The following is a 57,671-nucleotide window of genomic DNA, read 5'->3' as shown; positions in this document are numbered from 1 at the left end:
CCTATCCCTTATCTAAAAAGTCGGTGCCAGGCCGCAATTTTATCCTGATGGCGCTCGTGTTTACGATGATTTTCAGTGGAGGGATTATCCCGCTTTATATTTTGGTGCGCAGCCTTGGCTTATACGATTCGGTCTGGGCACTCGTGATACCTGGTATGGTATCTACGTTTAATTTGTTGATTGTCAAAACCTACTTCGAGAATCTCCCTGCGGAGGTGGAGGAAGCTGCGCGAGTTGATGGATGTGGCGAATTAGCAACGTTGTTCCGCATTGTCCTCCCTTTGTCTGCACCGATTATGGCGACAATTGGTCTGTTCTACGGCGTTACCCATTGGAATGAATATTTTAAAGGGATTTTCTATCTCTCTGACAAATCGCTCATGCCGATGCAAGTCGTGCTCCGGAGTATGATTCAAACGCCGAATGTCTCGACAGAGCTGTCGATTAATTCACTCGTACTGGATGCCCTGCCGCCAGAAACGATCAAAATGGCCGTCGTCGTTGTGGCAACATTACCGCTATTAATAATTTATCCTTTTTTGCAAAAGTATTTTGTAAAAGGCGCATTGCTGGGTTCAATTAAGGGGTAATGGAGGATTGGTACAGCTATGAGAGCAGTCATTGCACGAGCAGGCACCGTGGAAATCATGGAACTGGAGGAGCCGGCGTTAGAAGCCAACTACGTGTTAGTGGAAACGGCATATTCTGCGATCAGTCCAGGAACCGAAATGATGCTGAAGGACATCCAATCGAACGAGCCGATTTTCTTAGGCTATAGTGCCATGGGTCAGGCTAAGGAAGTTGGAGCAGGTATTACGCATGTGAAAAAAGGGGACCGCGTCGCCTGCTACGGGTCGCCGTTTGTCCGTCATGCCGAGCTTCTCAAAGTCCCGAAGCATCTGGTGGTCCCCTTGCCCCAGCAAGTGGATGCCCAAGAAGCGGCTCATGTAGGGCTCGGCGCTATTGCTATTCATGCTTTACGGCAGGCTGATCTGCGATTTGGCGAGTCCGTTCTCGTTGTTGGCTTAGGCATACTGGGGCAGATGGTGTGCCAAATTGCCCAAGCGTCGGCGAACATCGTGATCGGCATCGATCGTGTAACCGAGCGTGCGGAGAAGCTTACAGCCTTCGGCACACCGCTGGTTTACAACAACGAAGATGACATGATACGTAATCTTCCGGACATTACCGGAGGAGCAGGTGTAGATGCTGTCATTCTATGTGTCGGTGGCGGCAACAGCGAGATGATCGATAAGGCGTTGGGCTGGATCCGCGATAAGGGAAAGATTGTTATCGTGGGTGATGTAAGCATGACGTTCAATCGGGAACTGATGTTTCAAAAGGAAGCGCAAATCCTCATCTCCCGTGCAGGAGGACCTGGCAGATATCTGGAAGATTACGAGAAGAAAGGCATCGACTATCCAATTGGACTTGTGCGTTGGACCGAGGGACGCAACATGGCGGAGTATATTCGTCTTTTGGCTGAGAAGAAGCTGAACATCGCGCCTTTGATCTCGCACATTTTGCCATTGGAGCGTATTAGAGAGGCTTATGACTTATACCGTAATGCGCCACAGCAAGTGCTGGGCGTTGTTGTCCGTTATGGCGATTCTAGCAATGAATGCTAGTTAAATGGCTATTATTTTTCTATACTACATATAGGAGTTTCAAATCAGGGATTGTAGGGTATAGGGGGATCTGGCATGTTTCGTCGGCTTAGAAGAACTAACTTCATCTCCAGCGTCTCCACCAAGCTTTTCATTCTTACCTTCATGTCGGTTATCGTGCTGTTTCTGGTGATCGGCGTGTTCAGCTACCAACGTCTATTCGAACCTATCAAGCAAAACAACGAAAAAGTACTGCAAGGCTCTGTCGTTCAAGTCGAAAATTATATTAAAACCCTAATGAATAATATACAAACACAATTGATTTTTCTCTCCACGCCAGTCCTCTCTAATATGGGGGAAAAAGATTTCGTCCAACTCATGGAAAATGTGTTGTCCTATCATCAGGAGGAGATCGCCAGTATTTATGTGATCGAAGATAACACGGTACGGATCTCCTCTCCGTATGGTTATCGTGTTTACGTCCCGGCAGAACGAATAGCGGAAATCACCAATCAAACGAGTAAAACGGGCTTCTGGTGGAGCCCTCCTCATACAATCAATGACCACTTCGTCCTCACAGTCGCTAAGCAAATCGACAGCCGGCGAGTGGTAGCCATGGATGTCAACTTAAATGCACTGACTGGACCGCAAATTATCCAAGACGATCCGGACAATCAGCGGCGTATTTATCTGTTTACAGGCCAAGGCGATTACCTCTCCACAAACACCTACCTAGCGTACCCGAAGACGTATCTCAATCATTTGGAAATGAAAGAGGCGTTACAGGTACTTACGCAGCAAAGCGGTACTTCCTTTAACACCGTTCACACCTCATTTGGCAACTATATGGTTCTTAGTTCTAATCAAAATCGCTGGGATTGGTTCGTTTTCTCCGTTATTGAGGAGTCGCAAGCATTTCCTTTACTAGAGTCACTCAAGGAGCAATTGGTCTTTGTGTTGTTTATGGCCATTATCCTTGCTTTCATCCTATCCGTCTGGATTACGAACTATATTCGCAAACCTGTAACCGCGATTACAAGGCAATTCAAGGCAGCGGCGCGCGGGGAGCTAGAGGCTCGCATTAAGCTCAAACGCAATGATGAGTTTACGCATATTGCCAATGGTTTTAACGGCATGATGGATGACATCCAGTCCTTGTTTGACGATTTGCGCGTAGCGGAAGAAAAGAAGCGGCATCACGAGCTCAAGGTGCTGCAATCGCAGATTCATCCCCATTTTTTAAATAATACGCTCAATGCGATCTATTGTTTGGGGGAAACGGGGCAAACGCAGGAGATGTGCGAGATGATTCGCTCGTTGATGGGCCTGCTGCAATACTCCACAGACAAGGTAGGAGACATTGTAACGGTCGAGGATGAATTAGCGCAATTGGACAATTACGTGCAGATTATGAATCTGAGATATGGGGACGTTTTTGTCATGGATATTGCCGTACCAGAGATTTATAATGCCACGCCGATTCCGAAGCTGACGTTGATTACGTTGGTGGAGAACAGTATTTTCTATGGGCTCAGTAAGGAAGAGGTCAATCATATTATTGTATGTGGCAAAGCGCATGAGGGAGCCGGAGTGGTCCTGGAGGTTTCCGATACAGGACCGGGGATTCCGCCGGATAAGCTGAAGCTGCTGCTAGAGGAGACAGGTGCAGCCAATCCGAACAAAGGGTTAAACAATTTGGGCATGCGGAATGTCCAAGAGCGACTGCGAATGACGTTCGGGTATCCATACGGGCTGCATTTTCATAATGAACCGGATGAGGGATTAACGGTGACGATTCATCTGCCGGCCGGAGAGCAAGGATAGCGTCGGGGAGAGGGGACGAGACGATCATGCTGAAAATACTGATGGTAGATGACGAAAAATGGGTAAGGGAGCGCTTTGCGCAGCGTATTCCTTGGTCAGACGGGGGATTTACGTTCATGGGTGCGGCTTCAAGTGCCAAAGAAGCAATCAGCATGATCGAGCGGGAAGTGCCCCATTTGTTGCTTACGGATATTACGATGCCGAATATGAACGGACTGGAGTTAGCTGCTTATGTGCGGAAAAGGTGGCCGCGCGTCCGAATCGTTATTTTGACCGCTTACGGTGAGTTTGAATATGCTCGGCAGGCCATTGAATTAGGCGTGGATAACTACTTAATCAAGCTCGCGCAAACCCCTGAGCAAATCCTTGAAGCTTGCCGTAAGGTGGCCGAGGACTTGGAGCAAGAGCTCGATATTGATCACAAGCTGGAGATGCAGCTTAAGCTCGAGCGGGAGAAAGAGTGGGCCAAGAAGCGCCAATGGACAGAGCGGCTGACGGATGGCGATGGAAGTATGCAAGGGCTTCCCGTGCCCGGTGAGTGGCTGGCAGGTGTGGAATCTGCGAGTTATGTGACGGGAATAACGATAGGCTGGCGCGTAACGTGGAGTTCAGGGCAAGGCGACACATCGCTTGAAGACCCCTTGCAGCTACAAAGCCAGCTAGCCGAAATACTTGAAGCCAAACTGGATGCGCAGATGTTAGGCGATGGTAACAGGTTGGCTATCCTGCCCCTGCAACATACCCATTTATTATTGTTAATCGGTGCGAAGCGAGAGATTCCTGCCTTTCATTTGAGCCAACTGGCGAGAATAGCGCAAGATACAGTCCATGCTTTTGCTCCTGTGAAAAGCCTCGCTCATATTGGATCTGTAGAAGAGTTAGGGAAGCTAAGATGGACAGAGAAACAGCTAGCTAATCTTATACGCAAAGGCAGGGATGGGCTGGCTGCGTATTTCTATTCGGAGGGTGAGAAACCCTCGACCGTGCTTCGGCGACTCGATGCGCAGCAGTCCAGGGAGTGGACGGCGGCTGTCGTCAAGGCTTTGCAGCGTGAGAATGTGGAGGCCTTCCGGGAAGCTGTAACCGTGATGATCACGCTGGGCGCGCCACCAATTCATCCAGGGGACTTGCTCCGTCTGACGAGACAAATGCTGCAACCTGAGCTTGTGCGGCTGCCTGATGCCGTCGCTGCTAGGTTAAGTGGCATCGATCGATTGACGACGTGGAACACCTACTGCGAGTGGTGGTTGGCAACCATTGATGCCATCTGCGAATGGTGGAATCAGCAAGATCAGCCTCCGGTGACTGTACGCAAAGAGATCCAATGGATGTGCCGCTACATTCGCGAGCACTATCAAGCGGATTTGCAGCTGGCAGAGCTCGCCAAGCTCGTTCATATGCACCCCTCGTACGCAGGGCAGATGTTCAAACAGGAGATCGGCGAAAACTTTCTAGAATACGTGAACCGGGTTCGTATGGAGAAAGCAAGCGAGATGCTGGAGCGGACCACGATGAAAATATATGAAGTGTCTGGCGCAGTCGGCATCTCCGACTATCGCTATTTCTGCAAGTTGTTTAAGAGTCATACAGGGGTTACGCCGACACAGTATAAGAGTAAAATGGGGTAATCGCTGAATGCGGTTGCCTTATCTAGTTTTAGGTAACGTCAAATTTAATCAATGAAGCAGGTGGATGTAAACCAAATGAAGCAGAAAATAGAATATGACAATCTCATTCCCATTAATGCTTTTCTTTGGTGTCCGAAGCCGTATCCACAGCCCCTTCATTTCCATTCTAGCTTGGAAATTGGTTATTGTAAGGAAGGCAAAGGGCAGTTTATTTTTGAAAATAAGCAGTATGAAGTACGCAAAGGTGATGTCTTCATTGTCAACAATACGGAGCTGCATATTGCTCAGTCTGCTCAACACGATCCGAGCCGATATATTTTTCTGAATTTTGACCCGAGTCTATTCCTTGAAGAAGATGAGAAATTATTGCTGCCATTTGCCTACCGGTCAGAGAGATTTGAGAATCATATTGCAGCAGGAACACCGCTTGCTCAGCAAATCGGCGTGCTCATTCAACAGATCTATGAGGAACTAAATGCGAAAGCGGAGGGTTATCTGACGTTTTCACGTTGCAAATTGCTGGAGCTTGGTGTTATTCTGCTTCGCCATTACAGGAGTTCGTTTAGTAAAGAGGAATGGGCTAAAATGTCCAGTTCACAACGTGAAATCAAAGAAATGATGCTCTTTGTCAAAGAACGCTTTCGTGAGCCTCTTCAGCTGACGGATGTTGCCGCTCATTTAGGTTGGAGCGCAGCACGGACAGGTCGGTTTTTTAAAGAGCATACGGGCATTAGCTTCTTGACGTATATGACACAGCTGCGGATCAGCGATGCGAAGAAGCAGCTCGTCACGAACCTTGATAGTATCGCAGATATTAGTTTTTCCAGCGGCTTCCAGAGTTTAGCTTCGTTTTATCGTGCTTTTAACCTGGATGCCGGACTATCCCCTCAGGAATATCGTAAACAATTTGGCGTTAAGCAATTATTTTGAGAAGTGTGAAAGAAATTGAGAAGATTCGGCAGGCGTAAATTCGTATAATCAGCTTACATTCTTACATAAAAGGTGGTTTTACGATGGCTGGCTGGGAGAAGTTAAAGGATATTGTGCGTTTAGAAATCGTACAAAGGCGAGAAGAGGGCTGCGATGTCAGCGGGTTTCAGGACAAGTGGGCTGAGGCCGGAGATGACGAAGCGAAGCTGATGATGGTTTATGGTCAGTTGATGTCGCTTGAAATTCGTGCTGATTTCCCTTTTGAGGAACCTTCCGACTTGGCTGGTATTCGTGCGCTGCGGCCTGAAGGACCTCGGCAATTACCGGCGGATAAATCGGAAGCGGAATGGCTCAATCAATTTCAAGGTGCGTGGCTCGGCCGTAGTATCGGGTGTGCACTGGGTAAACCGTTTGAGAATGGTCTATTTATGTTTGGCAGTGGCGGAAGAAACGGATGGAAGAATATTGAGCTATGGTTCAAGGGCGCTGATGCTTGGCCGATTCGTGGCTATGTCCCAGGGAGTTCACGAGCGTCAATTGAGTATGATTTGAAAATAAATGACTGGTGTAAGAAAAGCTGGAAAGAAAACATTCAGTTTATGGAAACCGACGATGATATCCGTTATACCGTGCTAGGCTTGATTCTTTTGGAGGAAAAAGGGTTGGATTTCGATAGCTGGAATATTGGCAAGCTGTGGCATAAGTACCTTAGCTACCAGCAAGTATGTACGGCAGAGACGCAATCTTATTTAAACTTTGCTCAGGTGACCTCCCATATGCAAGGTGACAAAACGGAGGAATGGGCAGAGAAGAGTGACTGGGTACGAACGTGGTTGAATCCGTATCGAGAGTGGATTGGTGCGCAGATTAGAGCCGATGGGCTGGCATATGGCGCTGCGGGAAATCCGGAACTGGCCGCTGATTTAGCTTGGCGAGACGCTTCTTTCTCCCATGTGAAGAACGGTATCTATGGGGAAATGTTTGTGGCTGCTATGATTGCAGCGGCGTTTAACGAAAGTGATAATGAACGCATTGTGGAAATTGGACTCAGCGAAATTCCGAGCAATAGCCGCTTAGCTCATGATATTCGACAAGCCGTGGAAATTGCGCGTACGTCGGTGGATCAATTAGATTTAGTCGAACGGATTTGGAATGCGTTCGAGCACTATCATTGTGTCCATACGAACAATAATGCAGCTTTAGTTGCTGCCTCGCTGATTTTCGCTAAGGACGATTTTGAACTAGCTGTTACGACATCTGTGCTAGGGGGCTGGGATACCGACTGCAACGGCGCTACCGTTGGATCGATTATGGGGGCAAAGCTAGGAGCGGATAAGCTTCCTGCGTCATGGGCGGAACCGCTTAACGATACGTTATACGCAGAGGTGACAGGATTCCATCCGATTGCGATTTCAGAATGTGCCAATCGCAGCTATGAGGTATTTAAGAAGATTTCGAAGGAGTATGCTGCTGGATTGGCGAAATAAGTGCAAAGAGGAAATAGTGTACAGGATCAAGGCTTCTCCACGAGCAAGTGGGGGAGCTTTTTTTGCATGCTTTTTATTAGTAATGGCTTCTTTGACTTTTACAAATTATTAAATAGGCGATAATATCGCGATGACAAACCTTTCGTAAACTTAAAAAGTAATAAGTCAAATTATTTTACTAATTATTGTTAGTTGAGAGGATGGTCATTTTTGACACTGGAAAAATGGAAAAACAACCTAGCAGGGTACTTGTTTCTCGCGCCTTCGCTTCTTGTTCTTATTGTGTTTGTAATGATCCCGATATTCTATAGCGCTGGATTAAGTTTCTTTTCCTGGGATATGCTGCGGCCTAATCCTACCTTTGTAGGTTTGGATAATTACGAAAGAATGTTCATGAATGATGAGTTTTATCACTCATTAAAACTGACGTTTCTGTTTGCTTTCATCACGGTCCCGGGGTCATTAGGTATAGCTCTATTCTTTGCGCTGCTGTTAGATCGAGGGTCTAAGAAATTAATCGTTTTGATTCGTTCTATGTTTTTTATGCCGATGGTCACCTCGACAGTAGCGATTTCCGTTGTATGGATGTTCATCTTCCATCCTGATTACGGATTGATGAATCAATTCCTGGGCTGGTTCGGTGTCGAGCCGCTGAGCTGGCTGAACGATACCAAAACTTCGCTGTTGTCGATATCTATCATGTCGATTTGGAAGAATATCGGCTACTGCGTCATTATTTTTCTGGCGGGTCTTCAATCGATTGATGGTCAAGTCATGGAAGCTGCCAAGGTAGACGGTGCAACGAAATGGCAGACGGTTTTCAAGATCAAGCTGCCTCTGCTGACGCCTTCAATTTTCTTGTTGTTGATTCTGCAAACCATTGAGCAATTTCAGACGTTTTCGCAGGTTGATGTCATGACACAAGGCGGACCGGCTAAAAGCAGTGAACTCATTGTTGTGCAGTTGTACCATTATGCCTTTGAATTGTTCCAGATGGGGTATGCGTCAGCCATTTCTATGGTCATATTCGGGATTGTACTGCTTCTTGTCTTGTTGCAAATGCTCCTGTTAGGCAAAAAAGTACACTACCAATAAAAGAAGGAAGGTAAGACGATGTTTTCTCAAACCAGATTAGCGGCACCAAAAATGAAAAGCGATTCGATGATGAAGGGACTGCAATCTGATCATGTCTCCGTATTAAGCACATATCTCATTCTAGGGCTCGGAGCTGTTGTTATGATGATCCCGTTCCTATGGATGGTTCTTTCCTCCTTTAAGGAAATCGATCAAATCTTCACAGGCTCATTCCTCTCATTGCCAAAGGAATGGCACTGGGATAACTATATTAAGGCATGGAAAAGTGCGCCTTTTGGCCGGTTCTTTCTAAACAGTTTCGTGATGTCTATAGGCACTGTTGTAGGACAAATCATCACAAGCAGTCTAGCGGCTTATGCCTTTTCCTGGATTGAGTTTCGGGGCAAAAAGGTGATGTTCATCGCCATCGTAGCTACAACCATTATTCCATTTGAAGCAACGATGATTCCTTCCTATTTGGTCATTAAAGAATTAGGTTGGATGAACAGTTATGCGGGTCTAGTCATACCGAGCATTTGCAGTGTTTTTGGCATATTTTTGCTTCGTCAGTTCTTTCTCACGATTCCAAAGGATTTTATGGAAGCTGCGCGAATGGACGGCTGTTCGCACCTGCGAATTCTGGTTCAAATCATTTTACCGCTATCGGGCACAGTGCTTGCAACATTAAGTCTGTTCGCATTCCTTGGGGCGTGGAACAGCTATCTGTGGCCACTATTAATTACGAATTCCGCAGACATGAGAACCGTACAGATCGGTCTTCGTTACATGGTGGATAAGGAGCTTGGCACCCAATGGCCACAGCTGATGGCAGCATCCACATTCATTATTTTACCTGTTATGGTCGTGTTCATGATGGCTCAAAAGTATTTCATTCGAGGGGTGATGCATTCCGGAGTGAAATAACCAGTTTGACGGATGATGAACACGAAACTATCGAATTCCATATTCTTAGGAGGTATAAACAAGATTATGAAAAAAACGCTACTTACAATCATGAGTGCAGTAACAGTTATCACAGCGGCAGGTTGTGCTTCGAAAGCGGATGTGAATCAAGGCAACTCATCCAGTCAGCAGGCAACGGCTGCATCTGCCACGACTGCAGCAGCTAAGGAAGTTACGCTAACATTTTGGTCAACAAATAAGGACCTTTACGCGGATGACATTAAGCAGTTTGAATCCAAATATCCGAACATTAAAATCAAAGCTGAATTTATGGGTGACTACGATGAAATGGCAAAGAAGGTCATGGCAGGGGTAGTAGCTAATTCATTACCTAATGTCGTGCAGCTTGGTCAAAGACACGGGATACCGCAAATTGCCGACAGTGGAAAGTTAATTCCAATTGAGCAGTTTATGGAGAAAAAGGATATCGATGATATTTATCCGGCCTTCTGGAACCGATTCCGATACAAGGAGAAATTATGGACGATTCCTTTTAACAGCTCGACACCTGTGATGTATTATAACAAGACGATGCTGGAAAAAGCGGGAGTTAAACCGCCAGATAATTGGAATGAACTAGTGGAAGCGGCAAAGAAGCTGACGCAGGACACGAACGGTGATGGCAAGACGGACATTTGGGGCTTTAATACAGCAGCAGACACGCCATGGTACTTACAGCCAATGACCTGGAACCGTGGTGGGAAAATAGTAGATCCTGTAGCAAATAAGATTACTGTCAACAGCAAAGAATCCGTAGAGACATTAAAATCGTTCCAAGATCTCGTTAATGTGCAAAAAGCAATGGCGCCAAATCAGCACAAGACAGCTGAAGAAGATTTCAATTCAGGTAAAGTAGCGATTTTATTCAAATCAGGTTCCGCCTTAGCTGCTACTCAAAAGCAAGTAGGTGACAAATTTGCAGTAGGCGTCGCTCCTCTTCCGATGATTCAATCTCGTACAACGCCGATTGGCGGTAACAGCTTAGGTATCTTCAAGTCCAATGATGAATTGCAGAAGGCTTCATGGACCTTTGTTTCTTACTTGACGAATACGGAGAATGCTGCAAAAACAAGCATGAAATCAGGGTATGTACCGATTCGCAAGACATCCACAGATTTGCCGGAGTTCCAAAAGTTGCTGAAGGAAAATGATGGCTTCAAGGCAAATATGGGACAAATTGAGTATTTGTATGGACAAGCTATTCATCCAGCTGACTCCTTGATTTGGTCTGGGTTAGTAACCGCTCTGGAAACTGTGGAAGGTGACAGCAAGGCAGATCCGCAAAAGCTGCTTGATAAGCTACAGCAGGATGTTGACGTATTTATGAAAAGTTACAAGTAAATACCGGTTACTGGTTTGGGGAGTGCCTGCCTATTGGCGAGCATTCCTTTTTTTCTACTACATGTGGACATCACTATCAAAAATTAATATGTTAAAGGAGTGCTATTGGATGTTTGTGAATCTTGCACATAGAGGGGCTTCCGAATATGCCCCGGAGAATACGTTAGCGTCATTTTATAAGGGAATCGAGATGGGAGCTAACGGTATCGAAACGGATCTCAAGATAACGAAAGATGGCGTTGTCATTCTGTTTCACGATAATGAGTTGAATAGAACGACGAATGGTACAGGACTTCCTTCTGATTATACGTGGGAGGAGCTGCAGCAGTTGGATGCGGGAGGGTGGTACTCACCGCGCTATGCAGGGGAACGCTTAGTTTCCTATGAGCAGTTTCTTCATTATTTTGGGAGAAAACCATTGCTGTTTGCGTTAGAATTAAAAGATAAGTTTATAGAGGAGCAAGCGCTCTACTATATTGAGAAATATGATGTCCGTGAGCAAGTGACGGTTACTTCCTTTTCATACGATAGTCTTCGGGCCGTACGAGCAAAAGATGCGACCATCAAAATGGGGCATTTGGTCCGACATATTGATCTTTCTTCTATCGAGCAAGTGAAAGAGATTAATTGTCAACAGATTTGCCCAGCCACTGAGTTCATTACTGCGGAAGGTGTTGCACTCGCGAAAGCACATGGACTAGAAGTTAGAGCATGGGGAGCATTTAGTGAACAGCTGATGCACAAAGCCTTGTCATGCGGGGTGGACGGAATGACGATTAATTTTCCGGATAAGTTGTCGATGGCTCTAGCCAGTAAAGAAAACAGCGCCATTTCCGTCGAGTAGATCAGGGCATAGCTGCCTAAGCCCTTTGTAGGAAAGAAATGGGTGAGGGGGATGAGGTTTGAAAACCGAGCAAGGTAACAGCTTTCTGTGGATGAAGATGAATAATCAGAGCAAGGTTCTAAAGCTGCTGCACCGTGAGAGGCTCATCTCGCGTATTGAAATTTCTCGGAAATCAGGGATTCAAAAGCAGACCGTAACAAATATTATTGGGGATTTACTGCATCAGGGCTTGGTTGTAGAAGAGGAGACGTTATCCTTAAGGGGAGCCGGGAGACGACCTACGCAGCTGCGGTTAAACAGGGAGCGTCTAGTTTCAATTGGCGTAGAGGTGACCAAAAGTCATGTTGCCGGCGTGCTTATGGATTACAACCGTATGCTGTTGCATCAGGAGAAGATGTCACTTTCTTTAACGCCAATACGGGATACGAACTCGGTCCAAGCCCAAGATGCGGCTGAACAATTGCTGAACATGCTGATTCAGATCATCGAAATGTTGTTAGCGAAGGTACCTGAAGCATCCATTTTTACCGGCATTGGGGTAGGTGTCCAAGGAATCGTTAATTCCCATGAAGGCATTGTCATACATTCACCTTATCTTGGCTGGTTTCAGGTTCCTGTTCGTTCACTTTTGGAAGACAGGTTCAGCATTCCTGTTTTCATTGATAATAATGTTAGAGCCTTTGCCATTGGTGAGGTGTGGTCCCGTCCGGAGGAGGATTTGGGGCATGTCCTTTGCGTCTATTTGGATGAAGGTGTCGGGAGCGCAATAGTCATCAATCATGAGATCTATTCGGGCTATCAATACCAAGCAGGGGAAATCGGTCATGTGAAGATCGAACTAAACGGCGAGTTGTGCTACTGCGGTCAACGAGGGTGTCTAGAACCGTATGTATCGGTTCAGAATCTGGGGAAAAAAATGGGTCTGGACGGCGGCTTCGGGGAAATAGTGACACTGCTGAAGAAGCAGGATACTCGAGCCGTAAAGGAGCTTCAGGACGTTGGAGATCGATTAGGGTTTGTATTGGGAAATACGATTAACCTAATGAATCCGCAAGCGGTGATCCTCGGAGGTGAGTTAATAAGAGCTGTGTCATGGTTTGCCCCGTCTATGACTATCGCCATGGAACAGACGACTAGAGCAAGCAATCGGAGTACAGCGATTATTTTTTCTGATTTTCACCAGAATAACGGATCCATTGGGGCTGCTTCACTTGTTTTTCATCAGGGTTTATTGAATACGATTTCAGGAAAAGAAGGCTCTGGATCATGATTTCAACAGCACGATGGCTTATGGCATTCTATTTTATTTATTACGGCACGACAGCGATGAATATTATCTATCTTCCTTTAGTCCTTAAAGAGAAAGGCCTCTCGCTCCTGGAGATCGGGGCTTTTCTGTCTGCGGGACTTGTAGCAGGCGCGGTGGCTCAACCGTCATGGGGGGCTGTAAGTGACAGACTCGGCGGAGTGAAAAGAATTATCCTATGTTGTTTAGTCGGGATGACGGTTGGTCTTGGTATCCTGTTTACTTCGGAAGATAGCATGCTATTGTTGATAGGATATTTGATATTTGTTATTTTCTCTTCTCCGGTCATTCCATTGGTTGATTCGTGGAACATGTCACTCAGCGAAATAGGGGGGCGGCCTTATGGGGCTTATCGCATTTGGGGGAGCTTGGGTTTTGCTTGTGCCGCGCCTTGTATGGGATGGATTTCACAGCAAACGGGTCCTGTAGTTTTATATGTACTTTATTCAGGAGGTCTAGTACTTTCGTTGATCTGTCTGCTGCCACTGCCTGATGAGCCTCGCCACACCTCGAGTACGAAGTCGAATTGGTCTATAATGATGATATGGACGGGAAAGCCGGGATTATGGTTCATCATGGGTGCACTATTATTGCTAGGTTGTGCTTCCCGAGCAGCAGATAATTTCACAGGCATCTATGCACAAGATATCGGCGGCACGGAATTGTTTGTAGGACTCTGCTGGTCTGTTGCTGCACTTTGTGAAATTCCCTTTTTTTACCGAGCGTCAGCGTGGCTCGACAAATACGGTCCAATCCGTGTTCTTTGCACAGCTGCAGCTTGCTATGGCGTCAAATGGCTGCTCATTTGGACAACTGGGAACTTAGCTGGACTTATGATCAGTCAAACGCTCCAAGGCGCGACATTTGCATTGATGTACGTCGCAGCCATGTATTACGTACGATCGATAGTCCCAATGGCTTTAAGATCAACAGGACAAATGCTGCTTTCGATGTGGATGTTTAGTCTCGCTGGTGTGTTAGGCAGTGGCATAGGGGGATGGCTGATGAACAAAGGTCACTCCATGGAATTATTTGCCGTCTGTATCTTACTTGCGGGAGCAGCTTTTGTTCTTCTATTAGCAGGTGTTCACCGGAATAAAAGCCCACGGCTCGTTCAAACACGTCCGGGAATATAGGAGGAACCTAACTCGGGAAGGGGTGGCTACGGTATGACTCAGGTAATTGAAATGAATGAAATAGGTTGGCATAGAGACAACAAGATCATCCTGGAAGAGATTAATTGGCAAGTTGCCAAAGACGAGCATTGGGCTATTCTTGGACTAAACGGCTCAGGCAAAACAACCCTGCTCAACATGATTAATGGCTACATTTGGCCAACGAAAGGGCAATTGTCCGTCTTGGGGCATCCTTTTGGAAGCGTTGATATAAGAGAATTGCGCAAATCAATTGGGTGGGTCAGTTCATCTTTGCAGGAGAAGTTGTATGCTTCAGATCGAACACAGCATGTCGTAATCAGTGGCAAACATGCCTCTATAGGGTTGTATGATAAACCGAGTGAAGAAGATTACGACCGTGCAAGGGCATATATGCAGCAGTTGTCTTGCTTGCATTTGTATGATCGTACATATCAATCCTGCTCGCAGGGAGAGAAACAAAAGCTGCTCATTGCCAGAGCATTAATGGCATCACCGAAGCTGTTAATTTTGGATGAAGCTACAAACGGTCTGGACTTTCTTTCTAGAGAAGCTTTACTGTCTAGTATTAGTGAACTAGTCAAGAGTCCGAATGCTCCGACGCTCCTATTTGTCACCCATCATATTGAAGAGATTCTTCCTGTGTTTGGCAAAACGTTACTCATTCGCCGCGGAGGTGTATTTGCCAAAGGAGACTCGCGCGAAGTACTGACTAGTGATAGTTTGTCTTCTTTCTTTGAAACCTCTGTAGAAGTGAATTGGCAGAATCAGCGGGCATGGATTTCCATTCCCTAAACAAACGGAGACCCTCAGTCTATTGCTGAGGGTCTCTTTGTACGATTTAAGGAAGTCCCTACAATACAAATCAGTAGGGACTGTTCGTGTTGAAAGCGTTATAATAAGGGACATGGAATTCGTGCCTATTATAGTTTGAACACAAGGGGGAACTGGCATGAAACTTTGGCGAATCGTTCGGGAGAAGAAGTATTTGCTGCGCATTTTTCTATGGATCAACTGTATGATCCTGCTCATTTTACTTCCATTTTCAAGTCTGATCTATGTGAATGTGGAGAAAAATATGTTCCAAAGCGAATACGAGGGGAGCCAAAAGCTCTTGTCTCAAATGAAGTACAATATCGATTATTTGGACACGATGATTAGTAAACTGACGTTTTCTACATACGGCAATAATGATGTGAAGGCACTTATGTATTTGAATGATGAAGAAACCTACGATCATATGAATACGATTAACAAATTAAATGCGACGGTGGTCGCTAACTATCCGTTCGTTCAATCCGTTTATGTCTATAACAACCATAAGAAAATGTATTACTCCACATTCGGTGAGTTGTACCATAAGGATGCTGAGTTAGATAAGGTTCTTGCACAGAACGCTCCCATAATCCCGTTAAAGGCAATTGTTCGGAAAATGCAAACCGGAGGCACTACCGCGGGCCCTACCTACGATACTGTATTGAGTTATGTCATGTTTGAAAATGTAGATGCAAAAGGGGTAATGGACGGAGCCATCATTCTCAATGTGAAATTAGATTGGCTCGTCGATAACATTCGAACGATTAACCAGTTTGATGCGCGCACGCAAAGCGATTTATACATTTTAGACAACAAGAATCAGTTCATAGAGACCGATACTAACCAGATGATCGCTGAAAATCCTTCGGCGGTAACAATCAAGCGAGCCTTCGAAACGTCGGTTTCCCAAGAGCGGATGCATGCGGGAGAGTCGGCTGGATTTTACGAAACTGAAGTGAATGGTGACAAGCTCATCGTCTCTTATATCTATTTAGAAAAAACGGGATGGACCCTGTTGGAAGCAAAGCCGTACAAAGAAGTGTACGCTAATCTGAAGCAGTTGATGGATACGATTGTGATCATCACGGGAGCTGTTTTTGTAGGTGCGCTTCTGTTAACGTTATCGGTTTCTCGAGGTATTTATAAGCCGGTGAGAAGGTTAATAGAACAGACATCGCCCGGAGGGGCTGGAAAAGAGGGCTTCCTGAAGCCTGGTGTGAAAGACGAGTTTTCCTATTTGACCGAGGTGTATCAGAAGTCGCGAGAACAGCTCTATGAGTACAACCTCGAGAAGAACAATAATACGAGTATCATGAAGATTTACTTTTTGAAAAAGCTAATGGCCGATAGCTACAGCATGAATGCAGCTGAATTTGAAGACGTATTGAGGCAGTTGAATGATGCCTTAACCAAAGATAAACCTTTCATCATTTGTGTTCTCCGCATCGATGAGTACAAAAAGTTCCTAAGCCACAAAAGCCTAGCAGAACGGGAGTTGCTGCGCTTCGCGATCGCTAATGTCACGACGGATGCTTTATCCCAGATAAGTGTCGCCCAAACCGTGGATATGAAAGATGACTCGCTCACGATCCTTTTGAACACCGCAGATAGCCAAGAGAACGCCGTGGAACAAGTGGAACAAGCGATACGGGAAGCGCAGAACTACATGGAGAAGCATTACCATATCACATTCACGGCAACCGTCAGCACAATCATTTCCGAGTATACAGCAATTGCTGCCGCCTATAACGAAACCTTAGCTAATAGCTCCTACCGGTATGTATTTGGAACGAAATCTGTGATTACACAAGCACATATCGATGCAAATATAGAAAATGTAGACATTGAGCATGTGTTGGGCATGGTCAGTAAATTTACTGATGCAGTGCCTAAGGGGCATGCAGCCAAGACAGAAGAAAGACTGCGTGAATTGTTCAGTCAGATCCGCCAATTGGACTATGGCAGCATCATGTTGGTCAGCATGCAGGTCGTTCACCATTTGAAGATGACGATTTTTGAGATGAACCGTACGAGTAAGGAGCCAATTGCTGTTCCAGCCAGATTGATGAGCCGTGAGCTGTATGAGGAGGAAACCATTGAACAATTCGAAGGGCTCTTGTTAGAAGCTGTACGCGCCATCCATAGTGAGGGCGAAGAAAAGGGCATCCAAGGCAATCAAGTTGTCGCTGATACGATTAAGGAGATCATCGATTCCAACTACTTCGACTCATCTCTTTCTGCTGCAAGTATTTCTGACATGATGAGACTACCTGCTTACAAGTTGAGCAAAATAGCCAAGATTCACCTCGGGATGTCGATCCCCGAATATATTAATCAGGTCAAGCTTCATAAAGCGGTGGAATGGATGGAGAATTCGAAGCTGAGCATCCAGGAGATCATGCAGCGAGTGGGCGTTGAGAATGAGAGTTACTTTTATAAATTGTTCAAAGCTAAGTTCGGGATGACACCAAGAGAGTATATGGCGAAGCGTATGCGTTGATATAGAAAAAATAAACAGACCCAGTTGTCCATGATGGACTTCCGGGTCTGTTTGATGTGTGCCTATTTAATTGTGTACGGCAGTTTAAACGTCCAAAGAAGTGTTCCATTTTCTGGCGTCGTGCTGTCAATGCCAAAATCGTTATCGTTCGTGATAGCAAGTGTATCACCATTAATAAGCGAAACACCTTCAATTTTTTCATAAGGGAACTTGAAGGCAACTGCATCCAGAACCGTACGTTTCGTCGTAGGCAAGATTCCATTCGCTTTCAAATCTGCAATCGTCATTTGCTCAAGCGTTTTACCTGCGGCTGTCGCACTGTCGTATTTGCCACTAATGTTAGTAGCCGTTGAAAGGTCAATGGCATAAATGCGCTTCAATTGTGCTTTATCGCCAGAGAATTTATCTCGCTCATCGATTAACAGCGTGTTCTCGTTCACGACAACCATATCAGAGATAACGATATCTCCTTGAGCTAGATCTTTAAATTGCTTCGCATCTTCTAGGACGTATACAAACTCACCAACAGGGTTAAGTGTCGCTAGGTCAAACTTAATAATCCGGACCTGACGGGAATTGTCCATCGCTTTATCTGGATTGCGAAGCGCATTCTGCATAGCCATGAACATATATTTGCCATCAGGCGTAATGCCAACAGCTTCGGCTCCACGGTTCTGGCGAAGTTTGTTGTACACGTCTGGCAGTGTCTCACGGGATGGCACAAGCGGAGCGGATGCCTGGCTTGCCCAACCTTTAGGCACAATACGCTCAATAATCGTACCGTCACGTTTCACATGAACAATGGACGGGCCGTATTCATCGGAAATCCAGAAAGAGTCATCCTTCGGATTGTAAGCCAAGCCTTCGATATCAAGTCCGTACGGGTCATAGGCTAACACTTTCTCGCCTTTTGCATCATACGGCTCTTCATCGCGCCCTTTAATATTGGGCAGTCCAGTAATCGTAACTTTACCTGATACAGGGTCAGTACCTGACAGCTTCAAAGGGAACTTGTCTAAAATATTGATTTCGCCCTTACTTACTTCGATTTTATAAATCGTTGGTGTATAGTCTGGCAGTGGGAAGGTACGCACTGTTTTACCGTTTATCGTAGGTTGACCGTTGGGCCCGCGATCAGCCGTTGTATAGAATACATTATCAGGGTCTCCTGGAATGTGCGTTAAGGATGAACCAACTCCCATTTTGATACCTTCTGCAAGATTTGGGGCCTTAAGTTCGTATTTACCAGTCAAAACAGGCTTGTCCGTTAAGGACACACTGCTGCGGAACTCATCCCAATCGACATATTTACCCAAAGATTCAGAAAGCGCACGAACTGGCATGTATAAGCTGCCGTCCAAATTGACAGCAGGTGCTGATGGCTTAATTACTTGTCCATTACTGGAGTACACGACATTCTCGGAAGTTTCCCCACTTACTTGTTGAGCCGTTACTGTTCCCGAAACTGCCACTGGAAGAGCAAGCAATAAAGAAGTTAATACGATCCATTTACGTTTCATTTGTAGCATTCTCCCCTCACTATTGTCCGCATGTATGTTTGACTTCTTAGTTATAGCAAACCAATGTAAGGGTTGTGTAAATTGAATATTATGGGATTGTAAATTTTGAGATCGTTATCTGGAGTTGCTTCCGCTCATCTATCCAGATGCGAGTGTGATATACTGTATATGATGTATACATTTTCGGAACTGCAAGGATAATGGAGGATTGAGCAACATGGAAATCGGCGACGAGATCGATGATGAAATCATACAGAGCTTACCATCGGGTGTAGCGCTTAGTTGGGGAATTATTAAGCCGTCCCGCAGAGGGCCAAAAGGTGAACTTAGCATCAAAAAAATTGTTGACGCGGCGATTGATATTGCTGACAACGATGGACTTGCAGCGGTTTCGATGAGCAGGGTGGCTCAATCGTTGGGGTACACGACGATGTCGCTCTATCGCTACATCACAAGCAAAGAAGACTTGCTCGTGCTGATGCAGGATGCCGTCTGTGCTATTCCCATTCCACAGGAGGTACCAGGAAAGCCTTGGCGCGAAGAAATGGGGGAATACGTCTGGGCATGCGTAGATGTGTTCCGCAAACATGCATGGTACGGGGATATTCCGATTACGAGCGTCCCCCTTGCGCCTAATAATCTGCAGGTAATCGACTGGATGTTGCGAATCATGCGGGATTTTCCGCTGAATGATTTTGAGAAAATGTCGTTCCTATTGCTCGTCAGCAGCTATGCTAGAGCATGCGGTCTGATCGCGCGTGACATGGATAAGGCGATCCGTGATGGTGCGAGCCCGGAGACATTTGGCGGCATCACATATGGGGCAGCACTCAAACAGCTGGTCAAACCGGACCGTTTTCCCCATCTCCATCCCATCTTAATGGCGGGTGCTTACACGGATGAGGTGGAGAATCCGATCGGCAATGATCTGGATTTTGGGCTTGAGCGAATCTTGGATGGGATTGCGCATTATTTGCGTGAGAAGGGGTAAGTGGCTCGGTTGCCGGAGCTACCTTACTCGAACCTCGAGGCGCTGGTTGATTGCTCAATTACGAATAGATGGAATTTCTGCAGTTAATTCTTTGGGAAATCGATATAAATGAAGAATAAATGGATTTTGTACAGGTAATTGTAGGTGAATTGGCCATTACGCGCATCTGGGGGAGAAATAGCTACATGTTTTCCATCTAATGCGAATATTTAGTTGAAATGCTCCGAAATAGCTGTACAATTTCCAGTTAAGTTGTGGTGTTGAGATCAGCATCGGGATCGGGAAGTGTGGGGGAAACGCGGTTAATCACTGACTCGACTACACTAGCTATACCAACCAGTTGCCATCAGTGCTTAGCACCAACCACTAGCACAATCCCCCGAAAACACAAACTTATCGTCTGGAGTAATCGGCACCTTTGTCAAAACCAACCAGCGTCTCGGTATAGCCGAGGCGCTGGTTGGTTTTGGTGGAAAGCTATTTCTTGTGAATAGTGTTATGCGATAACGTTAATTGCATCCATAGACCATTTTCAAGGGAAATAGGGTGATGGCATAAGATGGCATAACGCTATGCCACCTTTTCAGCAGAAAATGAGCTAGTTGAAGGAGGATAGCGTTATGCCATAACGTTAAACGCGGGCTATCCGAGCTTTTCTGCGAGATAAGATGATGGCATAAGATGGCATAACACTATCTATCTTGCTGGTTCCCCCCTCACTTCCCGCCATTCTTACGAAACGCCAGAATGCACCAACTAATCGCTATCACCAGTAACGCGACGCACCAACCGATGGCCCACCAAGGGTTATTGAGCACCGGCGTACCCATGAGCAGTCCGCGAATGGTTTCGATAACCGGTGTAATGGGCTGATGGTTCGCAAAACCCTGCATCCAAGAAGGCATGGTATTCGTTGGCACGAATGCGCTGGACAGATAAGGCAGGAACAGCAGGGCAAAGCCGTAGCCGCTAGCAGCGGAAGGGCTGCCTGTGACGAGGCCAATCGCGGCGAACAGCCAGGTAAAGGTTAGAATGAACAAGATAATAATGCCAATAGCGCCAAGCCATTCGATGAATGTCGCGTTTGGACGAAAACCAACGAGCAGGGCAACGCCAATGACCAAACAAGTAGCAAGCAAATTGCGAGCAAGGCTCGCGGCGACATGACCGGTAATGACGCTGATGCTGCTAATCGGCATCGTTCGGAAACGGTTAATGATGCCATTGGTCATGTCGGTTGCCACATCAACAGCGGTGCTGGATGAACCGAAGCCTGCACATAAGAGAATGATGCCGGGTACAACATAATTCACATAATTGCCGCTAGAATCAATGGCACCGCCGAATACATAGGTAAACAGCAGCATGAGCATGATGGGCAGCATGATGGCCATCATCAGCGACTCGATGTTGCGCAAGCTGTGACGGATGCTGCGTCCGATGAAGACGGCGTTGGTTGCTGCGAAAGAAGGGGGCTTTGGCGTTGCTTGTAGACTGCTCTTGTTCGAAAGTGGAGTCGAGTTCACCGACTGTACGTTCTTCAGCGCTTGGAAATCATTCATACGAGGGTAGCCTCCTTGTGATTAGGTGTCGTCAACGCAAGGAAGACGTCGTCCATGCTTGGTTTGCGAATGGAGATGCGCGTACCTGGCGGGCAAGAGTTCGCGATCTCACTCAACGTTTGGCTGACATCGTGAACAGTACCGCTCGTCGGAATGGATAGAATGACTTCGTCTAACGCGTTCCGGAGCTCGATGACTTCACCGCCAACACGTGCTTTCAACGCTTCAGCAGAGCCGGATGCAACGATCCGTCCATGATTCAGCACAGCAATTTCATCAGCAAGTTGATCCGCTTCTTCCAAATATTGCGTCGTCAACAGTATCGTCATGCCTTGCTGCTTCAACTGGAGAATCGTCTCCCACAAGGATCGGCGGCTGACCGTATCTAGACCTGTCGTCGGCTCGTCGAGAAAAAGTACTGGACGACTAACGACAAGGCTAACGGCCAGATCCAATCTGCGGCGCATGCCGCCAGAGTAAGATTTCACGCGCTTGCCAGCCGCGGCTTCCAGATCGAATTGCTGGAGCAGCTCCGCTGCACGGACGCGGGATTCGTCTGCCGATAAGCCAGCTAGTCGGCACATCATGATGATATTCTCGAGGCCGGTTAGCACCTCATCCACTGCCGCGAATTGCCCTGTGAGCGAGATCGATCCCCGCACGATCTTACGGTCAGCGATGACATCATACCCTTCGATTCGTGCATGGCCCGCATCCGGTTCCGATAACGTTGATAGAATATTTATCAACGTTGTTTTTCCTGCTCCATTGGGCCCGAGCAACGCAAAGATGGACCCTTTCCCCACCTTTAAATCAATGCCATCCAATACGGTTTGGTTGCCAAAGCTTTTACGCAAGCCGCTTACTTCAATAGAATGCATAGTCATCCAATTGCCCCCGTCCTTTAAATTGTGGATCATATAAACAGTGTATTACATACTCAGTTATTTATGATCGTTCTCAAGACCGATATTGCACTCGGTCGTCCGCAGCATTTCATCTGCCTCTCATAAACTCTCATCTCCACCAAATCCGTATTCTATAAGGGTTTTCACCACCTCCTTCACAAAAAAGTACAGTGAAAACTCATGCAATTTTCGAATCTTACAGTACATTTGTACCCCAGCAAAAATGAGCAGTATCCAATTTCTCACCCAATTTCGTATGATGAAATCGCAAAGAGGACGCAACGTTACACAGACAGAAGGAGGCAGCGTACTTGGGGATCTTCTCAGCAATACGCAAAGAATCGAAGCATTTCTGGCGGGCAAGAAGTTTGTTTTTAATCGGATTGCCGGCCGTCATTGTGGTGTTTATCTTTTACTACTTACCTATGTATGGTATCGTGATCGCATTCAAAGATATCAACTACGCCAAAGGCATTTGGGGAAGCGATTGGGTAGGGCTGCATAACTTCAAGTTTTTCTTCAACTCGCAGGATGCATTTAGGATTACACGAAACACGCTGCTATTAAATGGATTGTTTATCGTAGTGGGGATGTCCTGCGCATTAGTTATTGGATTATTACTGGCTGAATTGGGTCGGAGATGGGTGAAGCTGTTTCAGACGATCTTGTTCTTTCCTTATTTCCTTTCGTGGGTCGTCGTCGGTTTTGTCAGCTACATTCTGCTAAATCCATCCTTCGGTGTGATCAATAAAACGTTGGAGCAGCTCCATCTCACCCCGATCGACTGGTATAGTAAGCCGGGCTATTGGCCCCTTATTTTAACCCTAACGTATTTATGGAAAAATGTCGGCTACACCGCCATCATCTTCTTCACGGGTCTGCTGTCCATTGACAACAGTTATTATGAGGCTGCCTCCATAGATGGCGCTTCGCGATTGCAGCAAATTCGGAAGATCTCAATCCCGCTCATTTTGCCACTGATAACGATGCTGTTCATGCTCAATGTGGGCCGTATTTTCTACTCGGACTTCGGATTATTCTACTTCGTGCCCCGGGATGCAGGGATGTTATACCCGACGACAGATGTCGTAGATACGTATGTTTTTCGCTCATTACGGGTCGTAGGTGACTTGGGCATGGCATCCGCAGCTAGCTTGTACCAAGCGGTTGTTGGTCTAGTTCTAGTCATAACGACGAACGTACTCGTCAGGAAATTTAATAAAGAAAACGCTCTATTCTAGGGAGGAGGGTGGCAGTGCATTCATCTAGTAAGCAAAAGTCAGAAAATAACCCGCTAATCATTCTATTCTTTCTGGTTTTATCCATCCTGTTCATCTATCCGATGCTGTACGTCATTTCGGTCTCCCTCTCCTTCGATGGGGATATCGCGAAATTCGGTTATCAACTAATCCCAGAGCGCATTACGTTTGTCGCGTATTCGTATATTTTTCAGACGCCGAAGGCGTTGCTTCAATCCTATCTGGTGACGATTGTTGTGACGGTCTTAGGAACCATCTTAAGCTTAATACTCACTTCTTCCTTGGCCTATATCATGACGCGGAGGGATTATCGGTATAGCCGTCTAACAGGCTACTTCGTCTTCTTCACGTTACTCTTTAATGCGGGATTGGTTCCTTCCTATATCGTGATGACCAGTGTGTTGCATCTGCAGGATACGATTTGGGCTTTGATTCTTCCGTATGGGGTAAGCGCTTGGTTTACGATGCTTATGAAGGGTTTTATGGATGGATTACCTTTTGAGATTATTGAGTCTGCCAAAATCGATGGATCCTCCGAACTGAGCACCTTTGTGCGAATTGTTCTTCCGCTTTCCAAGCCGGCCCTAGCGACAGTAGGTTTGTTCTACGCCCTGGCTTATTGGAATGACTGGTGGCTTGCTATGCTGTACATTCAAAATGAGAATCTGATTCCGCTTCAATACTACTTGCAGCGAATCATGTCTAATATCGAGTTTTTGACGAAAAATATGCAAGCAGGCATTAGCATTGATATGAGTGCGATTCCAGCTGAATCTTCTCGTATGGGGATTGCCATTCTGGCCGCAGGTCCGATGTTGTTCGCGTTCCCATTCTTCCAGAAATACTTGATCAAAGGATTGACAGTTGGTGCAGTTAAAGGCTAACTGAATGTATGGCTTCTAAACGTTTGTCAATCCGAATCCGGATCGGATGATAATACATGTCTTCCTTATTAAGTTTCTTATTACGCTTTCTTAGTACCATTGTGACCATAAAAATCAGGAGGGTTCGATGATATGAAAAATAGATCAATCAAAGCATTATCTCCCGTTATTGTAAGCTGTGTGTCCTTAGCCATGCTGCTCAGTGCTTGCGGTTCCAGCACGAATAGCTCTTCACCATCCCCGGCAGCGAGCAGTGCGCCTGCATCGCCAGCGGCTTCGACGGCTGCTGCGTCCCCAGCTGCAACGGAGCTTAAACCATATGAGATTACTTGGTATTTGCCGCAAAGTGTATTCCCAGATGCCAAACTCGTTCAGGATGCGATGAGCAAAATTACCAAAGAAAAAATCAATGCAACATTGAACATTCAATTGGTCGACTGGGGCACGTATGATCAGAAAATGCAAGCGATTGCAGCTTCTGGGGAAAAAGCCGATCTGATTTTCACTTCCAACTGGACGAATGACTACCTGCAAAACGTAAACAAAGGAGCATTCCTTGACATTACGGAGCTGTTACCGAAATATGGCCCAGACATTCTAAAGCAAGTTCCGCCATCTGCTTGGGACGCAGCGAAAGTGAAAGGCAAGCTGTATGGGATCATCAATACGCAGGTTCTTGCTCGTACACCAGGCGTGCTGATCAATAAAACTTCGTTGGACAAATATGGCTTTAAAGCCGATCAGTTTAAGACATTGGCGGATTTGACACCATTTTTCGAAAAAGTAAAAGCGTCTGAGCCTGATAAGTATCCGTTCAGCTTAAAAGGTGACACAGATGTGATGGGCAACTACGGCAGTGCCATCGGTCTTGAATACTTTTCGCAAAAGAACCCAGGGGTTGTTCGCATCGACGATGCGTCCTCCAAAGTGGTGAATTTGTATGAGACGAGGGAGTTTACGGCCTTTTTGAAACAAATGCGTGAATGGTACTCCAAAGGCATTATTCGTAAAGACGCAGCAACGATTAAAGATACGAACTCGGATGAACTGGCAGGCAAATACGTATCCTCTACGTTCACGGTTATCAATCCAGATACAGCAGCTAATCAAGCGCAAAAATTTGGCGGTGGCGACGCAGCGAACGTAGCAGCGATTGAGTTCTCGAAGCCCTACATGAGCACAGGATCCATTATTGCGACCATGACGGCCATCTCTCGCACATCCAAAGATCCAGCCAGAGCGATGATGTTCTACAATTTGATGTACTCCAATGCAGAACTGTTTAACTTGATGAGCTACGGGATTGAGGGCAAGCACTATACGAAGGTTTCGGACGGTTTGATCAAAAAGATGGACAATGCCGGCTACTGGGTAGATTCCGGTTGGGAATACGGCAACATGTTTAACTCGTACCGGACCAGTGCAACACAGCCGAAATGGTTCCCAGCAGGTCCAGATAAGAATGCCGCAGCGATTCCATCCAACATTCTCGGATTCTCTTTTGACCCAAGTAATGTAAAAAGTGAATTGGCACAAACCGCATCTGTCGTGGATGAATTCTATGCGGGATTGATCACGGGGATTGCTGACCCAGACACAACACTGCCAGTGATGAATGCGAAGCTGAAGAAAGCAGGCTTGGACAACATTTTGGCTGAGATGCAGAAACAGATCGATGCTTGGAAAGCTTCGAAATAAGCAATGAACGAACAGTCGCCTCTCTTCTCCTACATGGAAAAGATGAAAGCGGCTTTTTGTGTGTGATTATATCCTGATGATAAGAAACTAAACACCGCTCAAAAGATGTCACGTGCAGAGGTGCAAAAAAAGGCATGGAGCAGCGATTTCGTCTATTCCAAAATGGTGGATATCTGCTTACGATCAGATCATCCGTTATTATACGGATACCTATTGCAGAGAGGAGGGTAGATGTTGACAGAAACTCTTTGTAAGCGCTGTATAAAATGTGGAATCGAAAGGAGTTTATATCGTGAGAATATGGAAGCGAAAAGGTTTGCATCTCTGTTTATGCACCATTTTAATGTGTACAATGCTCATTACTCCCTCGAATACAAGCACTGTAATAGCGGCAGTCCCTGAGAAGCTTTTAAGCGAAAATACGTTAGGCTCTTTATTTCCTTTAACTACGGAGATCATTCATACTGGAGCAACTTATACTTGGTTAACGGAAGGGACTCATGCCACCGATCCTGCTATTATTTCAACGGATAACAGCGGTGCTCCGGATATGAGTGATGGGATTAATGGTCCAGATGGTAATTACAGCAATAACTCGACATGGGATGATAACGCGGTGTCTACGGGAACGCTTATCTATGATTTACAAGCTGTTTACAAGGTATCAACGGTCAAGGTTTGGGCGGATACAGCGACGAATAGTTCCATGAAAAAGTTTGAGGTACTTGCCAGTATCGACGGTCTTACCTACAACTCGGTAGGAGTTCAAGAAAACCAAAATGCGGCGAATAGCGGATTTGCTTCTGTTGCGCTTACGATCAAGCCACTTGTCTATGCGAGGTACGTAAAAGTCATTATGCATAAAGATACTCCCGTATTCAATATGAGACTTGGAGAGGTAGCTGTTTTTGGAGATGCGTTGGAGCAGCAGGCACTGCTTAGCAATAATTTCTTGCGGGCATCAGGTCCCTACAATACAAGTACCCCTAAGCTGCCGACGAATGCGACATATCAATGGGTTACGGAGCAGCCATTTGTGACCCAAGGTGATTTAATAACCACGGATAATGAATCCCTTAACGATGGTGCAGGAGGGATTGTAGATTTAATCGATGGTTCTAGTGTAGAGATGACGGCAGATACGATCGTCAATTCCGCTTGGTCTTCACAAGGAAAGTTCGGTACGGTCATTTTCAATTTGAATGATATGTATCAGGTCGGCAAGATCGATGTATGGACCAAAGCAGACAGTAGTAAATACATGGATGGTTATGAGGTTCAAGTGAGTACAGATGGTGTCAATTATACATCGCTGGGGTACACCGCAAATACAAACAATCGCACAGCTAATGCCATGGTAAACACGATATCCTACGGCGTTTCCGGCAGGAATGCTAAGTTTGTCAAGATTATCATGCATAATGCGAACAATTCCCAGCAGCTGACCATTGGGGAGATCGCGATTTGGGGCTGGAAGCTGTATGACAACAATCCTTCTCAGCAGAATCCGATGCCTGAACAAGTGGAGCTGCGCGTGGATCTAAAAAATTACAGCACGTTATATCTGGATTGGTCAAGTTACAATCATGTAATTAATAACACGAATAAGTATGCGGTCTATATTGAAAACGCAGACTTTACAACAACGACTGGATTAACTCCCAAAACAACACTCAACACAGGATGGATTGGGCAAGTGGGTAAATACGTATCGTATTTCGCTCTTCAACCTGAGACCACTTATTACATTGCGGTCACTCCTTTTCAAGCATCGGGTGTGGAGAGGAAGGATGTAACGACAGTTAAGCTAACAACTCCTTCTGTACTTGGCGGAGAGCAAGTAGGGGATATTTTCTCCATCAATGATGCACCATTCGGTAGCGGTAATCATTACGTGAACCATGGTGACCCAGGAGAACAAAATAATTTACAAAGTAAATTAAAGCTTCTCAGAGAAATCGGTGGCGTGAATAAAAATAGGTGGTCCGATCACAGCAACTACACGAAAAAGGAGTACGGTAAGTTTGGGGTAAACTTTCACATGTTCTACCACGAAAGCAGTACGGTAGCTGCTGACAATACGAATGGCGCGTGGACGTTCTCAACCTATAACGAGCCTGATAATCCAAGCAACTTCACAACGCCAACTGTGGCCGCAACTTCGATAATGAACAATCACAATTCAATGAAGGCGATAGACAATAGGAACTTATTAGTTGAGCCTGCGATTATGGGTGTTGACACAGGTAGTTTGAATTGGCTAGATCAGTTGTATAACTCGGACGGGCAAAATGGAGCGCTGGTTAAAACCTATTTTGATGTCATGGATGTTCATCCTTATGTTAAATATTCGGATACGCCTGTTACTGGATTAGATAGCGGGACGCCTGAGAAGCTAATTTCCAAAATTGCCGATCTAAAAGGTGTAATGTCCAGTCATGGCGATGCTGCTAAGCCTATCGTATTTACAGAATTAGGCTGGAGCACTTATACAGGCGGCGGGGGCTTCTTGAAGTTAGTGGACCGCACAACGCAAAGAAACTATCTAGCCCGAGCTTATATGCATGCAATTGCTGGAGGAATTAAATCCGTGCATTGGTATGGGTTTCAAGATTTTGGTGAAACGGCCACGCAAATAGAACATAATTTTGGACTTATTGATTGGGATGCAGTACCTAAGCCTAGCTATTATGGCTATTACACGATGGTTAGGGTGCTCCATGATGCTTCCTATCTGGGTCCAGTAGCTAATCTCAGTAACCCTTACTATGGTTATAAGTTTTGGGACGAGAATAAGAATCGCTATGTGACTTCCTTATGGGATGCCAGTTGGCAAACGACGAGTTCCACGAGCCATACAGCGACAATAACTACTTCTGATGCAGGCGTTACCATAGTGGGCATTGATGGCAGTCATACCTATTTGGCTGCGACAACTGGAAGTGTGAATGTGCCATTAACTGGAGCACCGATTTTTATTTACTCCAATCATGGTGTGAGTGTTGCTTCTGTGAACTAGATCAAATAATCAGCAGTCTCCCCATTAGGGGAGGCTGCTTTTTTGTATACCGTGTGGTTATCACCTTAACAAAATGAACCATGTGTAAGAAAGGTAACAGGATGTTTTGTAAGAAAGGTCAACTGAATAAAACATGTCTATTTCCATTCTCTTCACCGCAGGATACGATCGAATCGCCAGCACAACAGCAGGCTCAATTTCGAAAGGGTGAACACAACATGGAGGAAAGAACGACCGGTTTCCATACAGGTAGAAACCAACGGAAGCCAATATGGACCAAACCGACGCAATCCACATTCAGAAACCGAATGATACGGGATCGACATTTGTATCTCATGCTACTGCCTGTAATCGGATTTTATCTGTTATTTAAATACGCTCCGATGGTTGGTGAAATGATTGCCTTTAAGGATTATCGGTTCGCAGATGGAATATTTGGGAGTAAATGGGTGGGGTTCAAACACTTCTCTAGCTTATTCCAAAGCATTGATTTTTGGAGAGTTCTCAGGAATACCTTGCTGCTCAATGTCTACAGTCTTGTTCTCGGATTTCCGGTACCTATTCTTCTTGCGCTTCTCCTCAATGAAGTGCGCAAAGAGTGGTATAAAAGAACGGTTCAGAACCTGCTCTACCTACCTCATTTTATCTCATGGGTTGTGCTAGGGGGTATCTTTATAGCTATGCTTTCCCCGAGCACAGGCGTTGTGAATTTGGTGCTGACGAAAGTGTTTGGCATCGAGCCCATCTACTTTATGGCCAGTTCCGGCTGGTGGCCAATCGCGTATACATTATCCGGTATATGGCGTGAAGCAGGTTGGGGCACTATTTTATACCTAGCAGCTATGGCATCCATTGACCCTCAGCAATATGAAGCAGCGAAGATAGATGGGGCATCGAAACTGCGCCAGATTTGGCACATTACGTTACCAGGAATTCGCAGTACAATTGCTATTTTGCTCGTTCTTCGGATGGGGCACATGATGGATGTTGGCCTCGAGCAGACGTTGGTGCTCCAGAATATGTCTGTATTGGATGTAGCGGATGTCATCAGCACTTATGTGTATCGTGTGGGCTTACAAAATATGAACTATAGCTATACGACAGCATTAGGCTTGTTCCAATCCGCGGTTGGTTTGATTCTAGTCGTGGGTGTGAATCGATTAACCCGAGTTTTCGGAGAAAGGGGGCTTTGGTAATCGATGAAAACCTACAATAGCAATCAACCATTCTTCACTCGTTTGGGAACAGCGGCGAATTACACAGTGCTTGCGATCTGTTCACTAATTGCGTTATACCCTTTTTGGTATGAGATCGCAGCTTCTTTCAGCAGCAGTAGAGCCATTACAGCAGGTGAGGTGTCCTTATGGCCGATTGAATTTAATACGGAAGCTTACCAGCGGCTTTTCCAGGATGGACAGCTCTTTGTAGCCATGCGCAACACGGTGCTGGTAACCGTTGTGGGAACAGCCCTCAATATGGCCCTTACTTTATTGGCCGCGTATCCGCTTTCTAGACGAAGACTGATGGGACGCACGTCCATCCTCATGTTCATCACATTTACGATGTTGTTCGTTTCAGGTGTAATTCCGAATTTTATACTCGTAAAATCCTTAGGTCTTATGGATACGTACTGGGCATTATGGCTGCCTGCTTTAATAAGTACGTATAACATGTTCGTGATGAAAACGTTCATGGAGGGCTTACCCGAGGAAGTTGAGGAGTCTGCGGCTATCGACGGCGCAGGTGATTGGCGAATTTTGGTTCAAATCATCGTACCTTTATGCAAGCCGATTTTAGCTGCGCTTTCCCTCTTTTATGCGGTCGGCTGGTGGAACTCGTATTTCAACGTATTGCTGTATGTGACCAAAACGACCATGCAGACGCTGACGCTCAAGCTCTACCAAATGATTCTGCAGGTGGATCAGAGTCTGCTTGACAATGTTTCCGGAAGTGAGGGCGTAGCTAATGTCGTCCTAACGCCAGAAGGCATCAAAGCGGCTGCTATCGTCATCGCAGTTACGCCAATTCTGATTGTCTATCCGTTCCTTCAGAAACATTTCGTCAAAGGAGTCTTGATTGGATCGGTTAAAGGCTGATATCATGGGGCACATAGCCCTTGGTATAGATAACAAACTATAAGGGGATGAATTCATTGAAGAAGTCTAATCATGTTTGGAAACCAGTTCTTGCTGCAAGCTTGTCTTTGGCGGTACTGGCTGCCTGTAGCTCAAATACGGCAACGACTGAAAGCAGCTCGACTGCACCACAAGGCAGTGCACCAGCTGCGGCAACACCGGTAGGACCGAAGAAAGAAATCAGCATTTCCACTTTTGATAGAGGTACCGTAGCCGCAGAAGAAGGCAGCTATGAAGATAACCGATGGACGAAATGGATCAATGAAAACTCACCGGCGAAAGTGAGTTGGGTTCCAGTTCCCCGAGCGCAGGCTCAACAGAAGTTAAGCACCCTGGTCGCTTCTGGCAGTGCGCCAGATCTTATCTGGGAGTATGATCGCAACTATATTGCCCAATTAGCCAATCAAGGCGCCATTCAGCCCATCGACAGCTACATTGAGAAGTACAGTACGACATTGAAAAAGTATCTGCAAGAGCATCCGGAGCTGAAATCGGCGATGACGATTAATGGTAAGATGTATGCCATTACCAGCAGCAGAAGTATCGATGGTATTGCCAACCATGCCATGTGGATCCGTCAGGATTGGTTGGATAAACTCGGATTAAAGGCGCCAACGACAACAGAAGAATTAATTGAAGTGGCCAAAAAATTCAAAGATGCGGATCCTGACGGCAATGGTAAAGCAGATACCGTACCTATTGCGTTCAATGGTAATGCTGTGCAAATTATTAGAGCTTTCTTTCAGGTGAATGAGAATCAATGGTATTTGGAAGACGGCAAAATGAAATTTGGCAGAACGTTGGATCGATACAAGGATTCCATCGCTTATCAGAAAGCGTTATTCGACCAAGGTTTGTTGGATAAAGAATATATTACGGATAGCAACTTCCAGCGAGCGCGTCAATTGTGGACGACGGGCAAATCAGGTATTTATATGAGTTCTTGGAATATGCAAAATGAATTTATAGATCTAAAGAAAAATGTGCCGGATGCGAAGATGGTTCCGTTAGAGCCGGTAGCTAGTAAATATGGGAAAAATGGGTTGTATCAGGAGCTGCCGGCGAATATTCTTGTCGCTTTTAACAGCAAGATGAAGGAAGATAAGATTGAAACAGCTATTAAATTTCTAGATTGGATGATGGAAAAAGGGGATATGTCACTGAAGTACGGAGAGGAAAACGTTCATTACAAACTGCAGGATGGGAAGATTCCTCAAGTACTGAATGCTGACAAATCCCGTAAGGAAGTATCTTATGCTTATGAGTACGCAATCGTATCTGATTTTAGCTTAGTACCTGAGTGGTTCCCGGTCATGGCTGCGCAAGATGCTGTATCCCAAGAATATGCCAAAATTAAGACGCAATCACTGAATGTGGCTCTCAAAAATAAATATCGCAGAGACATTGCCTTTAATCCGGATCTTCCTGAAGTCAGTCAATTAATCGCAACATTCCATCCGATTGCAACGCAAATTGAGGTGAAAGCCGTAACTGGAGGCAATGCTTCAACCCCAGAATCTGCGATGGAAGAGGTTCGTAAAGAATGGAAGCGGCTTGGCGGGGAAAATGTGGAGAAATTGGCCCAAGAATGGTATGAGAAGAATAAAGAGTTTTTGAAATAATTTACTTGTAGTTTACTGGTTATAAAAGCATTTTGCAGCAGGGATTGCTCTCTGTTCGAAATGCTTTTTTTATGTTGAACGGAGTGACCTCATCCTGCTTCAGGTTACATCTTTTAAGGTCGAAAGAAATGCCACTTCATATAAAAAGTGTCTCTTGTGATTTTGTCCGTATTTGACTAAGTTAATCTCATCATCCAGTTGTAACTATTGACCAGAAAGGACGTGTGAAAAGGTGGATTGATATAACGATTAAATCAAATGACATGACGGTCAGACCAATCGTTCGAGAAAGGGAGTTCGTGATGAAACGTCTAAAAAAAATAAGTTCCATCCTTTTCGCTATGATCATTTTCATACAAGGTTTGGGCATTGTCTCGATGAATCCTACGACTACACAAGCGGCTGAATCCGTTTCACCGAAGTTGCTGAGCGGTAATAGACTAGGTGAATTGTTCCCTGCGAATACAACTGTCGTGGATACAGGAGCCTCCTATACTTGGCAGCAAGATGGGCTTTATGCAACGGAATCCAATCTTGCGGCTTCAGACCCTTTAGCTGCAGGTAAAATGATGGACGGTTCTGTAAGCGTTGTCAGTTCGGCTAGTCAATCTGGAGAAGCCTATGGAAAAGTGGTCTATGACTTGCAAACTGTAAACCGTCTAACCTCCCTGCAGGTGTGGTCCGAATTCTCAGCTGCAAGCGGATTGAAACAGGTAGAGATTCATGCAAGTCTCGATGGTACTAATTACAATCGTGTTGCAGTAACGGATAGTGTATATGGCAATGATGCGGGCATTGTGCCTGTGAGCAGCGATATGAAACCAGCACCCTATGCCAGATATGTAAAGGTTGTGCTTCATAAAGATCCAGCCAAACTTAAGTTGAGCATTGGAGAAATTGCCATTTGGGGTGATGCTGTTCAGGAGCCGGCGATTTTGAGCAATAATCAATTAAAGACCGGTGGTTACTACGGGGCGGGGACGCCGAAGTTGGATACGAAAGCAACGTATAAATGGCATACGGAGCAGCCTTTTGTGACACAGGCAGGATTACTTGCAACGGATAATGAAGCTGGCGCGAAGAATGACGGCAGTACAGGCGGCTTGCCTGATCTCATTGATGGCTCAAGTACAGAGTCGACAGCGGATACAACAGCCAGCATGACCGCAGGTTCGCAAGGTCAATACGGAACCGTCACATTTGCATTAAATGACGTATACCAGATCGGTTCGATTGATGTCTGGTCCAAAGCGAGCAGCGCAAACTTCATGGATGGTTATGAGGTGCTGTTAAGCTTGGATAACATCAACTATTTCTCCAGCGGTTACACGGCCAATCCGAACAATCGATACGCAGATGCGATGCTCAATACGCCCTCCTACGGCATCCCTGGCAAGCACGCCAAGTATGTCAGAATCGTCATGCATAACGCCAACGATTCCGATCGGTTAATTGCTGGTGAGATTGCGATTAAGGGATGGAGACTTTATGATGCGACGCTTATCAAGAAAGACATGCCGGATCTAGTTGAACTCACCACGACGATCAAAAATTACAACACGTTGTATCTAGATTGGTCTGCCTACAATTCGGTGGTCAATAAGGTGAATAAATACAGTATCTATATCCAGAAGAATGACTTTACATCGACAAATGGGCTAACCGCTCAGGTAACGGCTGAAAATGGGTCCGCCGAACAGAAGGGGAAATTCCTTCTCGTTTCATCCTTACAGCCAGAGACGACCTATTACATAGCTATAACGCCGACGAGCACAACTTCGGGTGAACGTAAGGATGTCAGCACAATTAAAATAACGACGCCTAGTGTTCTTGGCGGGGAGAAGATTGGGGACATTTTCGCCATTAATGATACACCTTACGGTGGAGGAAACTATGTTCATCACGGGGACAAAGAGGAAGAGAATATCATCCGTAAGCTTGTGCTCATGCGCAATATTGAAGGGATTAATTTTAATCGGTGGTGGATCCATGATTCTTGGGTTAAAGCATTTTCTAATACATACGGAATCGGGTTCCACACGTATTATCATGGACCTCAAGATGTACCTATGGAAAATAAACAAGGAACCTGGACCTTCTCTACCGTTAATGAGCCCGATCTGAAAGGGACGAATCCCTCTGCACTCGCCTTACAGTTTAAACAAAACCACGAGAGCCTGAAGGCAGTGGACAACCGAAATTTACTTATTGAGCCTGCTTTAGGTGGAACTGAGCCAGCAAGTATGACTTGGCTTGAGAATTTGTACAAATCCGATGGCCAAAATGGCGTTTTAGTAAAAACGTACTTTGATGTTCTTGATGTGCATCCTTATGTGAAAAATCATGAAGGTAGTCTACCAGGTCTCATTCCAGGTGCCCCTGAAATGTTAATCGGGAAAATCAATGAAATCAATGCACTGAAAGCTAAATATGGCGATCAGTCTAAGCCCGTCATATTCAGTGAACTTGGATGGAGCACCTATACAGGAAGCGGCTATCTTCGACCTGTAGATAAGATAACGCAACGTAATTACTTAGCTAGAGCCTATATGCATGCCATTGCTGGCGGTATTAAGCGAATGCATTGGTATGATTTCCAAGATGACGGAGTTGATCCGACGAATCTGGAACATAATCTGGGCATGATCGATTGGTATGGCGTTCCGAAGCCAAGCTATTATGCTTACTACACGATGGCAAAAGTGTTGAAAGACGCCAAGTTTATTGGCCCCAAAGCGAATGTTGATCATCCGTATTATGGCTATGAATATTGGCATGAAGGGAAAAATCAGTACATTACATCGCTGTGGGCTGCTGATGAATCGACCAAAACAGCCACGTTCAAAACGAAGGATACCAGCCTTACTGTTGTGGGCATTGATGGGAGTTACGCCTACTTACCGGTTAATGATGGGATTGCGAGTTTAACCATTAGTGGTGCTCCTGTATTTATATATTCGAGCACGGGCTTGGAAATCTCCTCGATTGATGATTCTTTTGTATTAAAAAACACTTCAGTGGATGTAAGACGTGGCGATACGCTCCATACGGTTATTCAACGTTCTGGTCTAGGAGCGGAACTGAATGGAAAGATTCAACTCATGGGTCCATCCGCTGATTGGAAACTCGAAGGTGAAACAAGCTTTACTGCAGGAACAACGGCGATTCCGGTTGCTATCCCCATTCCTTTTAACGCGGAAGAGAAGGTCCATGAGGTTACGATTCAAGTGATCTCGGGTACGTCACTCGTTGCAGCCATGAAATTGAAGGTCAACGTACTTGAGACCGTCAAAGTTCGTATTGTGCCTGAGCTTGCAGCGCCTGGAAGATGGAATGAATGGCATGCAGCAATCTACGTAGAGAATGCAACTGCTGACAAAGAGCTAAACGGTACCGTTCGAGTTACGGAGGCGGTATATCTAACCTTAGGTCAAGGAAGCCCAATTGCATTCAATCACTTATTGCCAGGTGAAATTACGAAGATCACCATGCCGATTACCGCTCTTCCGGAACAAGCAAGAGCTAAATTGAAATTATCCATTGATTTGGATAACGGATTTACGAAGATTGTGGAAAGACCGTTTAATTTTATTGCAGCTGTAAACGACCAGACAGCGCCAATTATCGATGGCAAGCTATCTGAGGAAAGCTGGAGTAATAGCATGCCCATTGTCATTAACAGATCTGATCAAATTAAAAACATTGTTAACTGGGGCGGTGAAGCTGACTTAAGCGGCAAGGGCTTCCTGAAGTGGGATATGAATCAGCTATACTTCGGTATGGAAGTTCAAGATGACAAGCATTATCAAGTTGGAGCTGGCGGTGATCTGTGGCAAGGGGATAGCATTCAATTTGCCATTGATACGGGAAGAGAAGGCGGAGTCGGCAGCTCAGCCAACAATGAGTTCGGCATTGCGCTTGGAGAGCAAGGACCGATGGTTTGGAGATGGCTCGCGGCTAACGGCAAGCCTATAGGGGAAGTGACGACCGTGCAGTCAGCTGTTTATCGAAGTGCTATCGCGACTACCTATGAGCTTGCGATTCCTTGGACAGAGCTCTTATCGCCAGGTCGCACGGTGACGGATACAGATATTTTCGGCTTTTCCATGCTCATCAATGAGAATGATGGAACAACCCGCCGAGGCTGGCTTGAATACATGAGCGGTATTGGGTCCAGTAAGAACACGCAGCTATTTGAGGATCTGATATTCAGCCAAATCCATGCACCAGAGGTAAAGGTTACTAGCGTGAAGCTTGACCAAACGACAGCGACTTTGAACAGAGGGCAATCCATGGTTCTAAATGCAACTGTACTTCCGAGCGATTCAACTAACAAACAGGTTCGGTTTACAACCAGCGACCCAGCGGTAGTCAGCGTATCGCAAGAGGTGTATGGCTTGCAAGGAACGGTGACTGGTGTCTCAGCTGGAACGGCAACGATTCGTGTGACGACTCTCGATGGCAGCTATTCGGCGACGAGCCAGGTAACCGTTTTACCCTCAAGTGACGTGAACGTGCCTTCAGGAGGTGGCGGTTGGAGTCCAGCACCAGATCTTCCTGAGGTTCAGGATGGAACGATTCGCTTCACAAATCCAGTTCTGAAACAAGACGGAACGGTTGAAATTGAAGTACCTATGGCTTCCTTGGAGAAAGCGGTAGAAGGAGCGTTATCTTCGGATCGAACGCTTGTCATCGATATTGCGAAAGTGACAGGTGCCAAGAAACTTCAGATTAAGCTCCCTGCATCCATTCTTGACACAGCTCAAAAGAATAGTATCGAAAACATCCAATTCCGAACAGGTTTGGCGACGATAGCCTTGACTCCTGATGCGCTGTCTGACCAAGTGAAGCCGAACTCAGCTATTTTGGAGATTGTAGTGGAGGCGGTTCATTCAGATGCTCTTACTGGAGCAGTGGATTCCCGCATAGGAAACCAAGCTGTATATGATTTTAATGTCATCCTTGATGGGATTAACATTCATTCGTTTTTCCGCAGAGATGCGGTTCAAATCTCGATGGACTATACGCTCGCACCTGAAGAGAACGGCGATCAAGTCATTGTGTACCACATCCGAGATGGTCAGATGCTTGAAGTGGTGAAGAATGGGAAATATGATGCCGCAACAGGGCAAGTCACTTTTACGACAAATCAGCTTAGCTCATATACGGCATTGTATACACATGTGACCTTCGCCGATCTTCAGGATGCCGTGTGGGCGCAAAACAGCATTGAAGCACTGGCAGCAAGAGAAATTGTAAATGGTCTTGAAAGTGATCGGTTTGCTCCGAATGAACAGGTTACGAGGGCCCAGTTTATTCAGATGCTAATGAATGCTTTCGATCTGACAGAAGCGGATGCTACAACGAGTTTCAGCGACGTGAATAAAGACGATTGGTTCTTCAAAGCAGTGGCAAGCGCTCAAAAGTTGGGAATCATCCAAGGGTATGAGGATGGGTCCTTTGGTGCCAATCAACCTATATCGAGACAAGATATGGCGGTTTTGGCATCTAGAGTAATTACGTTAGCAGAGATTGAGCTGCAGCACCTGATCGTTCCTGTGCGTTTCGATGATCAGCTAGACATTGACTCTTATGCTCAGGAAGCAGTTAAGTCGATGCAAGCGGCTGGTATCATTAACGGATTAGATGAGAATCGATTCGCACCAGATTTGAATGCGACACGTGCACAAGCTGCAAAAATCATTTATGGGCTGTTGTTTATGTAATTCTGAATGGGGTCGGTAACCCTAGTTTTCAGATGGTATACCGACCCACTAGTTAACCATCCAGAAAGGAGCTTTGCCATGCGTATATCGATAAAGAGTTGTGCTCTAATAAGTGCGTTTGTGATTCTTCTAGGCTCGGTTTCCGTAGTGTTCCCCGCTAGTCAAACCGTACAGGCGGCAGTCAACCAAAAGCTGCTAAGTGGGAACGCAGTTGGAAGTGAATTGTTTCCTGCAGATGCGCCAGCCATTGCAACAGGTGCGTCTTATACTTGGCTATCCGAAGGGACCCATGCGACGGATCCAGGTCTCCTTGCATCGGATGAATCAGCATCACCGGATATGTCGGATGGTGGTAACGGCCCAGATGAGAATGCCAGCAATTCGACGGGGAGTGTGGTAGGAGCGGCGGTTTACGGAACGCTGATATATGATTTGAAATCCGTATATAAAGTATCCTCAGTTACCGTATGGGCGGATACGAACAATCAAAGTGATATGGATCAGTTCGAGGTATACGCCAGCTATGACGGTTTAACTTACAATCGGGTCGGGATTCAGGAGAACACGAATGCGCAAGATTCGGGTTTTGCTCCTGTTTCACTTGCCATTAAGCCTATAGTCAATGCGCAATATATCAAAGTCATTATGCATAAAGATCCGAACAAGCAAGTCATGAGGCTAGGTGAAGTGGCGGTTTATGGAGATGCACTTGAGCCTATGGCGATACTCAGCAATAACTATTTGAGAGCTTCTGGCACCTACAATACGACCAAGCCGAAAATTGCAACCGGTGCTTCGTACACGTGGTTAACCGAGAATCCTTTCATCACAGATGGCGATTTAATCAAGTTTGATAACGATGGATCCAAGAATGACACGGTAGGGGGACAGCCGGATTTAATCGACGGATCTAGCACGGAATCCGATGCAGCTTCAACGACCAACTCGATCTGGGGCTCCAAAGGGAAATTTGGGGCGGTTGTATTTAACTTAAATGATGTGTATCAGATAGGGAAAATTGACGTATGGACCTTGGCATCGGGCGGGAATAAGTTTATGGACGGGTATGAAGTTCTCGTCAGTACAGATGGTGTGAATTACACATCCCTCAGTTACACTACGAATACAAGCAGCCGTACGGCCAATGTGTTCGTGAATACATCAAGCTACGGGGTTCCTGGTCAGTTTGCCAAATATGTCAAAATCATTATGCATAACGCGAATAATTCGGAAATCCTGACGGTGGGAGAAATCGCCATTTGGGGGTGGAAGCTTTATGATGCGTCACTTCCTAAGCAGGCAACACCGGATCAAGTAGAGTTCACGGCTAAGCTCAAAAATTACAGCACGATGTATCTGGATTGGTCCAGTTACAACAGTGTGGTTAATAATGTGAACAAATATGGTGTCTACGTGGAGACCTCATCTTTTACAAGTACTTTAGGATTAACGCCTAAGTTTACAGCCGAAGCAAAGTCCATTGAACAATTAGGTAAATATCTATCCTATTTCGCTTTGAAGCCAGAGACAACTTATTATGTAGCAGTGACCCCCTTCCAAACGACTGGTGTTGAAAGGCGCGATGTGCAAACGTTGAAGGTAACAACACCATCTGTGCTTGGAGGTGACACTGTCGGAGATATATTCGCCATCAATGATGCTCCCTATGGGGGAGGGAACTATATGCACCATGGTGAAACGGAAGATCTCTTTTTGATGACGAAATTGCGTTTGCTAAGAGATCTTGGAGGTATCAATAAAAACAGATGGTGGGATCACAGTAATGCCATGAAAACTCTGTATGGTAAAAGTGGATTAAATTTCCACTATTTTTATCATGGACCGAGTTATGTTGAGGCGGATAATAATGGAGGAGCCTATACATTCTCGACCTACAACGAACCTGATCTTGCCAATCGAAATCCGGCTTCTGTAGCAGCTCAACTTAAGATAAACCATGATAGCTTGAAAGCCATCAGCAGCAAGAGCTTACTTGTAGAGCCTGCACTTGCGGGTCTCGATCGTTTAGATCCCACCAAAGGTTTGAATTGGCTGGACGATTTCTATAATTCCGATGGGCAGAATGGTGCTTTAGTGAAGACCTATTTCGATGTCATGGATGTCCATCCTTATGTCAAATATGAATATCCAGCTGTACCTGGACTTGATCAAGGTACTCCGGAGAAGCTTCTCGATACGCTGAAGCAATTAAAAGACACGATGGTGAGCCACGGTGATGGAGACAAACCGATTGTTATTACGGAGTTAGGGTGGAGCACTTACACAGGCGGAAGCTACTTGAAAAAAGTAGATCGTGCAACCCAACGTAATTATTTGGCTAGAGCTTATATGCATGCCATTGCAAACGGCATTCGTACCATGCACTGGTACGATTTTGCCGATGATGGCACGGAGACGAATAACTTGGAGCATAATTTAGGGTTAATCGACTGGAACGGTAAGCCTAAGGAGAGTTATTACGGTTACTACACACTGATTAGAGTTTTAAAAGATGCAAACTATGTAGGAGTGGTACCGGGCATTGCCAATCCTTACTACGGCTATCAATTCTGGGATGAAAATAAGAATAGATACATCACATCTTTATGGGATGCCAGTTGGCAAACAACAAGTACCGCTACACGAACAGCCACTATAGAGACGACTGAACCAGGAGTAACGATTGTTGGCATTGATGGAAGTTATAAATATGTCGCTGCAGTTTCGGGAGTTGTAAGTGTACCTCTCACAGGAGCACCTTTGTTTATCTACTCTCAAGCGAACGTAACTGTTAATTCCATTAATTAATGGATGATTATTCCTCCTGGAGGTCGTGTTAATGATACAATAAGAACAAGTGCACGACTGAATGGAGGCCTACCATGAGAAACAGTATTTCTGCGAAGGCTATGGTGATTTATGGCATCGTATTCCTCTTTATAATCAGCCTAACGTTCTGGCTGTCCTATACGGGGACAGTGGGTAAGCTGCAGAAGGATTTAAAAGATACAAATCTTGCACTCTTGAAACAAGTTGACTCCAAGATCGAAGGTGCTTTCCGCCAGACGGAAAAGGATTTGCTCTCCATGGCGGAAGGGCTGGAGTTTATTTATTTTATGAATAATAGCTATAGTGATGATGCACAAAGATACAGTATCCATTACACACTGACTACAAGACTGAGGGATTTTATCGCGAATAATCCGAATTATTCCTCTGTTTTTGCTTATTCACATGTCAGCGGAGACTTAATGACCGAAGAAACGTTTTTAAAACAAGCCTCCACAGAGTTTAATTGGTTAGCTCAGTATTTGGATATGCCGGAATATTTCAAGTGGTTGTCGACGCAGAAAGTATGGGATGGTCAAAAGACAGAGGATGTCATTACCTTGGTCCGCAGTTTTCCTGCCCTTAGCAGTCCTGGCTTTAGGAAGGGTCTCATGGCCATTAGTATTCAAGAGGATGAATTGTTCCAAATGATTAAGACGATCTATGAGGATGGTCATCCTGGTCATTTTTTCATTCTGGATGCAGAAGGGAACGTCGTTACGCATGACGATAAAACTCAGCTTTACCGCAATATGAAGTCGTTACCCTATATAACTACGATACTAACAGATTCGGATAGCGGCTCGTTTAACGTGAAATTGGATGGCGTGAAGCAGTCTGTTTTTTATCGGACAAGTGCATATACGGGATGGAAAGTTGTTAGCATCATGCCGGAAACGACGGTATTTGAACCCCTGAAAGTTACACGCAATCTGCTGCTCATTTTTGCTGTTATCATGTTCAGCCTCGCGTTATCTGCTTTATTCTATGTGAATCGCTGGACCTTTAAGCCGTTAGACCGATTAGCAGGTAAGATGTCGGGTATGAAGAAGGGAAGAGGACAGGGGACGGAGAGCATTGGACTTAGCAGCTTAGAGCATATTTTCGATGAAATCCTAACAGACCGTGAGCACTTGGAGCAGCATGTGAGGGATTCGAAGCCCATGCTCAAATGGAAGATCATGATGGAGCTATTGAATGGCAGTCGTTCTGATTTCCATGCGGTGTATCACCATTTGGAGTTTCAGGGGATACGTATGTATCCAGAGCGCTTCCTTGTGTGCACGGCAGAAATTAGCAAGGATGGCGAACAACTGTCACCGCGTGATGAAGCCTTGTATACCTATATGTTCTGTAATGTTACGGAAGAGCTGATCCGATCAGAGCATGCGGGAGCAGCTATTGACTTAGGAGGCGGCAGGGCAGCCGTCTTGCTAAGCTTTGCTGAAGGTGACCCCGAGCAAAACCATTTGCGGACATTGGTCATTCTTGAATTAATTCTCGATATTATGAAAAAACAATTCGGTTTGTCAGTGACAGTCGGTGTAGGCACATGCCGGATGGATATGCAGGAGATACCACGTTCGTTCGATGAATCACAAAAGGCACTGCTTTATAAAATGATTTTCGGTAAGCACTCGGTAATCTCTGTAGACGATTTACAGCCACCAGACCGACAGGATTATTACAAGCTCAGCCGAATGTCTGAGCCCGTCATGGAAGCTTTAAGGCAGACCGATCGAGGTAAGATGCTTGCTTACTTGTCAGATACCTTCCGTGCAGCCGTCGAAAGTAATCTTCCACCGGAGCTAATTAGGCAGCTGTGTTACGATCTCATGATGAAGTCATTGCAAACCGTAAGTGCGATTGGGATTGAACCGGAAATATCGATGGGGCCCTTAAGCAGCATTTATGAGCGTATTGCAAAGTGTGAAAACTGGAAGGAAGCGGAACAGCTGGTCGGGGATATTCTCGAGGGCTTGGCATCACAAATAGAAGAAAAGCGCAGCCAACGTGGGAAGAATGAGACGATTGATCGAATGCTGGATTACATTCGTACGCATTATCAAGAGCATGATCTATCTTTGGAACGACTGGCTAGCATGTTTCATCTGACTCCTCCTTACATCAGTAGATTGTTTAAGGATCACACAGAGAGCAATTTTATCGATTATATGATTGAGATTCGCATTAAGGCTGCCATGGAGTTGTTGAAAGACAAGTCGATTAAAGTGAATGATGTATCAGATGCAGTAGGTTATGCGAATACGAGGAGCTTCCTGCGTACGTTCAAAAAATACACGGGTTTAACACCAACCGAGTATCGAGAGATCATGTTGAAGCGAGCAGCGTCGCAAATTGTTTAACGGCCATCAGCAGGAGCGTTGAGTTTACGTATGCGTCCATCCCCGGTTTGGGGATGGGCATTTTTTTATTTTTCTGATCCCGCCTATCATCTCACTAAACTTTACTTGATAGTTCAATATAGTATGGTACTGTTGAAAAGTAGAGACTACTATTTTTAAGTGCTAAGGGGATACATGTATGCTTCTGACAAAAGGACAAAAGGTGGATGTAACGAAGGGGAAAGCGTTATCAAACCTTAGGGTGCAATTCGGTTGGTCGGCAGACGACAAATTGAGCATCGATGCTTCCTGTTTTGTGTTATCGGGAAATAATCGGTGCGAAAAAGACGAAGACTTTATCTTTTATGGCAATCCTGCCGCGTTAAATGGCGGAGTGACGCATGGTCAAGCTAGTGGACAAGATAAAGAAGCCATCTCCTTATGTCTGTCGAAGATTCCAGAAAGTACAGCGAGAATTGCTTTCTCGTTAACGATTCATGAAGGTGAAAAGCACGGATATTACATGCAAGATGTATCTAATATGTATGTAAAGCTAATCGATGCTGATCGTGGCGAGGAGCTTTTTCGATATGAATATGGAGCGGATTTGTCAAAAGAAACGGCAATAGTTGTAGGGGAGCTATACAGGCACAATGGGGAATGGAAGTTTAATACGATTGGCAGTGGCTTTTTTGGCGGATTAGCATCATTATGTACGAACTTTGGTTTAGTCATTGAACCAGAGATTGAGCAGGAACCCGTTGAAGTGGTTAAGCAACCTAATCTTTCATCGATTGATCTACGTAAGAAGATCGTTCAAATCACTTTAGAGAAGAAAAAAATGGTGAACGTAGCGGCAAGGGTTGGTTTAGTACTCGACATTTCTGGATCTATGCAGCTTTTATATAAGAACGGGACCGTTCAAGAGGTGGTTGAACGAATATTGGCTGTTGCTTGTCAATTTGATGATAACGCGACCTTGGACGTTTGGATATATGATAATGAATTCAGTCGATTGAAAGCAGCAACAGAGAGAGATTTTGACCAATATGTCGTTAAAAATATTATCAATAATAGGGATATACATAAGTTTGGTAGAAATAACGAGCCGCCAGTTATGAAAGATGTTATCCGTAAATATACAGAGGAAGAAGAGTCGAATCTTCCGGCCTTTGTTATTTTTATTAATGATGGCGGCGTTGTAAAAGCGATAAAAAAAGTAATCGTTGAATCCTCACTCAAACCGTTATTTTGGCAGTTCGTTGGCATTGGGGAGTCGGATTTCGAGGTTTTGAAGCAACTGGATACGATGGAAGGTCGGATCGTGGACAACGCTAATTTTATTCACATCAAGGATATTGCTTCGATATCCGATGAAGAGTTATATCATCAATTGTTAAATGAGTTTCCCCTATGGCTGAAGGTAGCAACAGACCAAAGAGTTATTCGAAAATAAATATGCGCTTTTTTATTACAAGGAGGGTGTAACATGCAAACAAAGCAAGCGAAAATCGTCGTTGTGGGCAGTATTAATATGGATCTCGTTGTGAAGTCTGAACATATTCCAGTGGCTGGAGAGACCGTGACAGGGCAAGAATTCGTCATGATCCCAGGTGGAAAAGGCGCGAACCAAGCGGTTGCCGCAGCTAGACTGGGTGCGCATGTTGAGATGGTTGGCTGCGTAGGCGGCGACCCGTTCGGTAAGCAGATGCTGGAGCAATTAGCCAATGAAGGCATAGGCACTTCTTACGTTCACACGGATCCTCAGCAAACGACGGGTGTTGCGTTGATTCAAGTACAGGATGGAGAAAACCGCATTACGATTGTCCCAGGCGCGAATGCCAGTGTGACGCCAGAGCAAGTAGAGCGTGCCAAAGATGTATTTGATGGCGCGGATATTTTGCTCGTACAACTCGAGATTCCCCAAGAAACGGTTATGCGTGCGGTTCAACTGGCCAAAAGCTACGGTGTAAAAGTGATCTTAAACCCTGCGCCAGCTGCGGTGTTGCCGGATGAGATATGGCCTTTCGTTGACTTGGTAACACCCAATGAGACAGAAGCAGCTATTCTGTCATCTGGACAGGCAGTGGTCACAGCGCATTCGGACGTGATGAACGAGCTGCGGAGCTTAACGAAGACTGACGTTATCATTACTCAAGGGGAAAAAGGAGTGTCTTATCACCTAGATGGCGTAGCAGGATCCTACCCTGCTTATCGAGTGAACGTGACGGATACTACAGCTGCGGGTGATTCCTTTAATGCAGCTTTGGCGGTGTGGCATGGCGAAGGATACACCATGGAGCAATCCATTACGTTTGCGGCGAAAGTAGGTGCCATAACGGTATCTCGCTTTGGCGCGCAAACCTCTCTTCCGACGCGACAAGAAGTGGACTCGTTCGAGGGCAGGTTAAATAAGTAGATAAGGGCTTCTGCACCATAGCGCTTGGAGGGTTACCCTATGTGTGGGTAGCCTTTTTTCATGTAAGTAAGCACGAATTTTGTAATAAAAAGGATATTCGTGTCGAATCGCTAATACATTATTAATGTTTTTCTATATAGATACTAAACAATTTTGGTATATTATGTAGTCAACAGATGTGATGTTCATAAGTGGATCGTTCTGAAGTCCAGTATTTGTAGAGCAGACAGGAGTTGATTATCCTTTTGATACCGATTGTATCCAAGCTAGCTAAGCTATGGCGACGCTATTTCGACTTATTTCGTAAAGACCCCAACGTGCAGGCAGTGGGCCTTAAGCTGTTTGTGTGGGCGGTAGGCGGCACGGTAATTCTGTTTGTCGGGTTCAGCTATTTCTCTTACTCGCATTCACAGCAGATCGTCATAGACAAGGTGACATCGGCTGCTAAGCAAACTGTCGTACAATCCAGAGACACGTTAAATATCATTTTTCGTAATTACGAAGATATCACCTTTAGTATTTTGACCGACGAAGAAATGTTGCATCAACTCCACGTGTACGGCAGCGCAACAACCAATCAGAACGAGAAATTCGTGGCTCGGAATAAAATCGTGGAGAGCTTAGCTATTCGCTTTTTTAGTAAAAGTGATATCACCAATATACATCTGATCCCGGTGGACCCGAAGCTCAAAGAGATTACAACGGATACCCTGCATACCGAAATCGTCGATTATAGCAAAGAGGAATGGTTTCAGAGAGCGGTTATTGCGAATGGGGAAATCGGCTGGCTGGCAACGAAAAGATATGGCTATTCCAACGTAGGACAACCTTCCTTTGCTATTAATCGACTCATTAAATTGAGTTCAGGTATGAAGTATGTACTTCTCATTGAGATTAGTTCCGAGGTTTTAAAACGTTCCTTTGGTGATATTCAAAATGGTGAAATGGTCATATTGAATCCTGCTAATCAATTGATGACGAGGACGTTTTCGGAACTAGAAGGAGACTTTTATCGCATCCCCAACGTATTCCATACGAATCCGATTCACGCAGGACACCCTTCCGACAGTATAACGATTAAGGTGGACGGGGACATGCAGTTGGTTGTAGCGGAGAAAATAGCGGCGAGTGATTGGATTGTACAGGCAGTAATCCCCACATCGGAATTGTTTAAGGATGCGAATACGATTGGCAAAAGTATGCTGATTAGTATGATTGGAATTGCTGTCATTACCTATTTGATTAATTACTATTTACAGAGACGGCGAAATGCGATCAAAATTCGATATATGGCTTACCATGATCACTTGACCGATTTAGCAAACCGTAAATTGTTTATGGAGGTTATCGAAAAGGAGATTCAGTTAGCCCGGCACAATAGGCAAGAGTTTACGGTGCTTTTTCTGGATTTGGATCGCTTTAAAATTATTAACGATACCTTCGGCCATGAGGCCGGCGATAGGATGCTCATCGAAACAGCGCGCAGACTTGAAGATGTTCTGGATCAAAGTTGTACGGTAGCTCGTTTTGGGGGGGATGAATTTCTAATCCTGCTGCCGAACAGAAGCGATCACGATGCGATATTGTCCATTATTCATCAGATCACGACACAGATTCAAAGACCGGTATACTACGAAGAGAAAGAACTTCATGTATCTGTTAGCATTGGTGTGAGTAGGTATCCGCAGGATGGCAACGATATCCAGTGTTTGACGAAGTACGCAGATACTGCGATGTACAGTGCGAAGGAAAGCGGTAGAAATAATTATAAGTTTTATAACACGAATATGGAAAAAAATACCTATGAAAAGCTGTCTCTAGAGAGAGACTTGCGTCATGCAATAGAGCGGGATGAGTTGCTTCTCTATTATCAGCCTCAAATCGAATTAAGTTCCGGCACCATTGTTGGGGTTGAAACGTTAACGAGATGGAACCATCCGAAGCTTGGTTTCATACCACCGTCTGAGTTCATTCCGATTGCTGAGTACTCTCGACTCATCGTTCCAATTGGCAAATGGATTCTATACACAGCCTGTAAGCAAAATAAAGCTTGGCAGGATGCGGGTCTCCCCAAGGTACACGTAGCTGTCAATCTATCGATTCATCAGTTCCAAAATTCGGAGATCATTCAAACCGTCGCTCACATTTTGCAGGAAACAGGGTTGGAACCGCAATATTTAGAATTGGAAATTACGGAATCCATCGCGATGCAAGATGTGGAGAAGGTGATTTTAACCTTACAAGGCTTGTATGCCTTAGGGGTGAAAATTTCAATTGATGACTTCGGCACAGGTTATTCTTCCTTAAATTATTTGAAAAATTTTCCGATACAACGATTAAAGATTGATAAATCATTTCTCGATGATATAGTGATTAATCCCAAAGAACGCGCCATTGTTGGAGCTATCATCATTATGGCACATAGCTTGAATTTGCGAGTGACTGCTGAAGGGGTAGAGACCATGGAGCAAGTGGCTTTATTACAAGCATGCAATTGCGATGAGATTCAGGGTTATATCTACAGTCGTCCCATTCCGACCCATGAATGCGCAGAGCTGCTAGCAGAGAGAAGGGTGTATGAAACAACAGAGAGACTTTTACAGAATGGCTAACCATTTGAGCGCAAGGGGGAAACCATGATGAGGATGAGGCAACGTAAGAGGAAGGTTATGTTCGTAGGCATGAGCTGGCTGCTACTTGTTACCTTTTTAATAGGCTGTTCTAGTCAGGAACATCAGACGCAAGCTTCAGCGCCATCAACCGAGAATAAAGTGACCCTGCGAATGATCGAAAGCTTAACGAATCCGAATCGGACCCGTATTCTGAAAGGTATGATTGCTCAATTCGAGAGCCATAACCCGAATATCCATGTGGAACTCATTTCACCTCCATTTGGGCAGGCGGATATTACGATCCGAACGATGCTGAGTGTCAAGCAGGAGCTCGACGTTCTTGAAGTCCGAGATATTAATGTCGCTGATCTGGCGAGTCAGGGCTATATTGACGCATTAAACACCTACATAGCTACGTGGGACGAACAAAATACGTTATCTAGAGCAGCCAAATCGATCTCTGTTGTCGGCCGTAAAAATTACTTTATTGCGAACGGCTTGTATCAGCGGCAGATGTTCTACAGGAAGGATTGGTTTGAAGCGGCAGGCCTTAAACCACCTTCTACTTGGGAAGAGTTGTATCAAATCAGCAAAAAATTAACAGACCCCGCCAAAAATCGGTATGGTTTCTCATTTCGTGGAGCCAAAGGCTCCGTTTCTACTTTGGATTCGATGATTCTGGCCTATAATGGGGATCGCGTTAATTTGGAAGACGGTCCCTTTCTGAACGATGGGTCTACCATATATGCTTCACCTGAAGCGGTGAAAGCGATGGACGTGTATGTGAAGCTGTATAAGGAAGCGTCACCGCCGGATTCCATATACTGGGGCTTCCAAGAGCAAGTAGACGCGTTCACCTCGGGCACGACGGGGATATTGCTGCAGGATCCGGATGTCATTCAAACCATACAGGACAGCCTGCAGCCAGACATGTGGTCAACAGCACCCATGCCAACAGGGCCAACGGGTAACGCACTTGTGAGCGTGGGCGGAGCGGGATGGGGGATGGCTTCTTATTCCAAGCATAAAGCAGAAGCATGGAAGCTGATTGCTTTTCTTTCAGGTGCGAAGCAAAACACCGAATTAGCTAAAAAATACGGCGTGATTCCGACTCACACTTCTGCGGCAGCGGATTCCTTTTTTCAAACAGGTCCTTATAAAACTTTACTCGACATGACGCTTAAACCAGACAAGTACCTGCTCTATAAACCGCCATTTCAATATCCAGGGAACAGCAACTGGGACAAGATAGCTATGGATAATAGCCAAGCGCTGTTGATGGGGAAGACGTCCATTCAAGAGACATTAGGCAAGTGGGATGCTTTTTGGAAGGAACAGAAGAGGAACATGGGGGAATTGAAATAGGTGAGGAATATCACCGATGTAACGTGATAGAATGGGTCGTAGAGGAGGATGACAGGATGAGCGTGAAGGTAGAAATGAGAAGCCTAACTGCTGTAACTCAAAAGCTGGATCAAGCTGGTATTCGTTACTCCTTAGGTGGAAGCGGGTTACTGCTTAGCTTGGGTCTAATCGATACGGTTGGCGATTGGGATGTCATGGTTGAAGCTCCGAAAGTTCAGGTGTTGCACGCTTTACAGCACAATCGTATCGAGGAAAAAATTAGCGGAGATTATCCATTTGCTACGCAGTACAAGTTAGTGGTTCTTAGCGATACGCCTGAGGTAGAGATCATTAGTGGTCTAGCCATCCATACAGATAAAGGCTTATGCAGACTGCCATCCACCCCTTGTGCTACATGGAACGGCATTCAAATTGGCAGTCCTGAAGTCTGGTATATCGCGTATGCTTTAATGAATAGGACGGTAAAGGCAGCCCTATTGCTTGCTTATTTGAAGGAAACGGGAGCCGATCAAGATATTCTAAACAACATGATGAATGAGCCGCTTCCTGATGAGATCATGGATGAACTCGGGTCTCTTATGGACATTGAGAAGCTATAGAAGGACGATACCATGGATAATCAAATCACGATTCAAGCTTTAAAATACGGTAATCTCCTGCACTACGAATGGCGCACCACCTTATTAGAAAAGACGGAGACACATATCGTTGTTTTAGGCGAGTACGGAAGGCAGCTTCATCACTATACGAAGCAAAAGGTGTTTACAATTGAGAATTGGACGATAGAATTTTTCTCTTTTGATTCTTGGTACACGGTTAGTGCGGATGTTGTTGATGGTGTGTTGAATGAATTTTATTGCAATATTAACCAGCCAGCCGTGATGAAGGGGACGACGGTTTCGTTTGTCGATTTGGATCTAGATTATGTGAAGAGAAAAGGTGTGTGGCAAGTCGTTGATGAAGATGAATTTGCTGCCCATACGATTAAATTTGGGTACCCAGTGGAGTTGGTTCATCAAGCTGAGCAAGCTTTGGCTGCTTTAAAAGAAAAAGTTGCCAACAAGGAGTTCCCGTTCGATGGTTATCTCGACAAGTTTATCACTTGTATTCCTAGTTAATGAGGGCAATGATTACGAAACTTAGGGGAGGTTTCATTTATCATGATTACTGTACAAATGGTGCTAGATTGCCTTATTGAGCCCGTCGGGCAGCTGAACAAGACGGTGGATACACTGAAGAGCGGGCGTGAAGATGCAGAAGTACGCAAGGTGGCTGTCGTATTTATGACAACCTATGGCGTCATTAAGCAAGCTGTCGAATCAGGCGTTGATCTCATCATTACCCACGAACCCACGTACTACAATCACATGGATGAAGTCGAATGGCTTAGCGGAAATCCTGTTTATGAAAAGAAGCGTGCACTCATCGAGGAATCGGGTATTGCGATTTTCCGTTTGCACGATTACGTACATAGCTATAAACCAGATGGTATTCTGGTAGGCATGTTGAAACAGCTTGAATGGGAAGCTTACGCAAATCCAGCGCAGATGAACCTACTGACACCGCCTTCTAGCGAACAACATACCGTGGGCACCATCGCCACGCATTTGAAAAATAAGCTAGGCATAGCAAGTATGCTTGTTGCCGGAGATCTGGATCTTCCTGTGAAACGCATGGGCTTGATGCCTGGCGCATCTGGCGGTCGTGCTCATATCAAGTTTCTCGGCACGAAAGAGATTGACCTCTTGATCGTTGGCGAGACGAATGAGTGGGAGACGAATGAGTATGTACGGGATGCTGCGGATATGGGATTTGCGAAGGCGCTGATCGTAACGGGGCATCAGAAGAGCGAAGAGGCAGGCATGCGGACTGTCGTGGAGAGGGTACGCAATGCGTTCCCAGAGCTGCAAGTGGCCTTCATAGAGAGCTCGCTCGCTGTCCAGCGGATTTGATGACAAAATAGGAGCAGTCTAGGCACATTGGTGTCGCGGCGGCTTCTTTTGGGTTAGGCGGGATGACAATCTCTCCAAGTTGGCCTGCCCCCAGTCCGCCCGGAGTAAACTTGATCATATAGATGGAAAATGTACAGTTAATTTTGCCGTAATTAACGATATCGGGGGAATAGATGGAAAATGTACAGTTAAAACAGTCGGAATTAGCGGAATATGTGCTTTTAGCGGAAATTAACTACAGGAAATCCATCTATTTCTTCTGATCGGAGAGAATCGGCAAAAATAGCTGCATAAAATCCATCTAATCTGATGAGGCAGGCCATTTCAGGCTTAAGATCGGATAGGAGGATCATATGAGCAATAGGTATCTAAAGTTTATTGAGAAGATTTCGTTTACAGGGGACTTGAGGAAGGATATTGAAAGTTTTTTCACCTATCATAATGAATCAAGCACGTATCAGCATACGATTTCAGTTGAAAATGAAGCTGTACGTATTGCAAATTTGTTTGGCGTAAATGGGGAGTTTGCCTCCCAAGCAGCTTATCTTCATGATATTAGCAACGTAATTCCTAAAAGCGAAATGATGGGTATAGCAGAGAGTTCTAGTATGGAGATATTAGAGGATGAGTATCGTTATCCTCGGATTATTCATCAGAAGCTCTCCAGGGATATGGCAGCCAACATATTTAATTGTACAAATGTTGCTGTATTGCGTGCAATTGAATGTCATACAACTTTGAAAGCGGGGGCTAGCCAATTAGATAAAGTTTTATTTGTTGCTGACAAAATTTCGTGGGATTTACCTGGTGAAAATGCCTATCAAGATGAGATGAGAAAACAAATCGCATTGTTAGACTTGAATGCAGCCGTGCTCATTTACTTGAATCATGTATGGGAACAGCGCGATAAATTGAAGCTTGTGCATCCATGGCTGATTGCTGCGAGGGAAGAGCTTCTCCTGTCACAAGTGTAACGATGCGCGCAAAATAGGATGACCATAAGCAGTAGAAAAGCCACCCTCTAAAGGAACTCTAAAGGATGGCTCTTTTTCTATGTCGCCTATAGGCTACTTCTTCGTCCTACGCCTACGCCTACGCTTGCTAGCCAATGTGTTAGAAGCCTTGCCACTCCCACCGACGGCATCCTGCTGCTTCGTTCCAGGGCTATCGATGGCGGAGTTAGTCCCGCTGGTGCTATATTTGCCAGCGCCGCTCGCCACTTGGGTAGCCGATGCATTCGCCGCATGTTTGGGGAGCTTCACAATTTGATCGTTAATCACAACGATGATTTCTTTGCCTTTACGACGGATATCGTAGAGGCTTTTGCTGCCCGATAACTTGCCTTTGGCACCTTTTCCTAATCGGTTCCTCGCTGTGCCACCTGCTCCAACACTCTGTTGTTGCTGACTATGCGGAGATTTAATAGCAGCGTTGCTGCCGGCTGCACTGCTGCGACCTGCACCACTAGCGAGCTGCGTCGTATTTGGGGCATTCGTAAATTGATGGTTGATGACGAATACCAGTCTATCTATGCCATGAATCGGCGATTGCGTAATGATGCGTTTCTTCCCTTTTTCAATGATAATGGTGACCCGGTCTGATTTCATTGCACACAGATCCTCCCTATTGGGTTCTCCCTAAAGTATATGTCCGTAGGACAAATTGGTAAGGGATAGTGGCTGAGAGGCTGTAAAATCGTCCATAAGCCTAGGTAACCTCCAAAGTACCGAGGTCCTTTCGTCGATACACACTAAGCATTAGGCCGATGGCAACAAACTGAAAAATGACGAGCGACCCGCTATAGCTTATAAAAGGAAGATGGAAGGAGGTAAACGGAGCAAGCCCCATCCACATGAGCATATTCCACACATATTGTATGACAAACAGGGTTAATAACCCGGATACTAAAGCTTTCCCGTAAGGATCTCTCGCCTTCCGAGAGACACCAATCATTTGCTGGACGAACAAAGTTACCATAATGACCATAGTGATACCAGCCCCCCAGCCAAAACAATAGATGAGAAAAGGGAACATCATTTCGGCTTGAAGATCTGGTAAAGCGTTAAGGGGAGCTCCAAATCCATTTCCCGACCAACCTCCGGATTGCATCGCTATTTTGGACTGAGTAAGCAGGAAATTCATTCCTCGCTGATCTTCAGTTGGACGTAGAAAAGCAAAAATGCGGTTTAATTTATAGGATTGACTCATTAAGAACCAACCAAAGGCGACTGCAAATAGACTACAATGAGCAACGAGTAGAGTTCGTTTCATTTTTAAAACAAGTAATAAAGTCAAACATCCTATGAAGAAAAGAACGAAGTTGTCTATAGAATGTATACTTAAAATGAGCAAACTTGCCAGCCAAACAGTTCCCACATGAGTCCAACTCTTGCGTATGAATGCGTTCATTGTGAATTCGTTGGCAACGTCTCGCTGTGGCGTACTCCAAATACCTGCTAAAGCGATGAGGAGCAAATAGGGGCTGAGCGCTGGAAGATTCATTTGGAAGGGAAACCAATTGACATACCCCCTAGATCCATTCGCCAAATTCCCGAATAAGAAGACATAGATAAGCAACACAATTGTACCCAGATAAAGTCCCCATGAGAACCTGGCTAACTTAAGATAATTACTAAAGCTGATGAGCAACATCAAGCACGAGCCAACACCAAGATAAACAATTTGTTTGAGCCCAATAGAAATGGAACCAAGACGACTGACTAGTGCAGCTTGAGCAGAAAATATGGCAACCAACCCCATAGTCATGAAAAGCACGACAATGGCAAGCAATCCCCAATTAAACCGAGGCCGATGGGCAAGATGAAACTGCTGCCCGATCACATCAGCCGCGCCCATTTGCGCAATGGATTCCTTAACAGCCCTATCTAAATGAACCCCGTTGCATAATTTCTCCTCAATTAACTCTTCCAAATGATTCAAAAGCTCCGCGCGTACTTCTTTGTGAACCTCTTTCGCTTTAATTTCGCGACAAACCTGTTTCAGGAACGCAGTAATCTCCTCATGATGACGAAAGTTATTCATACGCCGCCCTCCCCAAGTACACGATCGACCGTATTGCGAAAAAGCGACCATTCCTGTTTCTTTACGTCGAGCTCACCTTTACCTTGCTTCGTTAGACGATAGTACTTCCGTTTACGTCCGTCTTTTTCATCCCAGTAGGCTTCAACGAAGCTTTCCGACTCGAGCGTGTGGAGAAGGGGATAGAGCGTACCTTCCTTTAATGTGAATACGCCATCGGAGTGTTTTTCCATTTCTTTGGTCATTTCATAGCCATACATGTCCTTGCGATCCAAAAGGGTCAGGATCAGGATGACGGTGCTTCCTTTCATGAGCTCTTTACTAATTTTCATGGAGGACTCCTTTCATGACTATAGAATTACGATGCATCGAATATCTAGGTATAAGTATAAACAAGAATGTAACATTTGGCAAATATAACCAATGTGTAAGAAGGTATTGAATATCCAACCAAAGATAAATTCAGTCAATAAATCGGATAAAATCGGATATGTACATTGGAAAATATGCCCTTTATAATTGAGACTGATAATTATTATCAATTAAAAACAGGGAGTCAGCATCAGCATTCTAAATAGATGGCTTGTTCATCACCAGTGTTTGCTTTGCTGTACAAGGAGGAAGAAACGAATGAAAGCTTTAAAAATGATGATCGTGTTGTTGCTAGCACTCGCTGTGACGGCTTGTGGCTCTTCCACAACAACAGGTGGAACTACAAGTAGTGCAAGTGCGTCGCCAGAAGCCGCTAAAGCAACTGCTGCAGCTGCGGTAGAGAAAACAATTAAGCATGCAATGGGTACCGTTACTTTGAAGAAGAAACCAGAACGAGTAGTTGTTCTATTCAATGGTATGACGGATATAGTGACACACTTGGGCGTTAAGCCAGTCGGTTCGGTTGAATCATGGGAAGAGAAGCCTTGGTACAACTATTTGAGAGCTAATATGGAAGGCGTTAAGAACCTAGGTGAAGAAACGCAGCCGAACGTTGAGGCGATCGTAGCTTTGAAACCAGACTTGATCATCGGGACGAAAGCTCGCCACGAGAAAATTTATCCGCAACTCGAAAGCATTGCACCTACAATCATTACGGAAGAAATTTTCGATTGGAAAGCGAATTTGAAGTATGCATCGGATGCTCTTTATAAGGAGCAAGAAGGTGCGAAGATTATAGCGGATTGGGATAAAGGGGTAGCGGAGTTTAAACAAAAAGCTGGCAACAAATTAGCTAATGCGGAAGTTTCCATTATCCGTTTTGAGAGAGATGGCAGTGCACGGTTTTATGCAACAGGATTTGCTGGAACGATCTTCAAGGAACTTGGCTTGCCGCGTCCGAAAGCTCAAATTGTAGAAGGCAAAGCGGTCGTCAATATCACCACGAAAGAGCAAATGTCGCAGTTGGATGGCGAGTATATCTTTGATATTACGCGTCTAAGTTCGGAAGAACCTGCGGTAGAGAAATCGCAGAACGACTGGACGGCTCACCCGCTTTGGAAAAACCTCAAAGGCGTGAAGAATGGCAAATATTTTAAAGTAGACACGATTACTTGGAACTTAGCGGGCGGTTCGATGGCTGCCAAAGCCATGCTAGCGGATCTCTACAAATATTTTGACATTAAATAGTTGAAACACTTAGGGATGAACACTATGTTCATTCCTTTGTGAATTCCAAGGAGATCATCATGAACCTTATGAATACGAGCTTATGGAAAACCGCCGGGCTGCTAGCGCTGGTTCTTATCCTGCTTGGGAGCTTTGTTTCCAGCATTCTGTTCGGTGCGACGCAGTTTGACTGGCATACAGCATGGGCTTCCATCTTTCATTACGACGAGAATATCAATGATCAAATTATTCTTCGCACAACACGTGTGCCGAGGGCCTGTATTGCCGCAGCCATTGGCGCTAGTTTAGCGATCGCAGGAACGTTGATGCAGACACTCACGCGTAACCCGCTGGCTTCGCCGAGTGTACTTGGCGTGAATGCAGGTGCCACGTTATTCGTTGTCCTTGCGGCGGTAGCTTTATCGATTTCATCGATGCAAGCTTTGATGTGGATTTCTTTTATCGGAGCGGCAGTCGGTGCCTTATCCGTTTATATTTTGGGCTCTTTTGGCCGAGATGGCTTAACGCCACTCAAAATTGTACTCGCAGGTGCAGCCATGACCGCGCTTTTCTCTTCTTTCACACAAGGTATCTTGGTGCTGAACCAACAAGGACTAAACACGGTGTTATTCTGGCTAACGGGTACAATTGCCGGACGTTCTCCGGATATGTTAATCACAGTCATCCCTTTCATGGCCATCTCCTGGGTAGCG

At 45.3% G+C, this 57,671-nt stretch carries 41 protein-coding genes and 1 pseudogene (2 of these 42 cut by a window edge); 36 read left to right on the top strand and 6 right to left on the bottom strand.

Annotation, left to right across the window (positions count from 1 at the left end):
* From J2736_RS13920 to J2736_RS13855, 14 genes are all read left to right on the top strand, one after another.
* On the top strand, positions 1-590 hold the 3' portion of the coding sequence (locus tag J2736_RS13920; RefSeq protein ID WP_310499204.1) for a carbohydrate ABC transporter permease. It extends 298 nt beyond the left edge of the window; only the last 590 of its 888 coding nucleotides appear in the window; its start codon lies beyond the left edge, outside the window; its stop codon occupies positions 588-590.
* 18 nt (positions 591-608) lie between these two features.
* Positions 609-1,628 carry a zinc-dependent alcohol dehydrogenase gene (locus J2736_RS13915; protein ID WP_310499203.1) on the top strand — a complete coding sequence of 340 codons (1,020 nt, stop codon included), beginning with the start codon at positions 609-611 and terminating at the stop codon, positions 1,626-1,628.
* 75 nt (positions 1,629-1,703) lie between these two features.
* Positions 1,704-3,431 (top strand): sensor histidine kinase, encoded by a 1,728-nt coding sequence (locus J2736_RS13910; protein WP_310499202.1) that lies wholly within the window; start codon positions 1,704-1,706, stop codon positions 3,429-3,431.
* 26 nt (positions 3,432-3,457) lie between these two features.
* Positions 3,458-5,059 (top strand): response regulator transcription factor, encoded by a 1,602-nt coding sequence (locus J2736_RS13905; protein WP_310499201.1) that lies wholly within the window; start codon positions 3,458-3,460, stop codon positions 5,057-5,059.
* A 75-nt stretch (positions 5,060-5,134) separates the two neighbouring features.
* Positions 5,135-5,989, top strand: coding sequence for an AraC family transcriptional regulator (locus J2736_RS13900; protein ID WP_310499200.1), 855 nt, complete (start codon positions 5,135-5,137; stop codon positions 5,987-5,989).
* A gap of 83 nt (positions 5,990-6,072) precedes the next feature.
* Positions 6,073-7,476 carry an ADP-ribosylglycohydrolase family protein gene (locus J2736_RS13895; RefSeq protein ID WP_310499199.1) on the top strand — a complete coding sequence of 468 codons (1,404 nt, stop codon included), beginning with the start codon at positions 6,073-6,075 and terminating at the stop codon, positions 7,474-7,476.
* A gap of 210 nt (positions 7,477-7,686) precedes the next feature.
* Positions 7,687-8,571: a carbohydrate ABC transporter permease gene (locus J2736_RS13890; RefSeq protein WP_310499198.1), complete on the top strand. Its 885-nt coding sequence runs from the start codon at positions 7,687-7,689 to the stop codon at positions 8,569-8,571.
* Between the two features lie 18 nt (positions 8,572-8,589).
* Positions 8,590-9,474, top strand: a complete 885-nt coding sequence (locus tag J2736_RS13885; protein WP_310499197.1) for a carbohydrate ABC transporter permease — start codon at positions 8,590-8,592, stop codon at positions 9,472-9,474.
* 66 nt (positions 9,475-9,540) lie between these two features.
* Positions 9,541-10,854 (top strand): ABC transporter substrate-binding protein, encoded by a 1,314-nt coding sequence (locus J2736_RS13880; RefSeq protein ID WP_310499196.1) that lies wholly within the window; start codon positions 9,541-9,543, stop codon positions 10,852-10,854.
* Positions 10,855-10,963: 109 nt separating this feature from the next.
* Entirely contained in the window at positions 10,964-11,698 is a 735-nt protein-coding gene (locus tag J2736_RS13875) for a glycerophosphodiester phosphodiesterase (protein WP_310499195.1), read from the top strand.
* Between the two features lie 58 nt (positions 11,699-11,756).
* A complete protein-coding gene (locus tag J2736_RS13870) occupies positions 11,757-12,968 on the top strand; it encodes an ROK family transcriptional regulator (protein ID WP_310499194.1) in 1,212 nt (403 codons plus the stop codon).
* Entirely contained in the window at positions 12,965-14,140 is a 1,176-nt protein-coding gene (locus tag J2736_RS13865) for an MFS transporter (protein ID WP_310499193.1), read from the top strand. The genes J2736_RS13870 and J2736_RS13865 overlap by 4 nt, the downstream gene beginning before the upstream one ends.
* 33 nt (positions 14,141-14,173) lie before the next feature.
* Positions 14,174-14,953, top strand: a complete 780-nt coding sequence (locus tag J2736_RS13860; protein WP_310499192.1) for an ABC transporter ATP-binding protein — start codon at positions 14,174-14,176, stop codon at positions 14,951-14,953.
* A 157-nt stretch (positions 14,954-15,110) separates the two neighbouring features.
* Positions 15,111-17,474 (top strand): helix-turn-helix domain-containing protein, encoded by a 2,364-nt coding sequence (locus J2736_RS13855; protein ID WP_310499191.1) that lies wholly within the window; start codon positions 15,111-15,113, stop codon positions 17,472-17,474.
* A 62-nt stretch (positions 17,475-17,536) separates the two neighbouring features.
* Here the strand turns inward: J2736_RS13855 and J2736_RS13850 are convergent, their stop codons facing one another.
* Entirely contained in the window at positions 17,537-18,994 is a 1,458-nt protein-coding gene (locus J2736_RS13850) for an esterase-like activity of phytase family protein (protein ID WP_310499190.1), read from the bottom strand.
* Between the two features lie 217 nt (positions 18,995-19,211).
* Between J2736_RS13850 and J2736_RS13845 the strand changes: the two genes are divergently transcribed.
* Positions 19,212-19,985, top strand: a complete 774-nt coding sequence (locus J2736_RS13845; protein ID WP_310499189.1) for a TetR/AcrR family transcriptional regulator — start codon at positions 19,212-19,214, stop codon at positions 19,983-19,985.
* Positions 19,986-20,701: 716 nt separating this feature from the next.
* On the opposite strand, the gene J2736_RS13840 is transcribed toward J2736_RS13845, so the two are convergent.
* Both J2736_RS13840 and J2736_RS13835 read right to left on the bottom strand, forming a co-directional pair.
* A complete protein-coding gene (locus J2736_RS13840) occupies positions 20,702-21,547 on the bottom strand; it encodes an ABC transporter permease (protein WP_310499188.1) in 846 nt (281 codons plus the stop codon).
* Entirely contained in the window at positions 21,544-22,434 is an 891-nt protein-coding gene (locus tag J2736_RS13835; RefSeq protein WP_310499187.1) for an ATP-binding cassette domain-containing protein, read from the bottom strand. Before J2736_RS13835 ends, J2736_RS13840 begins: the two co-directional genes overlap by 4 nt.
* A gap of 332 nt (positions 22,435-22,766) precedes the next feature.
* Here J2736_RS13835 and J2736_RS13830 point away from each other — a divergent pair, with 332 nt between their 5' ends.
* The 19 genes and pseudogenes from J2736_RS13830 (at position 22,767) to yqeK (ending at position 53,294) form a co-directional block, all read left to right on the top strand.
* Positions 22,767-23,696: an ABC transporter permease gene (locus tag J2736_RS13830; RefSeq protein WP_310499186.1), complete on the top strand. Its 930-nt coding sequence runs from the start codon at positions 22,767-22,769 to the stop codon at positions 23,694-23,696.
* A 14-nt stretch (positions 23,697-23,710) separates the two neighbouring features.
* On the top strand, positions 23,711-24,598 hold the full coding sequence (locus tag J2736_RS13825; RefSeq protein WP_310499185.1) for a carbohydrate ABC transporter permease: 888 nt from the start codon (positions 23,711-23,713) through the stop codon (positions 24,596-24,598).
* A 132-nt stretch (positions 24,599-24,730) separates the two neighbouring features.
* Positions 24,731-26,296 (top strand): DUF3502 domain-containing protein, encoded by a 1,566-nt coding sequence (locus tag J2736_RS13820; protein WP_310499184.1) that lies wholly within the window; start codon positions 24,731-24,733, stop codon positions 26,294-26,296.
* A 292-nt stretch (positions 26,297-26,588) separates the two neighbouring features.
* Entirely contained in the window at positions 26,589-29,315 is a 2,727-nt protein-coding gene (locus tag J2736_RS13815; protein WP_310499183.1) for a discoidin domain-containing protein, read from the top strand.
* Positions 29,316-29,533: 218 nt separating this feature from the next.
* Positions 29,534-30,511, top strand: coding sequence for an ABC transporter permease (locus tag J2736_RS13810; RefSeq protein ID WP_310499182.1), 978 nt, complete (start codon positions 29,534-29,536; stop codon positions 30,509-30,511).
* Between the two features lie 3 nt (positions 30,512-30,514).
* Positions 30,515-31,411, top strand: coding sequence for a carbohydrate ABC transporter permease (locus J2736_RS13805; RefSeq protein ID WP_310499181.1), 897 nt, complete (start codon positions 30,515-30,517; stop codon positions 31,409-31,411).
* Positions 31,412-31,467: 56 nt separating this feature from the next.
* Positions 31,468-33,072, top strand: a complete 1,605-nt coding sequence (locus tag J2736_RS13800) for an extracellular solute-binding protein (protein WP_310499180.1) — start codon at positions 31,468-31,470, stop codon at positions 33,070-33,072.
* Between the two features lie 302 nt (positions 33,073-33,374).
* Positions 33,375-38,798: an S-layer homology domain-containing protein gene (locus J2736_RS13795; RefSeq protein ID WP_310499179.1), complete on the top strand. Its 5,424-nt coding sequence runs from the start codon at positions 33,375-33,377 to the stop codon at positions 38,796-38,798.
* A 78-nt stretch (positions 38,799-38,876) separates the two neighbouring features.
* On the top strand, positions 38,877-41,606 hold the full coding sequence (locus J2736_RS13790; protein ID WP_310499178.1) for a discoidin domain-containing protein: 2,730 nt from the start codon (positions 38,877-38,879) through the stop codon (positions 41,604-41,606).
* Positions 41,607-41,680: 74 nt separating this feature from the next.
* On the top strand, positions 41,681-43,993 hold the full coding sequence (locus tag J2736_RS13785; RefSeq protein ID WP_310499177.1) for a helix-turn-helix domain-containing protein: 2,313 nt from the start codon (positions 41,681-41,683) through the stop codon (positions 43,991-43,993).
* A 178-nt stretch (positions 43,994-44,171) separates the two neighbouring features.
* Positions 44,172-44,684, top strand: a pseudogene (locus J2736_RS13780) (TerD family protein); the annotation flags it as partial.
* 129 nt (positions 44,685-44,813) lie between these two features.
* The gene (locus J2736_RS13775; protein WP_310499554.1) at positions 44,814-45,428 is read left to right on the top strand and encodes a vWA domain-containing protein; all 615 of its coding nucleotides are present in this window, start codon (positions 44,814-44,816) and stop codon (positions 45,426-45,428) included.
* Positions 45,429-45,461: 33 nt separating this feature from the next.
* Positions 45,462-46,391: a ribokinase gene (gene rbsK, locus J2736_RS13770; RefSeq protein WP_310499176.1), complete on the top strand. Its 930-nt coding sequence runs from the start codon at positions 45,462-45,464 to the stop codon at positions 46,389-46,391.
* Positions 46,392-46,636: 245 nt separating this feature from the next.
* Positions 46,637-49,003 (top strand): bifunctional diguanylate cyclase/phosphodiesterase, encoded by a 2,367-nt coding sequence (locus tag J2736_RS13765; RefSeq protein ID WP_310499175.1) that lies wholly within the window; start codon positions 46,637-46,639, stop codon positions 49,001-49,003.
* Positions 49,004-49,060: 57 nt separating this feature from the next.
* Entirely contained in the window at positions 49,061-50,368 is a 1,308-nt protein-coding gene (locus J2736_RS13760) for an ABC transporter substrate-binding protein (protein WP_310499174.1), read from the top strand.
* Between the two features lie 56 nt (positions 50,369-50,424).
* Positions 50,425-50,967, top strand: a complete 543-nt coding sequence (locus J2736_RS13755) for a hypothetical protein (protein WP_310499173.1) — start codon at positions 50,425-50,427, stop codon at positions 50,965-50,967.
* A 12-nt stretch (positions 50,968-50,979) separates the two neighbouring features.
* Entirely contained in the window at positions 50,980-51,486 is a 507-nt protein-coding gene (locus J2736_RS13750) for a DUF402 domain-containing protein (RefSeq protein ID WP_310499172.1), read from the top strand.
* A 42-nt stretch (positions 51,487-51,528) separates the two neighbouring features.
* Positions 51,529-52,320 (top strand): Nif3-like dinuclear metal center hexameric protein, encoded by a 792-nt coding sequence (locus J2736_RS13745; RefSeq protein ID WP_310499171.1) that lies wholly within the window; start codon positions 51,529-51,531, stop codon positions 52,318-52,320.
* A gap of 353 nt (positions 52,321-52,673) precedes the next feature.
* A complete protein-coding gene (gene yqeK / locus J2736_RS13740; protein ID WP_310499170.1) occupies positions 52,674-53,294 on the top strand; it encodes a bis(5'-nucleosyl)-tetraphosphatase (symmetrical) YqeK in 621 nt (206 codons plus the stop codon).
* 93 nt (positions 53,295-53,387) lie between these two features.
* On the opposite strand, the gene J2736_RS13735 is transcribed toward yqeK, so the two are convergent.
* The 3 genes from J2736_RS13735 to J2736_RS13725 all read right to left on the bottom strand — a co-directional run bounded on the left by J2736_RS13735 (position 53,388) and on the right by J2736_RS13725 (position 55,691).
* Positions 53,388-53,927 (bottom strand): hypothetical protein, encoded by a 540-nt coding sequence (locus tag J2736_RS13735; protein ID WP_310499169.1) that lies wholly within the window; start codon positions 53,925-53,927, stop codon positions 53,388-53,390.
* 100 nt (positions 53,928-54,027) lie between these two features.
* Positions 54,028-55,362: an FtsW/RodA/SpoVE family cell cycle protein gene (locus J2736_RS13730; protein ID WP_310499168.1), complete on the bottom strand. Its 1,335-nt coding sequence runs from the start codon at positions 55,360-55,362 to the stop codon at positions 54,028-54,030.
* A complete protein-coding gene (locus J2736_RS13725) occupies positions 55,359-55,691 on the bottom strand; it encodes a PadR family transcriptional regulator (protein WP_310499167.1) in 333 nt (110 codons plus the stop codon). Before J2736_RS13725 ends, J2736_RS13730 begins: the two co-directional genes overlap by 4 nt.
* 298 nt (positions 55,692-55,989) lie before the next feature.
* Between J2736_RS13725 and J2736_RS13720 the strand changes: the two genes are divergently transcribed.
* Both J2736_RS13720 and J2736_RS13715 read left to right on the top strand, forming a co-directional pair.
* On the top strand, positions 55,990-56,979 hold the full coding sequence (locus J2736_RS13720) for an ABC transporter substrate-binding protein (protein WP_310499166.1): 990 nt from the start codon (positions 55,990-55,992) through the stop codon (positions 56,977-56,979).
* A gap of 59 nt (positions 56,980-57,038) precedes the next feature.
* Positions 57,039-57,671: the 5' portion of a FecCD family ABC transporter permease gene (locus J2736_RS13715; protein WP_310499165.1), read on the top strand. 378 nt of this gene lie beyond the right edge of the window; 633 of the gene's 1,011 nt are visible here — the first part of the coding sequence; the start codon lies at positions 57,039-57,041; its stop codon lies off the right edge, out of view.

Origin of the sequence: Paenibacillus qinlingensis (assembly GCF_031455095.1) — a bacterium.
Lineage (GTDB): Bacteria > Bacillota > Bacilli > Paenibacillales > NBRC-103111 > Paenibacillus_E > Paenibacillus_E qinlingensis_A.
The sequence above is the reverse complement of the archived record's forward strand: the minus strand, read 5'-3'. Positions and strand labels throughout refer to the sequence as shown.

Coding starts and splice junctions, on each gene's coding strand:
- J2736_RS13880 (WP_310499196.1), top strand. CDS start 9,541: ATGAAAAAAACGCTACTTACAATCATGAGTGCAGTAACAGTTATCACA.
- J2736_RS13785 (WP_310499177.1), top strand. CDS start 41,681: ATGAGAAACAGTATTTCTGCGAAGGCTATGGTGATTTATGGCATCGTA.
- J2736_RS13775 (WP_310499554.1), top strand. CDS start 44,814: ATGGTGAACGTAGCGGCAAGGGTTGGTTTAGTACTCGACATTTCTGGA.
- J2736_RS13745 (WP_310499171.1), top strand. CDS start 51,529: ATGATTACTGTACAAATGGTGCTAGATTGCCTTATTGAGCCCGTCGGG.
- J2736_RS13865 (WP_310499193.1), top strand. CDS start 12,965: ATGATTTCAACAGCACGATGGCTTATGGCATTCTATTTTATTTATTAC.
- J2736_RS13805 (WP_310499181.1), top strand. CDS start 30,515: ATGAAAACCTACAATAGCAATCAACCATTCTTCACTCGTTTGGGAACA.
- J2736_RS13730 (WP_310499168.1), bottom strand. CDS start 55,362: ATGAATAACTTTCGTCATCATGAGGAGATTACTGCGTTCCTGAAACAG.
- J2736_RS13885 (WP_310499197.1), top strand. CDS start 8,590: ATGTTTTCTCAAACCAGATTAGCGGCACCAAAAATGAAAAGCGATTCG.
- J2736_RS13915 (WP_310499203.1), top strand. CDS start 609: ATGAGAGCAGTCATTGCACGAGCAGGCACCGTGGAAATCATGGAACTG.
- J2736_RS13750 (WP_310499172.1), top strand. CDS start 50,980: ATGGATAATCAAATCACGATTCAAGCTTTAAAATACGGTAATCTCCTG.
- J2736_RS13840 (WP_310499188.1), bottom strand. CDS start 21,547: ATGAATGATTTCCAAGCGCTGAAGAACGTACAGTCGGTGAACTCGACT.
- yqeK (WP_310499170.1), top strand. CDS start 52,674: ATGAGCAATAGGTATCTAAAGTTTATTGAGAAGATTTCGTTTACAGGG.
- J2736_RS13720 (WP_310499166.1), top strand. CDS start 55,990: ATGAAAGCTTTAAAAATGATGATCGTGTTGTTGCTAGCACTCGCTGTG.
- J2736_RS13900 (WP_310499200.1), top strand. CDS start 5,135: ATGAAGCAGAAAATAGAATATGACAATCTCATTCCCATTAATGCTTTT.
- rbsK (WP_310499176.1), top strand. CDS start 45,462: ATGCAAACAAAGCAAGCGAAAATCGTCGTTGTGGGCAGTATTAATATG.
- J2736_RS13860 (WP_310499192.1), top strand. CDS start 14,174: ATGACTCAGGTAATTGAAATGAATGAAATAGGTTGGCATAGAGACAAC.
- J2736_RS13735 (WP_310499169.1), bottom strand. CDS start 53,927: ATGAAATCAGACCGGGTCACCATTATCATTGAAAAAGGGAAGAAACGC.
- J2736_RS13760 (WP_310499174.1), top strand. CDS start 49,061: ATGTTCGTAGGCATGAGCTGGCTGCTACTTGTTACCTTTTTAATAGGC.
- J2736_RS13790 (WP_310499178.1), top strand. CDS start 38,877: ATGCGTATATCGATAAAGAGTTGTGCTCTAATAAGTGCGTTTGTGATT.
- J2736_RS13755 (WP_310499173.1), top strand. CDS start 50,425: ATGAGCGTGAAGGTAGAAATGAGAAGCCTAACTGCTGTAACTCAAAAG.
- J2736_RS13910 (WP_310499202.1), top strand. CDS start 1,704: ATGTTTCGTCGGCTTAGAAGAACTAACTTCATCTCCAGCGTCTCCACC.
- J2736_RS13820 (WP_310499184.1), top strand. CDS start 24,731: ATGAAAAATAGATCAATCAAAGCATTATCTCCCGTTATTGTAAGCTGT.
- J2736_RS13795 (WP_310499179.1), top strand. CDS start 33,375: ATGAAACGTCTAAAAAAAATAAGTTCCATCCTTTTCGCTATGATCATT.
- J2736_RS13845 (WP_310499189.1), top strand. CDS start 19,212: ATGGAAATCGGCGACGAGATCGATGATGAAATCATACAGAGCTTACCA.
- J2736_RS13850 (WP_310499190.1), bottom strand. CDS start 18,994: ATGAAACGTAAATGGATCGTATTAACTTCTTTATTGCTTGCTCTTCCA.
- J2736_RS13810 (WP_310499182.1), top strand. CDS start 29,534: ATGGAGGAAAGAACGACCGGTTTCCATACAGGTAGAAACCAACGGAAG.
- J2736_RS13855 (WP_310499191.1), top strand. CDS start 15,111: ATGAAACTTTGGCGAATCGTTCGGGAGAAGAAGTATTTGCTGCGCATT.
- J2736_RS13895 (WP_310499199.1), top strand. CDS start 6,073: ATGGCTGGCTGGGAGAAGTTAAAGGATATTGTGCGTTTAGAAATCGTA.
- J2736_RS13725 (WP_310499167.1), bottom strand. CDS start 55,691: ATGAAAATTAGTAAAGAGCTCATGAAAGGAAGCACCGTCATCCTGATC.
- J2736_RS13875 (WP_310499195.1), top strand. CDS start 10,964: ATGTTTGTGAATCTTGCACATAGAGGGGCTTCCGAATATGCCCCGGAG.
- J2736_RS13905 (WP_310499201.1), top strand. CDS start 3,458: ATGCTGAAAATACTGATGGTAGATGACGAAAAATGGGTAAGGGAGCGC.
- J2736_RS13835 (WP_310499187.1), bottom strand. CDS start 22,434: ATGACTATGCATTCTATTGAAGTAAGCGGCTTGCGTAAAAGCTTTGGC.